Genomic DNA, 57,671 nt, shown 5'->3' on the forward strand with positions numbered 1-57,671 from the left:
CTTCCCGATGCAGGAAGAGAAGGACAACCGCGTCTACGGCGCCCTGGACGCGGCGCTGCGCGGCGACATGTTCCGCAATGTGGAGCCCCGCTGGGTCGAGTGGATGAAGCTCTTCCTGGCGATCATCCCGTTCCCGGAGATCTCCGCCGCGCGCTCCATGGCGATGGTGGCCCGTCTCGCCCCCGGCGAGGAGCTGCGCACCGGCTTCACCATGCAGATGGTCGACGAGTTCCGCCACTCCACGATTCAGATGAACCTGAAGAAGTGGTACATGGAGAACTATATCGACCCCGCCGGCTTTGACATCACCGAGGAAGCGTTCGGCAAATGCTACGCGACGACCATCGGCCGCCAGTTCGGTGAGGGGTTCATCACCGGAGACGCCATCACCTCGGCCAACATCTACCTGACCGTCGTGGCCGAGACCGCGTTCACCAACACGCTCTTCGTGGCGATGCCGTCCGAGGCCGCGCGCAATGGCGACTATGCGCTGCCCACGGTGTTCCTGTCGGTCCAGTCGGACGAGAGCCGGCACATCGGCAACGGCCACTCGCTGCTGATGGCGACGCTGAAGGACCCGGACAACCATCTCCTCATCGAGCGCGACCTGCGGTACGCCTTCTGGCAGAACCACGCGATCGTCGACGCGGCCATCGGCACCTTCATCGAGTACGGCACCACCAACCGCGACAAGGACAAGGAGTCCTACGCGGAGATGTGGCACCGCTGGATCTTCGAGGACTACTACCGCACGTACATGCTCCCGCTGGAGAAGTACGGCATCAAGATCCACCACGACGATGTGCAGGAGGCCTGGAAGCGGCTGACCGAGAAATTCTACGTCCACAAGGTGGCGCAGTTCTTCGCCGTCGGCTGGCCCGTGAACTTCTGGCGCATCGAAGCCCAGACCGAGAAGGACTTCGACTGGTTCGAATACAAGTATCCGGGCTGGTACGCCGAGTTCGGCGACTTCTGGAAGTGGTACGCGAAGCTGTCGAAGCCGGGCGAGAAGGTCGTGACCTTCAACGAAGAGGTCGGATACGTCTATCCGCACCGCTGCTGGAGCTGTCTGGTGCCGTGCCTCATCCGCGAGGACATGGTCGTCGACGAGATCGACGGCAAGCTCCACACCTTCGCCCACGAGCTCGACCGCTGGACCGCCGTGGAGGCGTTCTCGGACGAGTACGAGGGCCGGCCGACCCCGGCGATGGGCCGCTTCTCCGGCAAGCGCGAGTGGGAGACGCTGTACCACGGCTGGGACCTCGCCGACGCGATCAAGGACCTCAACTTCGTCCGCTCCGACGGCAAGACGCTGGTGCCGCAGCCGCACCTCAGGTTCGACGACAAGGACATGTGGACCCTCGACGACGTGAAGGGCCACACGCTCCTGTCGCCGCTCACCCTGCTGCGCGAGATGAGCCCGGCCGACCGCGAGGCGCACATCGCCGAGTACCGCAAGGGCTTCACCATCAACCCCTGCCACTGACCGGAGGGGCCGGCTGAGGCCGGCCCCCACCTCACGCTACCGCCATTGACGACGTGCCGCAGCCGCGACGGCTGCGAACGGGAGGGTCGTGTCCGATGCCAGAGACGTACACCGTGCGCCTATCGCCGGTCGACGTGGAATTCGAGGTCGAGGAGGGGGAGACGATCCTCAACGCCGCCTTCCGGCAGGGGATCGCGCTGCCGCACGGGTGCAAGGAGGGCCAGTGCTCGGCCTGCAAGTGCTCGCTGGTGGACGGTGAGGTCGACCTGATGCGCTACTCGACCTTCGCGCTCAACGACATGGAGCGCGAGCAGGGCGGCATTCTGCTGTGCCGTTCCCTGGCGCTGACGGACGTCGAGGTCGAGCTGCAGAACTTCGACGAGGAGCTTCTGGCGAAGGCCATCGCCGTGAAGACCTTCGACGCCACGATCACCAGGATCGACCGTCTCACCCATGACATTCGGCGAGTCGAACTGACGCTCTCGCAGCCGATCAAGTTTTGGGCCGGCCAATATGTCGACATCACCGTCACGACCGCCAACGCAAAGACGATTACGCGTTCGTTTTCCATGGCAAATCCGCCGAGCGAAACGCAAAGGCTCGAATTCATCATCAAGCGATACGACGGAGGGCAGTTCTCCGGCGAGCTCGACGGGGGCGCCATCGCCGTCGGCGCCGCCTGCACCGTCACCGGACCCTACGGCGCCTGCTTCCGACGCGACGGACGGGACGGACACCTGATCCTCGTCGCGGCGGGCTCGGGAATGAGCCCGATCTGGTCGATCCTCAACGACCACATCGCGAGCGGTGAGGACCGGCCGGTGCTCTTCTTCTACGGCGCCCGCACCCAGCGCGACCTCTTCTATCTCGACGAGATCGCCGAGCTGGCCGAGGGCTCGCCCGCCATCGAGTTCGTCCCCGTCCTCTCCCACGAGGCGGACGGGAGCGACTGGACCGGCGCGCGGGGCTTCGTCCACGAGGAGGTCGACCGCCGGCTCAAGGCGCTCGCCCTCGACGGGGCGGGCGATGTGTATGCGTGCGGTCCGCCGCCGATGATCGAAGCCCTGACGCCCGTTCTCTTCATGAACGACTTCGAATTCGAGCGGATCTTCTTCGACAAGTTCACGCCATCCACAGCGTCGACGACGCTGGCGACCGCCGACTGACCAGCGCGGCCGCGCACGACAACGCCACTAGGGGGGAGTTCAGACCATGCCAGCCACTTCCAGTTCCGTCGGATCGGGCGCCGCTGGAGCCGCCATCTTCGCCGACAGCGACAGCCGCAAGTTCCGTTACTTCGATCCGCGGGGCAAGCGCGCGACGCACTACGAGGACGTCACCGTCGACGTGCAGCCCGACCCGGAGCGCTACCTGCTCCAGGACTGGATCATCTCCTTCCCGGACGGCAAGGGCGCCTACGTCAAGGACGCGACGGCGGCGAGGAGTTCCAACTGGCACGCCTTCCGCGCGCCGGACCAGGAGTGGGAGCGCACCCACTACCAGCGCCAGTCCAAAATCGAGGCGATGATCCAGGGCGTCATCGGCAACGCCCGCAAGTACGGCGCGCCGAAGAACTTCGACAAGGCGTGGATCAAGGTGCTGCAGACGCACCTCGGCGCCTGGAAGCATGCCGAGTTCGGCCTCGGGACCTCGCTGATGCAGGCCCAGCGCTACGGCTACACCCAGATGATCAACAACGCGACGCTCACCAACTCGAGCTACAAGCTGCGCCTCGCCCAGGACATCACCCTCTACCTCGCCGAGATCGGTCTCGACATCGACGGGTGGGACGACGAGGCGGGCAAGCGCGCCTGGCTCGAGGACGGCATCTGGCAGGGCACGCGCGAGGCGGTCGAGAGCATCATGGGCTCCACCGACTACCTGGAGCAGTACTTCGCCATCAACGTGGTGTTCGAGCCGCTGGTGGGCGAACTCTTCCGCTCCGGCTTCCTGATGCAGGTGGCCGCGGCCAACGGCGACTTCATCACCCCGGCGGTGATCTCGGCGGCCGAGGCGGACTACGAGCGCAACCTCGCCAACACGGTGGACCTCATCTACCTCCTCGCCAACGACGCCGAGTACGGCAAGGACAACACCACCCTCTTCAAGGGCTGGCTGAAGAAGCACGCCGCGCTGGCCGACCGGGCCGCCCAGGGCCTCCAGCCGATCTGGTCGCAACCCCACTCCAAGCCCGTCAGCTTCGCCGATGTGCGTGAGAAGTCGCATGAGCGTCTTGCGCAGATCACCGGCGAGCTCGGCCTGTAACGCAAAGGACCGCCTCCATGTCCACCGTGGCTCGCAACGCCTCTCACCAGAACATCTTCAAGTCCATGAAGGATATCGCCTTCGACCGGACGATCTCGCACCAGTGCGGGGTGACGATGAACGACTCCGTCGACGCCCGCGCCATCGCCGAGATGATGGAGCAGAAGGACGGTGTCACCTGCACATACCAGCCGGCCCTCATCCGCATCGACGGGAACGGCAAGCTGATCTTCAAGATGGACGAGATCAGCGAATACCTCGGCCGCGAGATGACCGCGGAGCAGTTCGAGGTCATCACCTCCACCCACTATGGCCGCATGGTCCGCACCGACGACAACACGGTGATCCTGTTCGGCAACATGGATGAGGTGATGGAGTACATCTGAATCCTCCCCAAAACCTTGGGGCGCCGAACAGGCGCCTCCTTTTTTCTCACATAAACGGACCGGGGGACCTGATCCATGTACGTCACACCCGAAGGCAAAGAGGTCTTCATCCTCGACGGGCACACTCATTTCTGGAACGGCAGCCCGGAGAACCAGGCGAACATTCACGGCAAGCAGTTCATCGAGTGCTTCTATGCGTACCATACCAATCTGAGCCCGCCCGAGCATCTCTGGGAAAAGTCCAAGTTCGAGCGCTACTCCGAGGAGGACATCTACCGCGACCTCTTCGTCGACGGCCCGGACGACATGGCGATCATCCAGTCGACCTATCTGCGCGACTTCTACAAGGAAGGCTTCAGCTCCATCGAGCGCAGCCACCAGATGGCCGAGCGCCACCCCGACCGGTTCATCATCAACGGGGCGTTCGACCCGCGCGACGGTGAGAAGGCGCTCGAATACATCCACTACATGAAGGAAAACTTCGATATTCAGGGCGTGAAGCTCTACACGGCCGAATGGAACGGCGCGTCGAAGGGCTGGAAGATGACCGACCCGGACGCCTACCGGTGCTTCGAGCTGTGCGACAAGCTCGGCATCCGGAACATGCACGTCCACAAGGGGCCGACGATCATCCCGCTGTCGAAGGACGCCTTCGACGTGCACGACGTCGACTACGCCGCGACCGACTTCCAGAACCTCAACTTCATCGTCGAGCACTGCGGCCTGCCGCGCCTCGACGACTTCTGCTGGATCGCGGTGCAGGAGACCAACGTCTACGGCGGCCTCGCGGTGGCGCTGCCCTTCATCCACGCCCGCCCGCGCTACTTCGCCGAGGTGATCGCCGAGCTGCTCGCATGGGTCGGGCCGGACAAGATCCTCTTCGGCTCGGACTACGCGATCTGGACACCGCGCTGGCTGGTCGAGAAGTTCTGGGCGTTCGAGCTTCCCGAGGACATCGCCGCCGAGACCGGCGTCACCCTCGACCACGAGACGAAGGAGAAGATCCTCGGCCTCAACGCGGCGAGGCTCTACGACGTCGACGTGCCGGCGATGCGCGCCCGTTTCGCGCAGACGCCCGTCACCCTGGCGGCCGAGTAGGGGCCATGGCCGGCTCGCCCGTGGCCGCCCCACCGGTGTGCGCGGACGCCGTCGCCCGCGCCCTCGCCAGCGTCATGGACCCCGAGCTCGACGAGCCCGTCACCGAGATGGGCTTCGTCGAGGACGTGGCGATCGAGGGCGCGCACGTGGCCGTCTCCTTCCGCTTGCCGACCTACTGGTGCTCGCCGAACTTCGCGTACCTGATGCTCGAGGACATCCACCGCGCGCTCGCGGCCGTCCCCGGTGTCGTGTCCGTCGACGTCGTCCTCGAGGACCACCTCTACGGCGAGGCGCTCGCGGAGGCGGTCCGGACGGGGCGGGGGTTCGAGGAGGTCGTCGGCCCCGACCTCGCCGGCGACGACCTGGCGGCGCTGCGGCGCACGTTCGAGGACAAGGCCTTCCTGCGCCGCCAGGAGGCGGTCCTTCTCGACCTCAAGCGGCAGGGGCTCAGCGACGTCGCGATCACCGCGATGACGCTCGACCACCTCGACGCCGCCCGCTTCGAGCACGAGGACGCGAGGCGCCGCGCGCCGCTCTACCGCGCGCTGCTGGCAAAACGCGGCCTCGCCCGCGCGGCGGACGATCCGGCCTTCGTCACCCTGACCGGCGAGCCGATCCGTGCGGCGGGCCTGTGGGAGCATCTCCGGCGGCTGCGCCAGGTCCGCATCAACATGGAGTTCAGCGGCGCGCTGTGCCGCGGTCTCAAGAGCGCCCGGTACAAGCATGTCGTCCGCGACGACGGCACGCCCACCCTCGTCGACTTCCTGCCCGGCGAGATGACGCAACAACCTTGAAAAGAAGCGGACGACCGGGCCGCCCGGATCGTCCCGACGACGAACAGGGAGGCCGCCCATGGCCAAGCAACTGCTGCACTCCAACGACGCCCGCAGAGCCCTCGCCCGGGGCGTCGCGCGTCTCGCCTCCGCCGTCGAGCCGACGCTCGGCCCCAAGGGCATGAACGCGATGATCGACCGGCCGATCGGCACGCCCCTCATCACCCGCGACGGCGTTTCCATCGCCAGCGAGATCGAGCTCGCCGACCGCTTCGAGAACATGGGCGCCCAGGTCGTTCGCGAGGTCTCGATGCAGACCAACGACGTCGCCGGTGACGGCACCACCACCGCCATCGTGCTCGCCAACGGGCTCATCCAGGGCGGAGTCGAGAAGCTCGACCGCGGCGCCAAGGCGGTCGACCTGTGCCGCGGCATCGAGATGGGCGTGGCGGCCGCGCTGACTGCGCTCGGGGGAATGGCGCGTCCCGCGAAGGACGCCGCGACCATCGCCGCCGTCGCCGAGATCGCCGCCAGCGACGCAAAGCTCGGCGCGATCGTCGCCGACGCGTTCCAGCGGGTGGGCGAGAGCGGCGTCATAACCACCGACTTCGGCGTGACCACCGAGACCACCGTCGACGTCCTCGAAGGCATGTCCTTCGACCGCGGCTACCTCTCCCATCACATGGTCACCGATCAGGACAGGATGGAGGCGGTTCTGGAGCGCCCGCTGATCCTGATGACCGACCTCAAGATCAAGGATCCGGCCTCGCTCGACGCCGCCCGCGCCCTCGCCGACAAGGAGGGCCGGCCGCTCCTCATCATCGCCGAGGAGATGGCGCCGGAGGTGGTGGTCACGCTCCTCGGCGGGGGCAAGGCGGGACGCTACCTCGTGGTCCATCCGCCCGAGTACGGCCACTGGCGCAAGGCGATGCTGGAGGACCTCGCGATCCTCACCGGCGGCCGCGTCGTCGCCCGCGAGCTGGGCGGCCGGCTGGAGGCGATCACCCGGGAGGATCTCGGCGGTGCCGCGCTCGCCCGCGCCAACGCGACCGACACCGCCATCGTCCGGGGGGAGGGGGACCCGGCCCGCGTCGAGGCCCGCCGCGCCCAGGTGGAGCGCCAGCTCGGGCTCGCCCCGCCGAACATCGAGCAGGACAAGCTGCGCGACCGTCTCGCCAAGCTCTCCGGCGGGACCGCGGTGATCTATGCCGGCGGGACAACGCCCGTGGAGCAGAAGCGCACGATCCAGCTCATCGAGGACGCGTTGTCGGCGGTCCGCGCGGCCGCGGCGGACGGCGTGGTCGCGGGCGGCGGCACCGCTCTCCTGTCCGTCTCCCACGCGGTCGAGGCGCTGAAGGACGAGGCGCAGGGGGACGTTGCCGAGGGGATCGGCCTCGTCGCGTCGGTCCTGTCGCGACCGCTGGCGCGCATCGCCATCAACGCCGGGCAGGACCCCAACGCCGCGCTCGCGGAGGTCAGCCGCATCAACAGCGGGTACGGCTTCAACGCCCGCGCCGGGCGCTACGAGAACCTCTACGAGGCGGGCGTCATCGACCCGGTCCGCGTCACCAGCGCCGCGCTCGCCAACGCCGCCTCCGTCGCCACGCTCATCCTCACCACCGAGACGCTCGTCGGCGATCTCGCGGAAGGGGAGGCGGACCCGACCGCCGGCGCGGCCCGCGGCGGCGGCGCCGAGCGGCTCGGCCGTCCCTGAGGCCCGTCGGCCGGCCGGCTGCGGTTCGCCGCAACGCCCTCGATCGCCCGACCGGGGTGGCTCCGGCCGCCCGCAGCGCTCTCAACCGCCCCGACCGGGCGGCTCCGGCCGCCCGCAACGCTCTCAACCGAAGGAGTGAGCCATGAAAGCCGCGCGCCTTTACGACTACGACCCCGACATGAACGTCAGTCTCAGGATCGAGAACGTTCAGACGCCCACCATCAAGGCACCTGACGAGGTGATCGTGAAGGTGGGAGCGGCGGGCCTCTGCCGCACCGACCTGCATATCATCGAAGGCGTCTGGCGCGAGATCATGGACCCGGACGGCGCACTCCTGCCCTACACCATGGGGCACGAGAATGCCGGCTGGATCGAGGACGTCGGCTCCGCCGTGAAGTCGGTGAAGCCGGGCGACGCGGTCATCTGCCACCCCTTGCGCACCTGCGGCATCTGTCTCCCCTGCCGCTACGGGGAGGACATGTACTGCGAGCACGGCCTCTTCCCCGGGCTCGGCCTCGACGGCGGCTTCGCGGAGTATTTCGTCACCAACGAGCGTTCCGTCATCAAGCTCGGCGACGGCATCCGCCCGCTCGACGTGGCGCCGATGGCCGATGCCGGCATCACCGCCTACCGCGCCGCCAAGCGGGCCTCCAAGCTGCTGCATCCGGGGACGACCGCGGTGATCCTCGGCGTCGGCGGGCTCGGTCACATTGCGCTGCAGTCGCTGAAGGCGCTGTCGGGGTGCCGCGTCATCGCCATCGACCGCGAGCCCGCCGCGCGCGCGCTCGCCAAGGATCTCGGCGCGGACATCGTGCTCGACGGCGGGCCGACGGTCATCGAGGAGGTGCACGACCACACCGGCGGCGGTGCCCAGGTGGTGATCGACTTCGTCGGCGAGCTGGGGGTCGAGAACATCACCTGGCGGATGGCCCGCAAGGGCGGACAGACGTTCGTCGTCGGCTACGGCGGGACCGTCCAGGTGCCGACCCTCGACCTCGTCGTCAACGAGATCAACATCGGCGGCAGCCTCGTCGGCAACTACACCGAGCTCGTCGAGCTGATGGAGCTCAATGCGGACGGCAAGGTGAAGATGCACTACGAGCAGTACGGCCTCGACGAGATCAACACGGCGCTGTCCGACTTCAAGAACCGCAAGTTCGTCGGCCGCGGGGTGATCGTTCCGTGACCCTGGGCGTTCCCCGCGAGGCCGGGGAACCTCAGATTGAAGAACGGCACCATCGTCTCGTGTGGTAGAAAGATACTACCACGGATCTCAGCGGTGCTCTAATCTACACAACTGGTACGCGCCGGTTGGGGCCGGCCTCGCCGCGCGTGTGCGCACCTGCGGCCGGGCGACCCCATGATCGAGGCCAGCGGCCCCCTCATGGCAGGACGCCATCTCGCGTCGGCGGGTTGAGGAGAGACCATGGTCACGATCATTTCCAAGTCCGACGGACCCCGACGCGACGACGTCGCCGCAAAGCGGTTCATCGAACAGAACCGGTCCACCATCACCCGCCTTGCCGATCATCTGACGCAAGGCGCCTATTCGGCGAACCGCGCCGCTGAGCAGGCGCGGGTGCTCGTCGAGCCCCCCAGCGCCGGCGGCGGCCGGGCGCCCGTCTCCATCGACAATCCGGTTCCCTACGTGAAGCTCAGCCCGAACGGGCGGGTGCTTCTCGTCGATCTGAACACAGCGCGCCAGCTCGAATTCCTCGGCGAGGTCCGTCGCCGGGACGGGCGCAGCGCGTTCGTGCTGGCGAGCGCGGCCAACGGCTTCATTTCCGCGCTCGACGAGGACACCGCCGCGCGTCTCGCCGACCTCGACGGCATGTTGGCCGAAGGTCGTGAGGGCAGCGAGGCGCTGAAGCACGAAATCGCCAGAAAATTGGGGCTTGCCTAGCGCCGAATATGAAGGTCCGATGACCCAGTCAAAATGCGCGAAGTCATCTCGGCACCAACAAGACCGAGAGCTCGGGAGGACGTGTTGAGACACGATGCGCCCCGCAAGTCGGGTGTCGGCGCACCGTCCATGCCCTCGACACCGCTCGCGGTGGATGTCGGCAAGACGATGCGCGCGTGGGAGGATTTCCTGAGCGGCAGCCCCGCGCGCGGGGGCCAGCACGACGTGCGCGCCATCATCGCCGATTCCTGGCGGCGCAGTGCCTCCAACGGGGTCAACTCGCTCGGGACCGACGCGCCGCGCTTCGAGGCCGAGGACGACATCGAGCTGCGCCGCGATTCCAGCGCGCACCTGCGCGAGGCCGCGCAGATCCCCTTCGCCCAGCTCGGCCGCCTGCTGGCCGATACCGAGGCGATGCTCGTCCTGACCGACCGCGACGGCGTCATCCTCGATACCATCGGCGACCCGCGGACCCTCGACGAAGGGCGCGAGATTCACCTTGAGGTCGGCGGCATCTGGAACGAGCGGTCGGCCGGGACCAACGGCATCGGCACCGCGCTCTGGGCGGGCGAGCCGGTGTTCGTGCACGCCGCCGAGCATTTCTGCGCCGGGATCAAGAACTGGACCTGCGCCGGCGCGCCGATCCGCGACCCCATCGACCGGTCGGTGATCGGCGTCGTCGACCTATCCGGCCCCACCGGCATCTTCCGCCCCCACAACACGGCCCTCGTCATGGCGGCCGCGCGCGAGATCGAGAGCGCGCTCGCCGGCCGCTTCACCATCGAGCGCGCGCGGCTTCTGGACCTCTGCCTGCGGTCCGGACACGGTGCCCATCCGGACGCAGGGCTCGTCATCCTCGACCACGAGGGGCGCATCGTCTTCGCCCGCGGCGCACCGCAGTACCTGCCCGTCAACGGCGCGCGGCGGGACATCTCCCTCGGCCGCTACCTGATCGAGAGCGGGGAGCGGATGTCGATGTCCGACCTCTCCGCCGCGCTCGCCGACGAGCCGCGCCTCAAGAGCCTGGAGCAGGTGCAGCTCGACGGCCGCGTGCGGGGGTTCGCGCTGGAGTTCGCGCCGGGCCCGGCCGAGCGATCCCCCGTCCGCCGCGGCGCGCCCGCCGCGCCGGCCGATCCGATCGCCGGGCGCGAGCCGACCATCGTCGGCGCCAACGCCGTGCTGCTGGAGGCGCTCGCGCTGACGCGCCGGGTCGCCGCCTCGCGCGTGCCGATCCTCTTCGAGGGCGAGACCGGCGTCGGCAAGGAGCTCTTCGCGCGCCTCGCCTATTCCACGGCGAGCGCGGGGCCGACCGATCCCTACGTCGCGATGAACTGCGGCGCCGCGTCCAGCGGCACCTTCGGCGAGGAGCTCTTCGGCCGCGCCGAGGGGGAAGGGGGGCGGCCCGGCTGGCCGGGGCGGGTGGAACTCGCCGATGGCGGCGTCCTCTGCCTCGACGAGATCGGCGAGATGCCGCTCGAGCTGCAGCCCTCGCTCCTGCGCCTGCTGGAGGACAAGCTGACCGCCCGCGTCGGCGATCCCCGGCCGCGGCAGGTCGACATCATGGTGATCGCGCTCACGAACCGTTCGTTGCAGCAGGAGGTGGAGCTCGGCCGCTTCCGCCGCGACCTCTATTTCCGTATCAGCGCCGTCACCATCAAGATCCCGCCGCTGCGCGAGAGGCGCGACGACATCCCGCTCCTCCTCGAGCACTTCAACGCCCTCGTCGCCGCGCGCCACAAGACCGAGCCGCTCACCTTCACGGACGAGGCGCTCCACGTGATCCGCGCCTACGACTGGCCCGGCAACGTGCGCGAGCTGCGCAACATGGTGGAGCTGACGCACCTCGTCACCGATCGCCGCCGGATCGATCCGGTCGACCTGCCGGGCTGCATCACCAACTGGTCGTCACGCCCGTGCGAGACGTGCATCGTGCCCGGTGCGCAGACGGCGGCCGAGCAGCTCAAGCTCGCCGAGCGGCAGGTCATCCTCGACGCCCTGTCGTCCGAGGACGGGAACGTCAGCCGCGCGGCCACCGCGCTCGGCATGTCCCGCGCCACGCTCTACCGCAAGATGCGCACCCTCGGCATCCGCCGCTGGACCACCATGGGGTCCTGACCCGGCCAGCCTCCGGACAAGAAAAAGCCGCCGACCCGATGGGTGGCGGCAAGGTCGGACCGGCCGCCGGAGCGGCCGGCCGCTAGGGAGTCAGAGTTCGCCCTTGCCCATCCGGTCGGCGATGTGGCCTGCCTGGCGGATGGCGAGCGCCACGATGGTCAGCGTCGGGTTCTCCGCCGCGCCCGTGGTGAACTGGGAGCCGTCCGAGACGAAGAGGTTCTCGATGTCGTGGGTCTGGCCGAAGCGGTTGACCACGCCGTCGCTCGCCTTCTCGCTCATCCGGTTGGTGCCGAGGTTGTGCGTCGACGGGTAGGGCGGCACCCGGTACGTCGCCTTCGCCCCCACCGCCTCGTAGATGGCGACGCCCTGCTTGTAGGCGTGCTCGCGCATCGCGGTGTCGTTGGGGTGGTCGGTGAAGGTCACGACGGGGACGGCCATCCCGTACTCGTCCTTCTCGGTCGCGTGGAGCGTGATGCGGTTCTGCTCCTGCGGCATGTCCTCGCCCACGATCCACATGCCGGCCATGGTCTCGTAGGTTTCCATCTTGCGTGCGAAGTCGCGGCCCCACGCGCCGGGGTCGAGGAAGGCGGCCATGAAGGGCAGGCCGAGGGAGAGGGTCTCCAGCTCGTAACCGCCGGCGAAGCCGCGCGAGTCGTCGTGGTGCGCCTCGTCCTGGACGATGCCGGCCATGGTCGTGCCGCGCCACATCCGCACCGGCTCCGGCATCGCCGCGTACACCGAGCCCGTGGTGTGGCGCATGTAGTTGCGACCCACCTGGCCGGAGGAGTTGGCGAGCCCGTCCGGGAACATCGACGAGGCCGAGTTGAGGAGGAGACGCGGGCTCTCGATGGAATTGCCGGCGATCGCCACCACGCGCGCCTTCTGCTCGTGCTGGTTGCCGTCCTTGTCGGCGTAGAGGACGCCGGTCACCTTGCCGGAGGAATCGTGCAGCACCTGCAGCGCCTGCGACTGGGTCCGCAGCTCCAGATGACCCGTCTCCAGCGCCTTCGGGATCTCCGAATAGAGGGTCGACCACTTCGCCCCCATCTTGCAGCCCTGGAAGCAGAAGCCGAGCTGGTGGCAGGAGTTGCGGTCGTCGCGGATGCGCGAGTTGATCGCCATGCGGCCGGTATGGACCGTCTTGTAGCCGATCTTCGTCGCGCCGTTGTAGAGGACCTTGAAGTTGTTGTTGCCCGGCAGGCCCGGGATTCCGTTGGTCCGCGTGACGCCCAGCTTGTCCTCGGCCCGCGCGTAGAACGGCTCCATCTCGGCGAGGTCGATCGGCCAGTCGAGGAGGTTCGCCCCGTCGATCGCGCCGTAGCGTTCGCGGGTCTTGAACTCGTGCTCCTGGAACCGCAGCGACGCGCCGGCCCAGTGGGTCGTGGAGCCGCCGACGGTCTTGCAGATCCAGGCCGGCAGGTTGGGAAAGTCCGTCGCGACGCGCCAGCCGCCTTCGGCGAAGCGCTTGTCGAGCCAGGCGAGCTGGCCGAACGATTCCCACTCGTCGTTGACGTAGGTCTCGATCGACTGCTGCGCGCCGGCCTCCAGGAGCACGACGTCGACGCCGCGGAGCGTCAGCTCATGGGCGAGCGTGCCGCCGCCTGCGCCGGAACCGATGATGACGACGACGCTGTCGTCGGAGAGGTCATATGTGGCCATGGTCGTCCTCCCTCAGCCTTCCACCGGCGGACTCGCCTCGGCGGGCGGGTCCGGAAGCCATGAGAGGTCGTTGAAGCCGTGCTCGAGATAGCCGCCCTTCGGGTAGGACGGTCCCTCGTAGCCGAACTTCTCCCAGACCTCGGGCTGGTTGTAGAGCGCGACCACCGCCTTGCCGCGCACGGCCTGGAAGAAGGGCGTCGTCGCCATTCCCTCCAGCGCGGTGTACTTGGCGTCCTCGGTCGCGTCGGCGAAGGAGCCGCCCGCCGCCTGGTCGAGCGCGGCGACGCCGTCGCGCAGCAGTTCGAGCTGGGACTTGTCCGCGAATCCGGCCGCGTCCGTGTCGAGTGCCTTCACGACGGCCGCGTAGTGGACGTCACCGAGGAAGTCGTGCGGGTAGATGGCGCGCGTCATGACGAGCAGCGTCTCGGCCATCTCGGGATCGAGCGCGTCGTAGGAGATGGCCCACGCCTTGTCCGGCGCCACCAGCCAGGTGACGCCGGAGACGGCGACAGCGTAGGCGCCGACCGCCGTCAGGCTCGCCGTGATGAACCGGCGCCGATCCACCTGCAATCCAGGTGTTCGTGGCGCGTTGGGGGGAGATTCCCCCCTGGGCTCCGCGGGCGCGGAGCGCTCGATCAACCTCATCGACATTTCCTCCTGGGTGCGCCCGCATTGATTTTGTTGTGGCGGGCGGTCGGCGAGTTACTGGTAGCGGCCGGCGCGCTGGAGCACCTCGATCTGGTAACCGTCCGGGTCGGCGACGAAGAAGAAGCGGGCGATGACCTCGCCCCCCGGCGCGAAATCCACCATCTTGCGGGGCTCGAATCCCGCAGCGGTGAAGCGGGCGTGTTCCGCCGCCAGGTCGTCGACCGCGAAGGCCAGGTGGCCGTAGCCGTTGCCGAGGTCGTACGGCTCGCTCTGGCCCTTGTTGACGGTCAGCTCCAGCTCGAAGTCGTTTTCGGGATTCCTCAGGTAGATCAGCGTGAAGTTCTCGAAGTCGAGACGATCGGCGATCGTCAGTCCGAACGCCTTCTCGTAGAAGTCGAGAGACCTCTTCTCATCCAACACGCGGATCATCGAGTGAATCGCTTTGGCCAACGCAGCCCTCCATAGAACGCACCGCCACGTCGGGATCCGTCCGGCGCCGGAGCCTGGCGGGGACCGCAACGCGGCATGGAGATCAAGGGTATGGCCGTGCCGAACGAACGGGTAGTACTCTGATAACGCACCCGTTCGACTTTGATGTTAGGTCGCCGGGGCAGGCGCGCGCAGCCGCGCCTCACGCCGGCGCGCGGGGCGGCCGGCGGGGGTCTGTCAGGGGCGCGGTGCCGGGGTCAGGTCCGCTCGGTCTCCAGGACGCGCAGCGGAGTCGTCGACGTTCGGCTGAGGTGCACCAGGCACACGCACCGCAGCAGGGAGGAGAAGTTGCGGGCCTCGCCGTGGAGGTCGAGCACCTCGTCGTGCAGCTCGGTCAGGAAGCGGCTCAGCGAGAGGCCCTCCTTGTCCGCGAGACGCTCCAGAATGTCCCAGTAGACCGCTTCGAGGCGGATCGACGTGGAATGCCCATTCAGCCGAACGGACCGGGTTTGGCTCTCGTAGCTCTCCCGCGGTATTCCAGCGAAGACATTGCACATCGGCGTTCCTCCCCCTGATCCGGAAGGGTACTCAATGTGCGCCTGCCCGTCCATTCATCATCGAACTGGTATAAATCCAAGCAATCTCTCCGCAGGTTAGGCGCAAACACCCTGCGAAGACCGGGCGACAGGCCCCGAAAACCTTCCGGCGGCGCGAAGCCGCGCTCCGGCCGCGGGCACGCCGGCCGCGCGTCGGCGGGCCGGTCGGGGAGGGCTGGCGGCCAGCCGCTCGCGTCGTCAGCGGGGCCGTGCAGCAGGCGGGGAGGGGGACGATCACCCGATCCGGGCCGGCGGAGACCGATTAAGGGTTCACGCAGAAATCGTTCGGCCCCGAACGTCAATTGTTGCGGCAATCGTGCCCCTAGTGCCAGATGGTTCGACGCCGTCATCTTTGGTGGGCAGAAACGTTGACCAAAGATCCCGAACCCCTACTGATTTTCCATGGGCCCTTCTACAAGCGGATGTTAGATCAGCCTCGCACCGCCCGGGTCCGCCCTGTCGAGACCCCGCCCGGCACCGGGCCGAAGCCTGAGCCGCCCGCGGGGCCGCGCTCCCGGGCGGATGCGGCGCTGCGCGAGCTCGGCGACACCTCCCGCCGCACGGCCCGCTGGTTCTTCAACCTCGCCGCCAACGCCCTCAACATCGCCATCGCCGTCGGCATGGTCGCGATCGTCTACGTCGGGGTGCGCCAGCTGACGGCGACGCCCGTCGTCACGCCCCCGGTGCCCATCCCCGTGGTGGTCGCCGCCGTCACCGAAGTGCCCACCTTCACCGTCAGCGAACGCTTCGCCGGACGGATCGAGCCGCGGCGCCAGACCGCCATCGCGCCGGAGCGCGGTGGGCGCATCGCCGAGATCTTCGTGGACGAGGGCGACGAGGTTGCCGCCGATGCGCCGATCCTCCAGCTCGACACGCGCGCGCTTGAGGCCGAGCGCGACCGGATCAAGGCGCAGGTCGCCGGGATCGACGCGCAGACGGACCTCGCCCAGATCGTCTTCGACCGCACCGCACAGCTCAAGGACCGCCGGGTCGCCACCGTGCAGGCCTTCGACGAGGCGCGGATCCGCCTGCAGGAGCTCGCCGCCTCGAAGCGGGAGGTCGAGGCCGCGCTCGCGGCGGTGGAACTCGACATCGAGAAGAGCCTCATTGCGGCCCCCTTCGCCGGTCGTGTCACCGAGCGGACACTCGACGAGGGCGCGATCCTCGCCGCCGGGACGCCCGTGCTGACCGTCATCGAGACCGCCGCGCCGCGCCTTCAGGTCGGCCTCCCCGACGCCAGGGCGCGCGGGCTCGACACCGGCGACGCCGTGACCGTGCGCTACGGCGGGACCGACATGCCGGGCAAGGTCATCGCCGTCCGGCCGGACGTTCACGCCGCGACCCAGTCGGTGGTGACGTTCGTCGAGCTCTCCCCGCCGGACGGCGTCTCGCTCCGCTTCGGCGACACCGCCGACCTCGTCCTCGACAGCGCCATCAGGGGGCCGGGCTACGTGCTCCCGGTGAAGGCGCTCGCCGAGGGGCAGCGCGGCCTCTGGTCGGTCTATACCGTCGGCGCCGATGACGTCGTCGGCACCGAGGCGGTGGAGATCATCGCCGTCGCCGGCGGCTCGGCCTATGTGAAGGGCTCGCTGAAAACCGGCCAGACCGTCGTCGTCGAGGGGCGCCACCGCGTGGCCCCCGGCGAGGTCGTCGCACCGCGCGAGGCCGGCGCGCCCGACCGATGATCGACGCGTTCTACCGCATCCCGCGCCTCACCGTCCTGGCGATCATGGTCGTGATGGCGCTGGGCATCATCGCGGTGGAGCTGGTGGGACGGCAGGAGGATCCGGCCTTCCTCAAGGTCGTCGGCTTCGTCATGACCGAGCAGCCCGGCGCCGACGCGCAGCGGGTCGAGGCCGAGGTCACCGAGCCGATCGAACGGCGCATCTCGGAGATCGAGCAGGTCGACATCGTGCGCAGCGTCTCGCGCCCCGGCCTGTCGACGGTGATCGTCGAGCTGCGGTGGGACCTCGGCGAGGCGCAGATCGCCGATGCGTGGTCGAAGGTCCGCGACGCGATCAAGGAGCTGACGCCGCAGATGCCGTCCGACGCGTCCCCGCCGGTCTTCGACGACACGCGTTCGGGGGCGTACACGGGCATCAGCGCGCTGATGCCCGCCGACCCCTCCGTCCCCCTGTCGGTGACGACGCGCTACGCCGAAGCGCTGCGCGAGCGCCTTCAGAACGTGGCGGGCACCAAGCAGGTCCGCCTCTACGGCGACCCGGAGGAGGAGGTGCTCGTCGCCATCGACCCGGCCGAGCTCGCCAACTTCGGCTGGACGCCCAGCCAGGTCGCCGCCGCCATCGGCGCGGCCGACCCGCGGGCGGATGCGGGACGCAGCGTCGGCCCCGCCGGCGACCTCATCGTCGAGATCGGCGGCGCGATCGACGACCTGGAGCGCATCCGCAACATCCGTCTCGCCGCGACGCCCGACGGCGGCTCGGTGCGCGTCGGCGACATCGCCACCGTGACCCGCAGCGAGCACGAGCCGCCGTACGCGATCGCGATGGCGCGCGGCAAGCGGGCGATCCTCGTCGCCGTCATGATGGAGGACGGCCTCAAGGCGGACCGCTACATGCGCGAGATCTCCGCCGCGATGGACGCGTTCGACAAGGACCTCCCCGGTGGCCTCACGCACGTCCGCCTGTTCGACCAGAGCGAATACACGGTCGCCCGCCTCACCGACCTCGCGAGCCGCCTCGCCGCCGGCTTCGGCCTCGTCGTCGTGGTGCTCTTCTTCACCCTCGGGCTGCGGCCGGCGCTGGTGGTCGGCATCGCGCTGCCCCTCGTCAGCATGGCGACGATGGCGACCCTGCCGCTGATGGGCATCTCCATCGAGCAGATGTCGGTGGCCGGCCTGATCATCGGCCTCGGGATGCTCGTCGACGCGGCGATCGTGGTGGTGGACGACATCCGCCGCCGCTTCGTCGAGGGCCAGGACCGCGGCCATGAGGTGCGCAGCGCGGTCTCGCGCCTCGCCGCCCCGCTCGCCGCCTCGACGGCCACCACCGTCCTCGCCTTCATGCCGATGGCGCTCCTCGGCGGACCGACCGGAGACTTCCTCGGCCCGGTCGCGCGGGTCGTCGTCGTCATGCTGATCTGGTCGTTCGTCATCGCGCTGACGCTGACGGCGGCCCTCGCCGGCTGGATGCTCCATCAGGAGCCGCGCCGGAGCGCCATAGGCCTCCTCACCGGCGGTATCCAGGTGGGTCGCTTCGGCGACCTCTTCCGCCGCACGCTCGTGATCGCCCTGCGGCGGCCGCGCATCACGGTGATGTACGGCATGGTGCTGCCGGTCGCGGGCTTCCTGCTGCTGCCGACCCTGGTGGAGCAGTTCTTCCCGCCGGTGGAGCGCGACCAGTTCTTCATCGAGATCGAGGTGACGCCCGGCGCCGGGATCGCCGCCACCCAGGCCGCCGCCCGCCAGATCGACACCGTCCTCGGCGCGGACCCCCGCATCCGCAACCGGATCTGGGCGCTCGGCCGCAGCGCGCCGCCGTTCTACTACAACATGCTCGACAACCGGGAGCGGGTGCCGGAGTTCGGCGTCGCGCTCATCACCGCCACCTCGGCCGAGGCGGCGGAGACGCTGATCCCCGAACTGCAACAGCGGTTCGACCGCGAGATGCTCGACGCCCGCGTCCTGGTGCGCGAGCTCGTGCAGGGGCCGCCGGTCATCGCGCCGGTGGAGCTGCGCATCACCGGTCCCGACCTCGCGACGCTGAAGTCCCTGGGCGAGGCGGCCCTCGCGCCGCTCTCCACGCTGCCCGGGATCACCCACGTGCGCACCTCGATCAACGGCGGACCGCCCAAGATGCAGTTCGTGCTCGACGAGGCGAAGGTGCTCGCCGCCGGACTGACGCTGGACGGCGTCGCGGCGGAGCTTCAGGCCGCGCTCGCCGGGCAGACCGGCGCCACGCTCATCGAAGGCACCGAGCGGCTGCCGATCCGCGTGCGGATGGCCGCCGACGCGCGTGGCGACCTCGCCGTCCTGCAGACGCTGCGTCTCGTCAACGACAAGGGCGACGCCGTGCCGATGGCGGCCCTCGGCACCCTGAAGGTCGTCCCCACCACCACCCAGATCACCCGGCACGCGATGGAGCGGGTGAACACGCTCGAGATGTTCCCCAGGACCGGTGTGCTGCCGCAGTCCGTGGTCGACGCCGCTCGCAGGAAGCTCGACGAGGCCGGCTTCGTCCTGCCGCACGGCTACCGGTTCGTGGTCGGCGGCGATCACGACGCGCGCGAGCGCACCATCGAGGCGCTGAGCCGGCCCTTCGCGGTGCTGCTGGCGCTGGCGGGCGCGACCTTCGTGCTGACGTTCAACTCCTTCCGTCTCGCGGTCGCGGCGGCGTTCGCGTGCATCCTCTTCGCGGGGCTCTCGCTGCTTTCGGTGGCGGCGGCCGGCTATGCGCTCGGGATCGCGGTGCTGGTGGGGATCATCGGCTCCATCGGCGTCTCCATCAACGACACCATCATCGTCCTGTCGGCCCTGCAGATCGATCCGCGCGCGCGGCGCGGCGACGTCGAGGCGGCGGCCGACACGGTGATGGAATCCGGCCGGCACGTCCTGTCGACGACGATCACCACGATGGTCGGCTTCTTCCCGCTGGCGATCGGCGGCGGCGGATTCTGGCCGGCCTTCTCGGTCGCGGTCGTCGGCGGGGTCGCGCTGTCGACGATCATCACGCTCTACCTCGCGCCCGCGCTCTTCTTCCTCGTCTACGCCCGTCCGGAGGAGGAGGAGGCCGCCCCGCCGGTGCAACCCGTTCCGCCGCCGGCGTCGCTTCCGACCCCGGCCGAGTGACAAGCGTTAGCCGGGGGCGAGACGTCGGCCCATCGCGCCCTATCATCTCCGCCTGACGTGCGTTCGGGCGGACCGGAAGGCGGTTCGTCGTCCGGAATGCGCGCAGAAACAACAGGCTGGTGCCGGGCCGGGGGACGTGAGCTCGTTCGGTCGGTACCGGCGCTTCGCCGGCGTCCCCGCGACGCCGGCCACGTGGAGACAGATAGCCCGCCCATGGACCGCGTGATCGACTTCGTCCACGCCTACGACGCCTGGATTTCCCTCGCCCTTCTCGTCGGCCTCTTCGCGGCCTTCGTGACGGAGAAACTGCCGCCGGACGTGACGGCCGCCGGCGGCGCGGCGCTCTTCGTCGTGCTCGGCCTCGTGCCGTTCGACCAGGTGATGGCGGCCTTCGCCAACCCGGCGCCGATCACCATCGCCGCGATGTTCGTCATCAGCGGGGCGCTGGTGCGAACCGGGCTGCTCGACGCGCTCGCCAACTGGCTGATCGGCGGGGCGGAGAGCCGGCCGCGGCTGGCGGTCGGCCTGTTCCTGCTGGCGACGGTGATCGCCTCGGGCCTCATGAACAACACGCCGGTGGTGCTGATCCTCATCCCCATCGTCATCCGCCTCGCGCGCAGTCTCGACATCGCCGCGACGCGCCTCCTCATTCCGCTGTCATACGTCGCCGTGCTGGGCGGCACGTGGACGCTCATCGGCACCTCCACCAACCTGCTCGTGGACGGGGTGGCCCAGCAGGGCGGCCTCGCGCCGTTCGGCATCTTCGAGATCGCGCCGGTGGGGCTGATCGCGGCCGCCGTCGGAATGGCCGCGCTCGTGGTCCTCGGGCCGCTCCTGCTGCCCAACCGCCGCGAGCGCAGCGCCACCGACGAGAGCGAGGAGCCGAACTACCTCACCGAGCTGCGCCCGGCCGAGGGCTTCGAGGGGATCGGCAAGACCGTCGCCGAGGTGGCCGCCTTCGGCCGGCCCGGCGTCAGGATCCTCGGCGTCGTCAACGGCGGCAACGTGGAACGGACCGACATCGAGGAGCACGTCGTGGCCGCCGGCGACCGGCTGGTCGCGGAGGCTGCGACCTCCGAGCTTCTGACGCTGCGCGACATCGAGGGGCTGCAGGTGGGCCTGCAGTACGGCCCGTCCCGGCGCAAGGACGACGAGCTCTCGGTCGCCGAGGCGCTGGTCACCCTGTCGCGCCGCAGTCAGGGGATCCGCCTCGCGCGGCTCGCGGTCGGCCGCCGTTACGGGATGCGCGTCCTCGGCGCCCACCGGCACGGGCACCACCTCGGCCCCAGCCTCAGCGCCGCCATCCTGCGCCCGGCGGACAAGCTGCTGCTGGAAGGGACGGAGGAGGGGCTCGAGCAGCTCCGCGAGGCACGGGAACTCGCCTCCATCAGCGAGGCCGGCGGGCGCGCGTTCAAGCGCGGCAAGGCCCCGCTGGCGCTGCTGGCGCTCACCGGCGTGGTCGGGCTCGCCGCGTTCGGAGTGGCGCCGATCAGCATCCTGTCGCTGATCGCCGTCGCCGCCATCCTCGTGCTGCGCTGCATCGACAACGACGAGGCGTGGGGCTCCATCGACGCCGCCATCCTCGTCCTCATCTTCTCGATGCTGATCATCGGCGCGGGGCTGCAGCACACCGGCGCGGTATCGCTGGTGGTGGACGCGCTCGGACCGCACCTCAAGGGCCTTCCGCCGGTGGCGATGCTGGCGGCGATCTACGCCCTGACGTCGGTGCTGACCGAGACGGTCACCAACAACGCCGTCGCCGTGGTGGTGACCCCGCTCGCCATCGGCCTCGCCCACCAGATCGGGGTCGATCCGAGACCCCTCGTCGTGGCGGTCATGCTTGGCGCGTCGGCGAGCTTCGCGACGCCGATCGGCTACCAGACCAACACCCTCGTCTACGGCGCCGGCAACTACCACTTCGCCGACTTCATGAAGATCGGCATCCCCATGAACATCATCGTCGGCGTCGCAGCCGTCCTCTCGATCCCGCTCTTCTTCCCCTTCTGACCGCCCGGCTCGCCGGCCCCGCGGTCCGCGGGAACGCGGCCGGGGCATTGATCTTTGATTGTTGTTTGAGGTATAGCACGCAAAGGTTGAATTGACGGCGAGGATGCCCCATGCACGCGTCGCGCATCGCGTCATACGGTGTCATGGGTGTCATCGGCTGGACGGCGCTCGCCGTGGCGCTGGCCTCGGCGGTCCCGCTGGGAGCCAACCGTCCGGTGAGCTGGATCGGCCTGTCGCTCTCGACCTACGCCCTGTTCGCCGCCGCCCTCGCGCTCGACGTGCACCGCCCCTCGGCCCGGGCCGCGAGGCTGTGGCCGTCCGCGCTTCTCGCCGCGCTGGCGATCGGGTGGGGCTTCGTGCAGACCTCGCCGATGCTCTCGGCGCTCGCCCAATGGTTCGCCGCGCGAGCCGCCGGTACGCTTGGGATCGTGGCGCCGAGCCTGATGCACCCCGTCTGGTCGACGGTCGACGCGCCGGGGGCGATCTCGGCCGACCCCATCGACGGGCACCACGCCGTGCTGCGCCTCACCACGTACGTCGCCCTGTTCTGGATCGCCCTGCAGGCGGGGCGGGACAGGGGACGGGCACGGGCGATGCTGGCCGCCGCGGCGATCGGCGTCAGCGTCCTCTGCGCCTACGGCCTCCTTGCCGCTGCGCTCGGCCGCAACCCCCTCCTCGGGCCCGACGCGAAGGTCCTGAGCGCCACGTTCGTGAACCGCAATTCCTTCGCAACGTACGCCGCCTTCGGGGTGATCATGAACCTCGCGCTGACGCTCGCGGGCTTCCGGCACCGCGCGCGGCGATCGCGTGCGATGAGGGACGTCGCGCGCGCGGTCGTCGGTCGCGGCTGGGTCCATGTCGTCGGCTTCGCGGTGTGCGCGGCGGCGCTCCTCGGCTCGCAGTCGCGCGGGGGTGCGCTGGCCGCGCTCGTCGGCTCGGCGGCTGTCGTCGCGCTCGCCCGCAGGGGCGGTCGCGGGGGCGGCCTCCGGCGGCCGGGCGTCGTCCTCCCCGCCCTCGTCGCGGCCTTCGTGCTCTGCGTAGGAGCGTCGGGCGTCCTCGGGCGGTTCCTCGCGGACCCTTCGGCCGAGAACCTGCGGACCCCGGTCTACCTCGCCACGCTGGACGCCATCGCCGACAGGCCGATCCTCGGGCACGGCCTCGGCGCCTACCAGGACGTCTTCCGCGCCTACGTGCCGATGGGGGCGGGCGCCGCCGAGTGGGACAAGGCCCACAACACCTACCTGGAGCTCGCCTTCGAACTCGGCGTGCCCGCCGCCTGCGCCCTTCTCCTGGCGATCGCACTCCTCGCGGCGCGGGTCGCCCGGGGCGCGCTCGCTGGAGGGCGCAACGCGGCGGTGATGTATGCGGCGGCGGGCTGCACGCTCGCCGCGGCAGTCCATTCGCTGGTGGATTTCAGCCTGCAGATCCCGGCCGTCGCGGCGCTCTTCGCCGTGGTCCTTGGCGTCGGCACCGCCGCGGCCACCGCCGGGACGGTGCCCCGGCGCGTCCGCTCGTGGGGCGCTGCGGGCAGCCAGCGCCATCCCTTGTCCGCCGGCGTCCGGTACGCCGGATGGCGCCCGCCCGGCTGGACGGGATGAGGCTGCCGGCGGTCAGTAGTGACCGTAGAGCGCCGCCTCGGTGCGATAGCCGAACTGTGCCGCCAGCTCGCTGATCTCGTCGGGAAGCGAGGCGTCGACCGGAACGTCCGGCCGAGGTGCGTCCGCGGTGCGCAGGACCGGGTCCTTCAGGAAGGCCCGGTCGTCGCCGAACGGCGCCCCCGCAGGGCCGACCGTCGCGAACGGCGAGCGCTCGGGGTGCATCATCGCCTCGATCGCCGCCGGATCCGACCGGAGGCCGAACGCGCGGCTGATCCGGGCAAGCTCGCCCTCCGGCGTGCCGAGCAGGTCCTCGAGCCGCACCAGCACCCGGTTCGCCTCGTCCACGTTCGCGAGCGAATTGCAGAGGCGGCGGTTCGTCTCCAGCCAGTCGTCGGCGGCGAGCTTCGCCGCGTCATCCTTCGGCTTGGGACGGCGGGCGAACGGGTTCGTGCCGGCATGCGCCGGATGGCTGACGAGGTGGACGAACTGTGCGTCCGGATAGGACTCGAGGATCCGCTCGATCGCGCCCTTGCGCACCGAGTAGACCCGGCTGCGGTCGACGAGCCGGCGCGGCGCCACCTTGTCGGCCAGTTCCTCGAACACCTTGTAGATCGGCCAGAAGTAGCGCCGCAGCACCCAGCGCCGCGCCATCTGCACCGAGGCGATCGACTGGTCGCCCGCGTAGAGGCAGGCCACCGTGCGCACCAGTCCGTCCGCATGCGCCTGACCCAGCCGCGCCATCTCGCTCCACACCAGCTCCAGCCGATCCTCGGCGAAGAGGTTGATGTCCGGCACGGCGAAGGTGTCGGGATTGCCGCCGATCATGGCGCTGGCGAGCGCCGTCCGGGAGGACGGCCGCCCCAGGATGAAGATCGGTCGCGTTCGCGGGTCGGAGGTCATAGGCCGTAGGCGCGGAAGAAGTTCAGGATGATGCTGGTCGCGTTGATGTCCTGCGTCGTCGTGCCGAGCAGGCGCCGGGCGATCGGCCCGCGCCGCTTGACGCTGCCGGGCCACCGGTGTCCGCCGCCGTCGATCCGGTACAGCTCCACCTTGACGTTGCCGCCGCAGGCCTTGGCACTGACCCTCGTGACCGTGGTGCCATCGTCGGAGCCGTTCGGCAAGGCGGCGGTCGATTGGCCCGAGCATCCCGCGAGCCTCGCCCAGAAGGCGAACGTGTCGTTGGCCGACAGGACCCGCCCGCCGGATCCGCCGAAGATGCGCGAGGTGGGCATCGCGCCGCCGTTGAACGGCATCAGGTCGTCGTCCGTGCCGCTGAACAGGAGCATCGGCACCGGCGCCCTCGGATGGCAGCGCGAGACGAGGTCCTCCGGCATGTTCGCGGCGACCGAGGCGAAGGCCCTGAACGTCTGCGGCGCCTCGCAGGCGAGCCGCTGGGTCATCATCCCGCCGTTCGACATCCCCCCGACAAACACGCGATTGGGATCACCTTTGAACCGCGCCACGATGTCGGCGACGACTTCGGTGATAAACTGGACGTCGTCGGGCGCGTCCGCGGTGGTGGGCCGCCCGTCGTTCCAGTGGTTGCCGGACGAATTGGGGAAGGCCGCGATGAAGCCACCCCGGGCGACCTCGGGATCGATGCCGCTCTGGTTGGCGATGTTCCGGCCCGCGCCGTAGCCGCCGTGAAGGAAGATGACGACAGGAAATCTCGTCGACGGCGACGCCTCTTTCGCCGGCCGCAGCAGGAAGTAGGTTCGACGTTGACCACTGGATTGAATGGTCTCCGTTTGCGAGACCGCCGCCGATGTCGGACGCGCCAGCGCGATCATTCCACCGACAACGACGATCAGGAGAACACATAGGAATTGCGTGAGACTCATGGTCTGTGTGTGGTCCTTGAAACTGCCGTTGCTATTCATGCACGCCGCTATCAGATGGGCATAGGCTGCAAGGCCGGCGTATCACGACTTTGTGTCGCTCGTGTCGAGCGTGTAACGCCTTATGAGATTGGGTAGTTATTCAGGTGCGTACCCAAGACGGACGCCGGGGTCGAGTAAAGGAAGGGAAGGCGCGTTGCACACGTTCACCGGAAACCTGGTCACGGTAGGCGATGCCTGAACCTCTTTTTATCCTCTGTCCGCCACGATCGTTTTCCTCTATCGTCTGCGGTATCGTGGGACAACATCCGCAGTGCTACGGCCTGCCTGAACTAAATCTGTTCCTTGCCGACGATGTGCGCGGCCTGTGGCATGGGCCGATGTCCATGCCGATCTTCCGCGACGGACTTCTGCGCGCCCTCGCCGAACTCCATGACGGCGAGCAGACCGACGACACGGTGATGCGCGCCCGCGCCTGGATCACCGCGCACCTCGACTGGGACACCCGAAAGCTGTTCGACCACCTGCAGGAACTCGTCGGCCCCAGGATCCTGGTGGAGAAGAGCCCCAGCATCGTCTCGCGCGACGATTACATCGCGCGGATGCTCAGGATCTTCCCGGACGCCAACATCCTGCACCTGACGCGCCACCCGGCGACGAACGGCGAATCGATCATCGCCCTGCGCAACCGGTTCGACGCGCTCCAGGCCGTGGCGCGCGGCCCGGCGGCCGATCCGGAGCGGATGTGGAACCGCTGCCACGAGGTGATCCTGAAGGCGACGAGCGACCTGCCGCTCGGCCAATGCATGCGCATCAAGGGCGAGACGCTGCTCTCCGACCTCGATTGCTACCTGACCCAGATCTGCGAGTGGCTCGACATCGACACCTCGCGGAGCGCCTTCGACGCCATGATGCGGCCCGAGACGTCGCCCTATGCGCGCCCCGGGCCCAAGGGCGCGCTGCGTGGAAACGATCCGAACTTCCTCTCAAATCCCGCCATCGATCAGGCGCGTCTCGCGCGGATCAATTCGCCGTCTCTCGAGGCCTCCGTTCCGTGGGGCGACGGTGGAATTCTTTCGGAGCGGACGCGCAAACTCGCGATGCGATTCGGTTATCACTGATGGATGCGTTGTTCGAAATCCCGAGCTTCGACGTGATTGGAGCGGACGGGCTGGGCCGCCAGAGCGCGACCACCGCCCACGCCATGGCGGTCTTCAAGGGCCAGCTTTACCTCGCCACCGGATCGGCGGTCGCGCGCAACGCCAGGCAGGCGCCGCGGATCATGCGCTACGACGCGGCCGGGCAGCGCTGGGTCGAGGTCTACGGGTCGCCGATGGTCGCGGCCTGCGCGCGCGCCGCGGTGCCGGACCGGCAGCTTGCGGCGGCACTCGGCGAGACACTGTCGGCGCCGGGCCGGAATGCCGGCTCGGGCCTCGGTTCCGAAGTGCCGCGCGACACGGGCTACGCCTCGATGGTGGTGTTCCAGGGTGCGTCCGACCCGGAGCCGGCGCTCTACGTCTCGACGATGTCGCGCGGGGGCGCGCTCATCCTGCGCTCCACCGACGGTGCGACGTTCGAGCCGGTGGGCGAGCCGGGGTTCGGCAGTCCGGAGATCTTCTCCTTCCGCACCCTGACCGCCTACAAGGGCCGCCTCTATGCGGTCCCGGCGGGCACGGTGACGGACGAGTACCTCGACCGCTTCGTCGCCCCGGCGGCGGACGTCTACGTGACGGACGATCCCGCCGGCGGCGTCTGGCGCAAGGCGGCCGAGCCGGGCTTCGGCGACCCGCTGAACCTCTCCGTCAACACGCTCTGCGCGGCCAACGGGCGGCTCTATGCGGGCACTCACAATCCGGCCCTCGGCTTCCAGGTCTGGACGACCGAGGCCACGGGCGAGGCGCCGTTCACCTGGACCAGGGTGATCGATGAGGGGGCTTCGCGATTCCAGCGCAACCTCGTGGTCACGGCGATGGCGGAGTTCGACGGCGCCCTCTACGTCGGCGGCGGCCTCAACGGTCCGGGCACCGACCCGGTCCACGACATCGGCCCGGCGGCGTGCGAGCTGATCCGCGTCTGGCCCGACGGCCGGTGGGACCTCGTCGTGGGGGAGCCGCGCTTCTCGCCGCAGGGCCTCAAGGTGCCCGCGTCGATGACGGGGCCCGGCTTCGACGACTTCTTCAACGCCGCGATCGTGTCGCTCTGCGTCCACGAGGGGGCGCTCTACCTCGGCACCCACCAGTGGGAGGCCTTCCAGGCCATCGAGAACGGGGCAGGGGAGGTCGTCGGCGGCGCCCAGCTCTGGCGCAGCGTCGACGGCGAGACGTGGGAGATCGTGCTGGAGGACGGCAACGGGAACCCGGCGGACGTCGCCTACCCGGCGCTGGCGTCGACCCCGTTCGGCCTCGCCGTAGGCACGCAGAACCAGAGCCTCCTCCTCCGCCTCGCCGGCCGCGACCGCAAGGACACGACCTTCCCGGCCGGCCTTTCCGTCCTCATCGGCGTCTAGCCCGGCGCGAGGTCCAATTCCCTGCGGGGCGGGCCTGAGCCGGATGCCGCGGCAGGGGCGAACTTGCCGACGCTGCCCGCTGGATCGACGACTGGAGAACGTCCCGCTGCGAGAGGTACACCTTGGCGGGGCCAGTTCCTCGTCGGCGGTCGAACCGCATTGCCGGACGCTGGCGCCATGCCGGGAACATACCGGGAGCTCAGAAGCCTCCGGCGGGCTCGGGTCCCACCAACGATCAGCCCCCCGCCTGACCGTCGAAGCCGCCATCGCGCTTTCCCCCTGGCAGCGGCCGGGGTCCGGCGCAAGGGCAAGCGGCTTCGCCGGCCTACGGCCCCTTGCCCCGGACCCCGCCCGCCGCCCTCAGGGGGGCGCGACGGCGGCTCCGACGATCAGGCTCCCGCCCGGGATTGTGTGGGCGCCGGGCGAGGGGGGCACCGTCCGCTGCATCTATCGGCCGTGATCGACCGACGAGCGACGAGCGCAGGACGTACCGACCGGGACGATACGATCCTGCGGCATTCTGGCTGGGGTTCCGTCTCCGGTCGACAGGGCTGTGGCGGAGCACCGGCGGGGCGGCTCGCCGGATACGGCAGACGCGCGACCGCCGATGCCCGCCTTCAGGCGCTGTGCCGTCCCGCAGCGCGGCCGGCGTCCTGCGCCTGCGGCCGTCGGGCGGGCCGGTTCGCCCGCTCAGTCGAGCTGCGTGCTGAACCACCACGTGATGCCGTTCGGGTCGTTCACACCGCCGCGCCGGTCGCCGTCCCCCTTTTCGGCCGGCGCCTGGACGGCGGTGCCGCCCGCGGCGAGGGCGCGGGCGAATGTTGCGTCGACGTCAGGCACGTAGACGTGGACGTTCGCGGGCTGGCCCTCCGGCATCTCGCCCATCATCACGACCGTGTCGTCGATGCGCGCCTCGGCGTGCATCACGCCGCCGCCGTCGCGGGGGATGATCCTGAGCCGCTCCGCCCCGAGCGTCGCCTCCAGGAAGGAGAGGGTTGCCTCGGCGCTCCGCACGATGAGGTACGGCGCGACGCTCGTGTATCCGTCCGGCTTGTAGGTCACCTGGGCCTCCGTCGACTGCCTGTCCCGCCCAACTAGGGCGGGGCGGGAGCGATGGGAGGGCAGGGGCTCCGCGGGGGGAGGCTGCCCGAGAGGGTGGATCGCGACCCGGATCGTCGGGACGCCGGCCGGGAACGGCCGGCGCCGGTGCGCGGTCAGCGGCCCTCGCGCCACCAGGTGGAGGAGAGGCCGGCGAGGAGGAGCGCGAGGCCGAGGAGGCCGGCGAACAGCGGCACGCGCTCCACGCCGGTCAGCTCGCTCGCTTCGGAGCGCTTCAGGCCGATCCAGTCCGAGCCGGAGGTCGAGCGGCCGTCGGGGCGCATCAGGATGCGTGGCGCGTCGCCTCCGTCCGCGACGCGGCGCACGGAGCCGCGCGTCGCCTCGGCGACCGGTTCCAGCACGTCGGTGGTGGAGGTGAGGTCGCGCGCCTCGACCGGGTTCGCCGGACCGACGTGGCCGAGCGCCGTCAGGCGGCCGTCGGTGGCGCGGTAGAGACCCATGTCCGGCGCCTCCACCGTGGCGCGCCAGAGGCCGGGCTCGGCCTCCTCCAGCGTCAGTTCCTGCGTCTCGCCCGAGGGCGTCGTCAGGGTGACCGGGGCGGCCGTGTCGGCGAGGGTCTGGCGCTCGACGACGAGGGTGCCGCTGCCGGTGACGACGCGCAGCGCCTCCTCCTCGAGCTCGGGCTCCTTCATCAGCCAGTGCGACAGGCGCCGCAGCAGGGGCACGTGCGGCCCGCCGCCGTCGAACCCGCGCGCCCACAGCCAGATGTGATCCGACAGCATGGTCGCGACGCGCCCTTCGCCCTCGCGCGACAGGACCAGCAGCGGGTTTCCGTCGGCGCCGGTCATCACCGTCTCGCCGGCGGTGGGGACAGCCTCGACCTGGCGGAACCACTCGCTCCAGGCGGGCGGATCCTCGTTGCCGCCGGGAAGCTCGCGCGTCACCGGGTGGCGATGGCCGAGGTCGGAGACGGTCGGGCGGAACGGCTTCTCCAGGATGCTGCCGGACGGGGCGACCGGGAGGGTCGCGGCCAGCGGCGTGTGGTAGATCGAGCGCGGTCCCGCATAGTCCGGGCCGGCAGCGACCAGCACCGCCCCGCCGTTGAGGACGTACTGGGCGATGTTGTCGAAGTAGAGAGCCGGCAGCACGTTGCGGCGGTGGTAGCGGTCGAAGACGATGAGGTCGAACTCGTCGATCTTCTGGCTGAACAGCTCGCGCGTCGGGAAGGCGATCAGCGACAGCTCGTTGATCGGCGTGCCGTCCTGCTTCTCCGGCGGGCGCAGGATGGTGAAGTGCACGAGGTCGACCGAGGCGTCGGACTTCAGGAGGTTGCGCCACGTCCGCTCGCCCGCGTGCGGCTCGCCCGAGACGAGGAGCACGCGCAGGTTCTCCCGCACGCCCTCGACGATCGCCACCGCGGCGTTGTTCACGGTGGTCAGCTCGTCCTCGACGTTGGCGACCTCGAACTCGTAGAAGTTGTCGCCGCCGTGGCCGATGTCGACCGTGAGCTCGATCGGCTCGCCGATCCGGGCGATGCGCGTCTCGGTGAGCTGATCGTCGGCGCGGACGGTGAGCTCGACCGTCTCGCCCTGGGCGACGGGGTCCTCCACCTTGACGACGATGGTCTGCTTCGAGCCGACGAGGCCGAAGCGCGGCGCCGCGACGATCTCCACCCGCCGGTCACGCTCGTTCTCGTCGCCGACGATGAGGGCGTGGACGGGGGCCTGGAAGGGCGCGGTCTTGGGCACGTCGTGGACCTGCCCGTCGGTCACCAGGATGGCGCCGGCGATGCGGTCCGGCGGCACGTCGCCGAGGAGGTCGGCGAGCGGCTCGAAGAGGATGGTGCCGTCACGGTCGGCCTGCGGTCGGTCGACGGTGAGGGTGCGCACCTCGAGCTGGGGTGTCGCCTCGAGGCGGGCGACGAGGTCGGCCGCGACGGCGTCGGTGGTGGCCACGCGGCCGGCGGTGCGCTGGCTCTGCGAGTGGTCGACGACGACGGCGACGACCCCGGACAGCGGCTCGCGCACCTCCCGCTGAAGCGCGGGGTTGAGGAGGGCGAGCGCGAAGAGGATCGCGGCGGCGATGCGCAGGCCGGACCCGCGCACCCGTCGGGCAAGGCCGATGCCGGCCAGCGTCAGCGCCAAGACGGCGAAGACGGCGACGACCCAGATCGGGACGTAAGGACTGAACGCGAACTCGAAATCTGTCATCAGACTCGTCGTCTACTGACCCAGCCGCTCGAGGAGCGCCGGGATGTGGACTTGATCGGCCTTGTAGTTGCCCGTCATCGTGTAGATCGCGATGTTCACGCCGGCCCGGTAGGCCATCTCACGCTGATAGGGGTCGGCCGGCGAGGTCGGCAGAAGGAAACCGCCCTGGGCGTTCACCGCCCAGGCTCCGGCCAGGTCGTTGGCCGTGATGATGATCGGCGACACGCCGTCACCTGCCCGCGCGGGGTGGTCCTGACTCGGGCTGACGGTGCTTGCCTCCACCCACAGGGGCGAGCCGGTCCAGCGGCCGGGGAAGCCGTCGAGCAGGTAGAAGGTCTTGGTGAGGACGTGGTCCTCCGGGACCGGCTCCAGCGGCGGGATGTCGAGCCCGTCGAGGATGCGGCGCAGCGCCATGGTGGAGGGCGACGCGCTCTGCCCCGAGAACGAGCCGGACTGGTCGCGCGTGTCGAAGAGGATGGTGCCGCCGTTCTTCATGTAGGCGTCGACGCGGGCGATCGCCGCGTCCGACGGGCGCGCGGACCCGGGCGTCACCGGCCAGTAGATCAGCGGGAAGAAGGCGAGCTCGTCGGTCTCGATGTTGACCGCCATCGGCTCGGCGGGCTCCACCGCGGTGCGCGCGGTGAGGGCCTGGCTGAGGCCGACGAGCCCGGCCTCCGAGATGCGGTCGACGTCCGCGTTGCCGGTCGAGACGTAGGCGAGCCGGGTCTGCAGCGAGGCGCGCATCGCGAAGTCGACGTTGACCTCGCCCGGCGTCTGCGCGTCCGCTCTCGGCGCTGCCACGAGGGCGAGCATCGCGACCGCGATCGAGGCGACGATGCGACGCCGGAAGCTTCCCATGAGAAGCAGGATCGCGAGTGCGTCCAGCACGAAGAGAGCGGCGGCCAACGTCATGAGCGGACCTTTCAACTCTGTCGGACCCTCGGTGGTATAACGCGAAACGGTCGCACCGGCGAACGCATCCGGGTTAAGTGACGCGAGAGTCTGACCTTCTTCCAGAAGGTTCACGGCCCTGAATGCACCATCCGCGCCATATAGGCCCGGCGGCGTGCGCGGCCCCGGCGTCACCTCGCCCGACACCGGCTGCACGTTGGGCCCCGGCGCGATGAGGCGTCCCGACCCGTCCAGCACGCGGTAGGGCGGCAATGTCGGCCCATCCTCGCTGGCGGACTCGGGGCCGGCGGTCGACAGCTCCACCACGGACCGCAGCATCTCGACGAAGGTGCCCGAGAGCGGCAGCGTGGACCAACTCGTGTCGGCCGTCACGTGAAAGAACACGATCCAGCCTGCGCCGACATTGCGTCCGGTGACGAAGGGCGTTCCGTCGGCAAGCGTCGCCCAGGTCCGCTCGGTGAGCGCGATGGACGGCTCGGCGAGGAGCTGGCGCGTCACCGTGACGTCGTTCGGAACGGCAAGGCCGCGGAAGGGCCCGTTGCCGGAGAAGTCGGTCAGCGGCTGCGGGTCGCTCCAGGAGAGCGTGCCGCCGAGGGTCCGGGCGCCCGAGCGCAGCGGCACCGGGAAGAGGTCGTCCGTCCCGTCCGACGTGCGCGGCCCGGCGAAGCGCAGCAGCACGCCGCCGGCGTTGATCCAGCCGGCGAGGGCGTCCTGCGTGCCGGGCAGCAGCGTTCCGACGTCGGCGAGGACGATGACGGAGGTGCCGGCGTCGATCAGCTCGCTGATCGCGGTCGGGAGGTCGCGGGCGGTCGGCTCGCGCAGGTCCGCCGACGGGCCGAGCGCGGCGCGGAGGTAGTGGAGCGGTGAGAGCAGCGGCTGCTCCTGCTCCAGCGACGTGCCGGCGATGAGGCCCACGGTGCGGCGGCGGAAGCGCTCGTCGAGGAGGCGGACGGCCGCTGCGTTGCGCTCGCCCGCGACGGTGACGCGCATGGCGTCGTTGCGCAATTCGGTCGGCAGGGCGAGGTCGGCGACGGCGCTCGTCTGGCCGGGGCTGAACGAGGCCGTCCCTTCCGCCAGCACGAATCCCTTGGAGTCGACCGCGCGGATGGTGCGGGGCAGGGAGCCCGGGTCGGCGTCGGCGGTCAGCGTGACGCGCATGCCGTCGGCGCTCGGGGCGACGTCGGTGATGCCGATGACCTCGCCGGACTGGGGCAGGAAGAGGCGGACGGGACCGTCGGTCGCGCCGTCGAGCGCCGCCCAGAAGTCGCCGTCGTCTGCCGAGCCGAGGCCGTCGGAGAGCCACGCGGCGCTGCCGGCCTCGACCTCGGTGAGGCGGCGGGCGAAGGCGGCGCGGGCGGCGTGCCAGGGCTGCGGCTCCAGCGAGCGGAGGAGGTCGCGGGCCTCGCCGGGGCTGCGCCGGTTGAGCGGCGCCGCGGCGTCGGCGGTGCCGGCGAGGATGATGGCGCGGTTGGCCGCCTCCGCCTCGTCGATCAGGCGCCCGGCGACGTCGGTGCGCTCGGTCCAGTCGGCGGCGGAGCCGAAGGTGTTGTCGACCAGGATGAGGGCCGGGCCGTCGCCGGCCGCGGGTGCGGCTTCCGGCCGCAGCACCGGCTGGGCGAGGGCGATGATGACGAGGGCCGCGAGCGTCAGGCGCAGGGCCATCAGCCACCACGGCGTGCGGGACGGCGTCTCCTCGCGCTTGGCGAGGGTCATCAGAAGGCGCGTCGGCGCAAACGTGATGTCGCGCGGTCTGGGCGGCGTCGAGCGCATCAGCCACCACAGGACCGGCAGGAGGAGGAGCGCCCACAACACCAGCGGCGCGCCGAATCCCAAAGCGGTCATCGTTCGTCTCCTGTCATCCGCACCCGCGAGGGGTCGGATGGAAAATACTCACGCAAGCCTCGCCGGGCATTGCGGCGGTCACCCGCAGCGGCGTTCTCGCCACCGCGACAGTTGTGGCACTCCCTCCCAGCCGAACGCATGGGTTGTGGCCCCATGTCGCCTTGGATGCTGGAGCCGCGCCCGGCCTTCGCCGAGCGTCGGTCGGTGCCCCGCCGGAATGTGCCACATCGCGAGATGGGCCGCTGCGGGGGTCTGGAACAACTCGTCTCGCCGCCGGTGCACGCGATGGTGCACCTCATTCCATACGAAATGCTCAAGATGCGCGGCCGGCTCCCGGACCGACATGTCCAGGAGCGCGCCCGGCGCCTCGGCGAGTGCGAGGCCCGTTGCGTCGTCGACCGCGCCGATGAGGCGCCGCACGCGGCCCTCGGAGCGTTCGGCGATGGCGGCGCCCCGGTCGAGGGCTCCGACGAAGTCCTCGATACGGGGGTCGTCGAGAGGATGGCGCGAGACCGCGACGTCGAGCTGCGCGAGGTGCGTCGCGCCCCCCGGCGCGGTCGCCGTCATCCGGCCGCCCTGTCCAGATGCCCGGTCAGGCCGTTGCTGATCGCCAGCAGCGCCGGGGCGGCCGGGCGATCCGTGTGGTGGACGATCAGCGAGGTGCCCAGCCGGCGCGCGGCGACGGCGAGTGCCTCCTTCTGCGCGGCCAGCGCGTCGACGTAGCCGGTGCGCCACGCCTCGGCCTTGCCGACGAGGAAGGCGACGCCCGACTCCGGGTCGACGAAGCGGTTGCGCCCGCCAAACGGGAAGCGCTCCTCCACCGGGTCTAGGACCTGGACGAGGTGCGTGCGCGCGGCGCTCGCGGCGAGTGCGCCGAACGTGTCCTCCCACACCTCGAGCGGGTCGAGGAAGTCGCTGATCAGCACCACGTCGCAGTGGCGGCGCAGGTTTGCGGTGCGCGGCGGGGACGTCGAGCCGTCGCCGAGCTCCGACATCGCCTCGGCGATGCGGTCCGCGGCGTTGCGCCGCGAGGTCGGCGGCGGCCCGTCGATGAGGCCGATCCGCTCGCCGCCGCGGGCGAGGAGGTCGGCCAGCGCGAGGAGGAGCACCACGCCGCGCTCCTCCTTCGAGGCGACGGCGAGCCGCGAGCGGGCGCGCATCGAGGCGGTGCGGTCCACCCACAGGAGGACCGTATGCGCCGCCTCCCACTCGCGCTCGCGCACCAGCAGGATGTCGTCCCGGGCGGAGCGGCGCCAGTCGATCCGCCGGGCGGGCTCGCCGAAGTCGAACGGGCGGAACTGCCAGAAGGTCTCGCCCGAGCCGGCGCGGCGCCGGCCGTGCCAGCCGGCCGACACGGTGCCGGCGATCCGCTTGGCCTCGACGAGGAGGTCCGGCAGATTGGCGGCGGCCACCTTCGCGGCGACCATGGTCTCCGCTTCGTTCGGCCCCTCGTGGTGTGTGTCGGCGCGGAAGCGCTCGAACATCAGATCTTCCCGCTGAGCTCGGCGATCACGCCTTTCACCGTCTTGCCGTCGGCGCGGGCGGTGTAGGTCAGGGCCATGCGGTGTTGCAGGACGGGCTCGGCGAGGGCGGCCACGTCGTCCTTGGAGGGGGCGAGGCGGCCCTGCAGCAGCGCCCGCGCGCGGCAGGCCAGCATCAGCGACTGCGAGGCGCGCGGCCCGGGACCCCAGGCGATGACGCCGTCGACGTCCGGGTTCTCGTGCGGGCGGGCCGAGCGGACGAGGTCCAGGATCGCGTCGACGACGCTCTCGCCCACCGGCATGCGGCGCACCAGCCTCTGGATGCCCACCAGCTCCTCGCGGCTCAGCACCGGCGAGGGCTGCACGTCCGACATGAGCGTGGTCTCGAGCAGGATCCGGCGCTCGGCCTCGCGGTCCGGATAGACGACGTCGACCTGCATGATGAAGCGGTCGAGCTGCGCCTCGGGCAGGGGGTAGGTACCCTCCTGCTCCAGCGGGTTCTGCGTCGCGAGGACATGGAACGGCGTGGGCAGGTCGTGCGCCTCGCCGGCGACGGTGACGAAGCCCTCCTGCATCGCCTGCAGCAGCGCCGACTGCGTGCGGGGTGACGCGCGGTTGATCTCGTCTGCCATCAGAAGTTGGGCAAACACCGGACCCTTGATGAAACGGAAGGCACGCTCGCCGGTCGTCGACTGCTCCAGCACCTCCGCGCCGAGGATGTCGGAGGGCATCAGGTCCGGCGTGAACTGGATGCGGTTCTCGGTGAGGCCGAGGACCGTGCCGAGGGTCGCGACCAGCCGCGTCTTGGCAAGCCCCGGGACACCCACGAGCAGGGCGTGACCCCCGCAAAGCACTGCGATCAACGACCGTTCGACCACGTCACCCTGGCCGAAGATGATCCGCTCGATCTCGGTTTTGGCTGCGCCGAGGCGTTGAACGGCCGCCTCGATGGCCTTCACTTCGTCGAAGTCATCCTCGCGTTCGAGGACGTTGTCCATGCTCATAACGCTTCACCCTTCGTGCGCCGTTGGGGTCGGCGACCCGACGCAGCCAGTAAATGCAACTCGTGGGCCGCAGTCGCCTAACCATTTGTCCATGGTATGGCAGCCAAGGCGGCGTACCTTAGATCGGAGATACGCTCGCCCATCCGAGGCGAGCTTGCAACGGGAGGTTCGGTTGGTGAACAGCACACTCGATCAAGACGTCCCCGCACATCAACACAGTGCACGTCAGGACAGTGCACTAAACGATCGCCCGAACAGCCCGCTCGCCGCCTTGATCGCCCGCGCTTCGGAGCTGGGAGGCGGCTCGGCCCCTGTGCACAAGTGGAATCCCACTCATTGCGGCACGATTCCCATGCGCATCGCGGCGGATGGGACCTGGTTTTACAATGGTACGCCAATTCTGCGGGAACGCCTCGTGCGGCTCTTCGCCTCAATCCTGCGCCGCGAGCCGGACGGGGAATTCGTCCTCGTCACCCCGGTCGAGAAGGTCGGCATCGAGGTCGAGGACGCGCCCTTCCAGGCCGTCGAGCTCGTCGTCGACGGTGAGGGAGAGGCCACCACGATGACCGTGCGCACCAACATGGGCGACGTCGTCACCGTCGGGTCCGAGCATCCCCTTTCCGTGCGGCTCGATCCTCAAAACGAGGGCTTCATCCCTTATGTAAGGGTGCGCGGCGAGCTCGATGCCCGCTTCACCCGCCCGGCCGCGCTCGAGCTCGCCGAGCTCGCCGCCGAGGGCGCGGACGGCCGCCTCGAAGTGTGGAGCGACGGCGTCGCCTTCCCGCTCGAGGAGCGATCCGCAGGTGACCGCGCGTGACAGGATCGGCACTATGATGGCAGGCCGTAAGACGCCGGATGAGCAGAGGTAGAATGAACGAGCGTTCCCATGACGGCGAACGGATCGCCGACGTCGACGACGGCGACGCCATCGCCGACGTCGTCGAGGAGGCGGCCGAGGACGCCGCGCCCGGTGCGCCGCTCGTCGTCGAACCGCACGATCCGGCCGATCCCGCCGTCGCGCGCCTCGTCGAGCGGGCGCGGCTGCTGCACGATCCGTGGGCACGCCTGTCGCCCGACGCGCCGATCTCCGGCGACCACGTCCTGAACCCCGACTGGCACGGCGACGAGACGCCGCCCCCGCCGCGCGAGGCGGCCGTGCTGATCGCGCTCGCCGCCAACGCGGCCGGCGAGCTGGGCGTGATTCTCACCGAGCGCGCCTCGCACCTCTCCGCCCACGCCGGACAGGTGGCCCTCCCCGGCGGCAAGATCGAGAAGGGCGAGACACCCACCATGGCCGCCCTGCGCGAGGCGGAGGAGGAGGTGGAACTGCCGCCCGGTGCGGTCGAGCCGCTCGGCATCTTCGAGGCGTACCTGACCCGCACCAACTACATGGTGGTCCCGGTGCTGGCGCTGGTGCGCGAGCGGGTCACCCTGCGCCCCCATCCCGGCGAGGTGTCCGAGGTCTTCCTCGCCCCCTGGTCGCGCGTCATGGACGCGGCCTACCGTCACGAGCGCAGCTACGAGCTGGAAGGGCGCCGCCGCCGCTTCTACGAGACCATGGTCGGCGACAAGTCCGTCTGGGGCGTGACCGCCGGCATCTTCAAAGTCGTGAGCGAACGTCTGTACGGTCCATGATCCGCATCATCGTCACCCAACTCATCCTCTTCGCCCTGCCGTTCATCTTCTATTTCGCCTACCGGGTCGCAACCCGCGGTGCCACGGGCGCGGCGGTCTCCGACCTCAGCAAGGCGATGTTCACGCTGATCGTCATCGGCGGACTGCTCGTCATCGCCAGCTTCGCCTACTTCGCCGTCCACGGCGTGAACACGGAAGGGCGTTACATTCCTGCACGATATGTCGACGGGAAATTAATCCCGGGGCACTATGAGACCGACAACTGACGTAACGGATAACTGAAGCAACCCAGAGGGACGGCCGGGCGTGCGAGGCGACCTGTTGCAGACGGCACCGGCATGACGGAACGAAGCCTTCCCGGTCAGAGCTTCCAGCTCAACGCCTTCTGGCTGTCCTCGCCGGCCCTCGCGTCGATCTTCGATGCGATCGAACCCGTCGCCCCCATCAGGGTCGTCGGCGGCGCGGTGCGGAACTCGCTGATGGGAGAGCCGATCAGCGACATCGACCTCGCCACCGAAGCCGAGCCGCAGGACGTCGCACGGGCGGCGTCGGCCGCCGGCATCCGCGTCCACGAGACCGGTATCGAGCACGGCACGCTCACCCTCGTGAGCCAGAAGATGGCCTTCGAGGTCACCACCCTGCGCGAGGACGTCTCCACCGACGGCCGGCGGGCGACCGTGCGCTTCACCCGCGACTGGGCGAAGGATGCCGAGCGGCGCGACTTCACCATGAACGCCCTCTACCTCGACCGCTTCGGCGGCGGGCTCGACACCGTCGGCGGCTATGCCGACTGCCTCGCCCGGCGGGTGCGCTTCATCGGCGACGCGGACCAGCGGATCATCGAGGACCACCTGCGCATCCTGCGCTTCTTCCGCTTCAACGCGTCCTACGGCAACGGCGCGCTGGACCGGGAGGGGCTCGAGGCCTCCCGGCGGCACAAGGACCGTATCCCGAACCTCGCCGCCGAGCGCATCTGCCACGAGATGATGAAGATCGTCGCGGCGCCGCGGGCCGCCGACGTGCTGGAGATCATCGGCGCGGAAGGCTTCATCGACCACGCGATGCCGGGGCCGTACGACATCCCGGCCTTCACCGCGCTGACGTCGCTGGAGCGGCGGGTCGGGCGCGAGCCGACGCCGCCGCTCGCGATCGCCGCGCTCCTCGGCCTCGACCGCGAGCGCTTCGACGCGGCGGCCTCGGCGCTGCGCTTCTCCCGCCGCGACCGGGCGCGGGCGCTCTGCGCGATGGAGGCGGCGCGCTTCATGCCGCCCCACTCGGTGCCGCAGATCAACGCCCTCCTGTACGACCACGGCGCGGAAGCATTCGTCGACGGCCTGCTCGTCGCCGCCGCGCGCGGGGCGGACATCATCGACCTGCCGCACCTCGTCTCGCTCGCGCGGCAGTGGAAGCGGCCGCGCCTGCCGGTGAACGGTTCGGACCTTCTGGAGCAGGGCGGCGAGCCGGGTCCGGGCCTCGGCGACCGGCTCAGCCATCTCGAGGACGTCTGGCGCCAGTCCGACTTTTCCTTGGACAAGATCCACCTTCTCGCCATCGACCGGCAATCGCGCCACCCCAAAGAATGATAGAAGGGGCGGGGAGGCCCGTTGCGCCGGCGTGGGTGCAATGGGTACCCGACGTGTGCTAGCGAGCGTCGCTCATCGCGCTGAGGCCAACCACGGACCGCCATCACCCATGACCATCGACATGTCCACGATCCCTGCCGAATGTATCGTCAAGCAGGGGGATGACTGGATGCTGGTCGCGCCGATCCCCGACGCCATCGCGGAGGAGGTCGCCGCCTATTCCGTCGCCCAGCGCGCGACGATGAAGCACATCGTCGGCTCCGAGGAGGTGCGCCGCAAGGTGGTCGGCAACCGCATGCGCCAGGACCGGCTCTGCGCGGCGATCGTCAACGGCGAGATCGCGGGCTGCATCTCCTACCGCATGGACGGGGAGGGCAGCGTCTGGCCGGAGGCTAAACGCTTCCGCGAACACTTCGGCCCGGTCTCCGGCACGTTCCGCTACATGCTCGCCGAGGCGACACTGCACCGCGGCCACCGGGACGAGCTCTACCTCGAAGGCTTCAAGGTCGACCCCGCCGCGCGCGGCCGCGGCATCGGCACGGCGCTGCTGCACTGGCTCGGCTCCGAGGTGGTGCGGCGCGGCAAGTCGCGCTGGCGCACCGAGGCCTCGGTCACGGCCGCCCCGGCGATGCGCGTCTACCAGGGCGTCGGCGCCAAGCCGACGAAGACGGTCCACCTCGGCCCCATCGGCCGCATCGCCGACCGGCCGAGCTTCGTCGTCCTCGTCTGGGAGCCGCCGGTCGACACCCCCGCCGGGACCTGACCGTCCGCCCCCGCGCCGGCCGGACAGCGCGCGGGGGACGAGCCAATTCTGCGACTTAGCGCGGCACCGCTCGACCCCGCACCGGTTCAAGCGTTGAATCGGGAACCTGGCGGACTGATATCCGGTTCGTTCGCTATCAAAGGGGGGCGATCCAACAGCATGAACATGTTCCGCACGGCGCTTCTTCTTGCCGCGATGACGGCGATCTTCATGGGCGTCGGTTACCTGATCGGCGGTCCCAGCGGCATGGTGATCGCGTTCGGCATCGCGGTCGCCACCAACCTCTTCGCCTACTGGAATTCCGACAAGCTCGTCCTGCGCATGCACAACGCACGCGAGGTCGACGAGCGCTCGGCGCCGGAATATTACGGCCTCGTGCGCGACCTTGCCGCGCGGGCGGGCCTGCCGATGCCGCGGGTCTACATCCTCGAGGAGGACCAGCCCAACGCCTTCGCGACGGGCCGGAACCCCGACAACGCCGCCGTCGCCGCCACCCGCGGGCTCCTCAACATGATGAGCCGCGAGGAGGTTGCCGGCGTCATGGCCCACGAGCTCGCCCACATCCAGAACCGCGACACGCTGACGATGACGATCACCGCGACGCTCGCCGGTGCCATCTCCATGCTCGCGAACTTCGCCTTCCTGTTCGGCCGGCGCGACAGCCCGGCGGGCACCATCGGCGTGATCGTCACCATGATCGTCGCCCCCATCGCGGCGATGCTGGTGCAGATGGCGATCAGCCGTACACGCGAATATTCCGCCGACCGCCGTGGCGCGGAGATCTGCGGCAACCCGATCTGGCTCGCCTCGGCGCTGCAGCGCCTCGAGTCCGGCCGCCGCATCCCCAACGAGGAGGCGGAGGCCGCGCCGGCGACTGCGCACATGTTCATCATCAACCCGCTGTCGGGTGCGCGGATGGACAACCTCTTCTCCACCCACCCGAACACGGCCAACCGCATCGCCGCGCTCCAGGACTTCGCGGCGGAAATCGGCTCCGGCCCGGCGCGGCTCGATCCGATCCCGGCCCGCACGCCCTCGCGCGGCCCGTGGGGCGGCGGTGGTCGCCGCTCGGGCGGCGGTGGCGGCAAGTGGAACGGCGGCGGCCGCCGCGGTTCCGGCCCCTGGGGCTGACGTCGCGTCCCCGCCTGTCGACAACGGGCGGGTTATCGGCCGGCTTCGGCGATGTCGAAGACCGCGCGGGCAGCCTTCCGCGCCCGGGGCGTGGGGGCGCGCGAGGTCGGCCTCCGGCGCGCGGCCGGTGACGGCGGCGACGAGTTCCTCGCCGCGGGCTTGACGCGGGGGGCACGGCTCGGGGCTATAGCGGAATGGCCCAGCAGAATGCGCATCGGCGGAATCGCGCCCGCCCGCCGAAGACGACCGGCACGGATCCCCGTGCCATCGCCACCACCATCGTCGACGCCGTGTGCGAGGCGCACACGCCGCTCGCCTACGCCCTGGAGGAGGTCGCGCCTGCGGCGGGGCGCCTGGAGCCCCGTGACGCTGCCCTCGCCCGCGCCATCGCCCGCGTCACGGTCCGGCGCCGCGGCGACATCGACTGGTGCCTCTCCCAACTCATGACGAAGAAGCTGCCGCGCAAGGCGAACGAGGTGCGCGCGGTGCTGCGCATGTCCGCCGCGCAGCTCCTCTTCATGCGACAGGCCGACCATGCGGCGGTCAACACGGCCGTGGCGCTCCTGAAGTCCAAGCCCGGCGGGGCCGGGTTCGCCGGGCTCGCCAACGCGGTGCTGCGCCGGATGGTGCGCGAGCGGGACAGCCTGCTCGCGACCCTGCCGCTGGAGGCGAACACGCCGGCCTGGCTCTGGTCGCGCTGGGTCGCGTCCTGGGGGGCGGATGCCGCCGCGGCCCTCGCCGCCATCCACCGCGAGGAGCCGACCCTCGACCTTGCCTTCGCCGGACCGGACGTTCCGCGCCCCGAGGGCTCCGTCGCGCTGCCGACGGGCGGGGCACGGCTCCCGGCCTCTGACGTGACCGCCATCGACGGCTACGGCGAGGGGGGCTGGTGGGTGCAGGACGCCGCCGCCCAGCTTCCGGCGCTCGTCGTCGGCGACGTCGCCGGCAAGCGCGTCCTCGACATGTGCGCGGCGCCGGGCGGCAAGACGATGCAGCTCGCCGCCGCCGGCGCCACCGTCACCGCGATGGAGATCGACCCCGACCGCGCCGAGCGGCTCCGCGAGAACCTCGCCCGGACGCGCCTTTCGGACCGCGTCGAGGTGGTCGTCGCCGACGCGATGGACGCCGAGGGCAGCTTCGACGCCGTCCTCCTCGATGCGCCGTGCTCTGCGACCGGGACGCTGCGCCGCCAGCCCGACGTCGCGTTCTCCAAGTCGGAAAAGGACATCGGCCTCCTCGCGCACCTGCAGAAGAACCTTCTGCGCCGCGCCGCGGAGTGCGTCGCCCCGGGCGGCATTCTCGTCTATGCGACCTGCTCGATCGAGCCGGACGAGGGCGAGCGGCAGGTGGAGTTCGCGAGGAGCGCGCTCCCGTCGCTGGCCCTCGCGCCGATCCCCGAGGGCGCCGCGAGCCCCTTCGTCACGGCGGAAGGGGTGATGCGGACACTGCCGTCCATGTCCATCGGCGGCGAGCGCGGCCTCGACGGCTTCTTCGCCGCCCGCTTCCAGCGCACGGCGTAAGGTCCGCCCCGCCCGGGCGGGGTCGCTCCCGAAGCGGCGGAGCGCGTGGCCGGCGCCGGATCGCGCGCTGGATGCGCCAATGGGCTTGGGACCGATGTGGCTCGCGGCTTGCAGGCTGCGGGCGCATCACGGTACTCCTCGACAGCTCGCGTGCACGTTCGCGCGCGGCGACGATTCTCGCCCCGTCCCCCTGGTCCACACTCGAGCGAGCGTTATTGAGATCCGTCGTTATGTCTCAGACCACGCTCGCATCGCTCATGGGTTACGGCGCACGACGGCTGGTCGACCGGTCGATCGCGACGTTGCGCGCCTCGCTCTGGCGGCGCCACGTCGCCAACGTGCCGCACCGCGTCCTCTTTGCCCCCGAGACCCTGGGCGAGGCCGACGCCAACGTCGCCGGCGATATCTACGCCGGCGTCTTCGCGCTGGCGGGCGAGACGGTCGACACCGCGGGCCGCTCGCCCTTCTCCATCGAGCCGCCGACGGACGCCTGGGCCGAGGCGCTGCACGGCTTCGGCTGGCTGCACCACCTCGAGGCCAACGCCACCGAGCTGTCGTCCACCAACGCCCGCGCGCTGGTCGACGAATGGTTCGCCCACGCCTCCGTCAGCGAGATCGCCCACCGGCCGGACGTCACCGCCGAGCGGCTCGTCAACTGGCTCGTCCAGTCGCCGCTGCTCCTCAACGGCGCGGACCCGGCCTTCCGGCAGCGCTACATGCGCGCGCTCGGCCGCCACATGCGCCGCCTGGAGCGCATCCTGCCGGTCCAGCCGCGGGGAATGGCCCGGCTGAAGGTCGCCGCCGCGCTGGTCGTGGCGGGCTCGTCCATCGCCAACGAGCAGCGCCTCGCCCGCTGGGCGCTCGGCACCCTCGGCGACGTCGTGGCGACGGACATCCTGCCCGACGGCGGCCACGTCTCCCGCTCGCCCCAGACGCTGGTGGAGGCGCTGTCCTACCTGATCCCGGTTCGCGAGGCGCTGTTGCGGCGCCAGCAGGCGATCCCGGAGGTCCTTCGCGACGCCATCGACCGGATGCTCCCGATGCTGCGCTTCTTCGTCCACAGCGACGGGGCGCTCTCCACCTTCCACGGCGCCCGGCCGCTGCCGGCCTCCGCCCTCGAAAGCGCCTTCGCCTACGACGACGTGCGCGGCCAGCCGAGCGACAACGCGCGCTACAGCGGCTTTCAGCGCCTCGCCGCCGGCGGCACGGTGCTGCTCCTCGACACCGGAGTCGCGCCGCAGCCGCCGTTCGCGGACAAGGCGCACGCCTCGGCGCTCGCGGTCGAGCTCTCGCACGGGTCGCACCGCCTGCTGGTGAGCTGCGGCGCGCTCGGCACGGCGCGGGAGGAGTGGGACGCCGTCGGCCGTGCGACCGCGGCCCAGTCGACCCTCGTCGTCGACGACACCTCGTCCGCCAAGCTTCTGACGCGCTGGCCGCTGCGCCGCTGGTTCGGCCCGGTGCTCTACGCGGGTCCCACCGGCGTCGACGTCCGCCGCTCCGCCCTGACGGTGAAGGCCTCCCACGACGGCTACCTCGCCGCCTACGGCCTCGTCCACGAGCGCCGCATCACGCTCGGCGAGGACGGGCTGGCGATGATCGGCGAGGACCAGCTGATCGGTCAGGACCGGCTCGACGGGCGCGCATTCGCCATCCGCTTCCACATCGGACCCGACATCAAGCTGCGGATCGAGAAGGGGCGGCGGAAGGCTCTTCTGGTGCTTCCCGACCGCTCCCTTTGGCTCTTCGCGGTGGACGAGGGCCCCGATATCGCCGTCGAGGAGAGCATCGTGCTCGCAGACCAGCATCGCGTGCGACGCACATCACAGCTCGTGATTGCGGGTAATACGTTGACCGACGATACCGTCCGCTGGCACATCGCCCGGCATGCGCTGCCTCTCGGCGACGACACAGAGTAGTCCGGGACCGGGCTTTTCGCCGTCTCGCCAGGCCTCACCGATTTAGGAAACACAAATGACTGCCACTCCGGTGCGCCGGGCCCTCCTTTCCGTTTGGGACAAAACCGGCCTCGTCCCGTTCGCCGAGCGTTTGGTCAAACTCGGTGTGGAGCTGGTCTCCACCGGCGGCACCAGCCGCGCGCTCAAGGAGGCGGGACTTCCCGTCGTCGACGTCGCCGACATCACCAGGTTCCCCGAAATGCTGGACGGGCGCGTGAAGACGCTCCACCCGGGCGTCCACGGCGGCCTCCTCGCCGACCTCTCCAAGCCCGAGCACGTCGCAGCGCTCGAGGAGCACGGTATCGGCCCCATCGGTCTCGTCGTCTCGAACCTCTATCCGTTCGAGAACGCCATCGAGGCGGGCAAGTCCCCCGCCGAGCTGGTCGAGACGATCGACGTCGGCGGCCCCTCGATGACCCGCGGCGCGGCGAAGAACTTCGCCCACGTCGCCCTCGTGGTGGACCCGGACGACTACGACACCGTCGCCGAGGCGCTCGAAGCCGGCGGAACGACGCTGGCGCTGCGCCGCCGCCTCGCCGCGAAGGCCTTCGCACGCCTGGCCGCCTACGATTCCACCATCGCGGCGTGGATGGCCGAGACGACCGCGGCGGACGAGGTGTCGGTCGACCACCGCGTCTGGGCCGCGTTCGGCGGCAAGCGCGTCGCCGAGATGCGCTACGGCGAGAACCCGCACCAGTCCGCCGGCTTCTACCGCGCGGCGGGCGGCGGCGGCATCGCGTCGGCGAGGATCGTCCAGGGCAAGGCGCTCTCCTACAACAACGTCGCCGACGGTGACGCGGCGCTCGCCGCCGTGGCCGACTTCGGGGACGATGTCGCCGCCGTCGTCGTCAAGCACGCCAACCCGTGCGGCATCGCGATCGCCGGCGACCTCGCCGAAGCCTACGAGCAGGCTCGCCTGTGCGACCCGGTGTCGGCGTTCGGCGGTGTCGTCGCGCTCTCCCGCCCGCTCGACAAGGCGACGGCCGAGAAGATCGCCGCGATCTTCACCGAGGTGGTGATCGCCCCCGGCGCGACGGACGAGGCGCTCGCCGTCCTCGCCACGAAGCCGAACGTGCGCCTCCTGCTGGTGGACGGGCTGCCGAGCCTGTCGGGCACCATGGTGCGCTCGGTCGGTGGCGGCCTGCTGGTGCAGTCGGCGGACGACGGCCGTGTCGCCCGCGAGGCGATGACCGTCGCTACCCGCCGCGCGCCGACCGAGGCGGAGTGGGCGGACCTCGCCTTCGCCTGGCGCGCGGTGAAGCACGTCAAGTCGAACGCCATCGTCTACGCCAGGGACCGCCGCACGGTGGGCGTCGGCGCCGGGCAGATGAGCCGCGTCGACTCGGCCCGCATCGCCGCATGGAAGGCCGCCGACGCTGCGAAGGAAGCGGGCGAGGCCGAGACCCGCACCAAGGGCTCCGTTGCCGCGTCCGACGCCTTCTTCCCGTTCGCGGACGGGCTGGAGACGATCGTCGCCGCCGGCGCCACGGCGGTCATCCAGCCGGGCGGGTCGCGCCGTGACGACGAGGTCATCGCCGCCGCCGACGCCGCCGGCATCGCCATGGTCATGACCGGGATGCGCCACTTCCGGCACTGACCGGAACGCCGCGCCCGAACGCGAGGAGCCATGCGATGGGGCCGTTCCGCTCGACGCGAGCGCTCGACGACGGCGCCGCCGCATGGCCCTCGACAGCCATCTGCCGGGGCCTGATGTCGCCGAGCGTCCTTGCGCCCCGGCCCCTTGCCCGGCTCGGCGCCGTGCCCGGACGGCGACTCGGGCCCGGCGCGGTGGCGGGCCGACGCCCGGTGACCGGCCAGTGACCCGCACGGACGGCAGCGACAACGTCGCCCTCGCGGTGGCGACGATCCTGGTGGTCTGCCTCGCGCTCTCGCTGGGCGACGCGATCATCAAGTCGGTCGCGGCCTCGTTCGCGATGGCGCAGATCTTCGTCCTGCGCTCCGTGTTGGTGCTGCCGGTGCTCCTCGTGATCGGCGCACTGCGCGGACAGCAAGTTCTGACCCTCGACCCGTACGCGCTCCTGCGCAGCCTGTGCCTGACGGTGATGTGGGTCGCCTACTATGCGGCGCTGCCGCACCTGCCGCTCGCCGTCGCCGCGGCCGCCTACTACACGCTGCCGCTCTTCATCACCCTGTTCTCCGCCGCGCTGGGGCTGGAGCGGATCGGCGCGCGCGGCTGGATCGCGGTCGCGATGGGGTTCGCGGGCGTCCTCGTTGTGCTGCGGCCGGGGGCGGCGGCGATCGACCCGTGGACGCTGGTGCCGCTCCTGTCGGCGATGCTGTACGCAGCGGCGATGATCATCACCCGGACACGCCTTCGACACGCGGCGCCGGTGGCCCTGGCGGTCAACCTCAACGCGACGTTCGTCGTCGCGGGGCTCGCCGCGACCGCGCTCAACCTCGCCGGGGTCACAGCCGCCGACAACTTCATGCTCGCGCCCTGGACGGTCATGGGACCGCGCGAGTGGGGCGCCATCGCGATCCTCGCGGCGGTGATGATCGGCTCCAGCGTCGGGACGGCCTTCGCCTACCAGACCGGGCCGGCGTCCGTCCTCGGCACCTTCGACTTCTCCTACGTGGCCTACGCCGTCCTCTGGGGCATCCTCTTCTTCGGCGACGTCCCGGACGCGGTGACCTTCCTCGGCATCGCCACCATCGTCGCCGCCGGCATCCTCGCGGTCCGGCGCCCGCGCGGCAGCGCCGAGACTGCCGCGTGTCCGGAGTGAAGACGCCGGAACCCTATGCTCAGTTGGCGAGGTTGGGGATCGCCCAGAAGAACGTCTCGCCGGAAGAATCGTCCACGCCGTCGTTGTCCGTCACCACGTAGGCGGTGCCGTCGGCAGTGATGGCGAGGCCCTCGACCTTGTCCACCACGTAGCCGTTGAACGACTTGAGGTCGGGGATCAGGTCGCGCACCAGCGTCTTGTCGATCTCCGGCAGCTCGCCCTCCAGCGGCGCCGGGCGCAGCGCTTTCAGCGCCACCGAGTAGATGCGCTTGACCTTCGCCGCACCGCCGATCTGGTTGTCGCGCTCGATGATGAAGGCCCGGTCGCCGTGGACGGCGATGTCGGAGAGGCCCATCCAGCCCGTCTCGGCCTTGTCGAGGGGGTAATGCACGCCGCCCCAGGTCCCTTCCGTCGTGTCGTAGGACACGAGCTTGACCATCCCCGTCGGATCGTCGCCCCACTCGCGCTGCATCGTGATCCAGAGCGTGTCGCCGACCATCTCCACGCCCTCGGCGCCGAAGCGGGTCTCGCCCTCCAGCAGCACGTCCGGGAAGGGGACGGTCTCGATGATCACCCCGTCGTCGTCGACATGGACGAGCCGGTGCGGCACGTCCTTGTCGTCGTTGCCCTCGGAGGCGAGCCAGAAACCGCCTTCGCCGTCCAGCGTCACGCCCTCGAGGTCGAGGTGGTCGGCAGGAGCGCCGTCGCGGGTGACAAGTAGCGCCCTGGTGATGACGGCGGGAGTCTGTGTCGCGTCGATGGTGAAGATTGTGGGCTGCGACTTGTAGAACGAGTCGTTGACCGCATAGAGCGTGCCGGGCGCCGCGGGGTCGGCGTCGAGGCCGGAGAGCGCGCCCCAGCCGATCGGCGTCGCGCCCTGCGAGCCGGAGACGATGGTCGGGTAGGCCGGCGCCGCATCCTCGAGGGCGTAGATCATGACGTGCGAGCGGGCGCCGCCGTCCTCGCCGAGGTCGGCCTCGTTGGCGGTCGCGAGGAGCCCGCGGGAGGGGATCGCCACCGCACCCTCGGGCGCGATGCCGGAGGGAACGATCCCGCTCAGCACCGGCGTCTCGCCCGACAGGTCGTAGACGGCGACGAGCGAGCCGCGCTCGGAGAGGACGAAGAGGTAGGGCGTGTCGCCATAGGTGCCGAACGCGAGGCCCTCCGGCTCGCCGCCCTTGTTCTCGGAGCGCTTCTCCGGGTAGTGGCCGGCGCGCGCGAGGGCGTACTCGAGCTCCGTGCCGCTGTCCCAGACGAGGGTGCCGTCGCGCTCGAAGATCGAAACCGTGCGGCCGCCACCCTCGTAGTCGCCCTCGTTGGCGATGGCGACGCGGTCCTCGGAGACCCACACGATCGCGTCCGGCTCGCGCTTCATCTCGATGGAGCCGGAGAAGGTGAGGGCGCCTTCCTCCTCGGTGTCGACGCCGTCGAGCGCGACCGTGCCGGCGGAGAAGTGGCTCTTCACCGTCCCGTCGGCGCCGACGATGACGATGTGGTTGTTCTCCTGCAGGGTCACCGCGATGTCGCCGGCGGCGTTGATGGAGACGAATTCGGGCTCCGGATCCTCCGGTGCGACCTCGGCGAGGCCGGTGAGGTCGACGACGTTCAGCCGGTCGCAGTCCGGCCCGTCCGCGCCGAACGGGACGAGGACGAGGCTGCCGGGCGGCATCTGCGGGATGACGCCGTCCTCGAAGTCCTCGTCGCGCTCGTTCTCGATCGCGACGGCGAGGAAGGAGCCGTCCGGGGCGACGGCGATGGAATCGGGCTGCCCCGGAAGGTCGCAGGACTCGGACACCTCGCGCGTCCGGATGTCGACGAGCTGCAGGAGGCCCGACGGGTTGGTGTAGCTTTCGGAGAGGTTCACCGCGACGTAGGCGATGCCGTCCTTGACGGTGACGGACGTCGGCTCGCCGAGCACGCCGGCAGAGCCGCCCGCCTTCGGGTTCGCGGGGTCGGAGATGTCGACGAAGCCGACGGACTGGTTGGGGCTGTCGGAGTAGACCAGCGTCATGCCGTCGGCGGTCGCGGCGATAATCTCCGCCGACGTCTCGGTCGACGGGTCGGTGCCTTCCGGAAGGTTCTGCGCGACGGGGAAGCTCGCGATGCGGTTGAACGCTTCGGCCTCGGCCTGACCGGCGACGGCGCACAGGAGCGCCGCGGTGACAAGGGACGTCGTCTTCATCGCGAACCTTCGGGTGGTGTGACGGCCGCACTGTTAGAGCGGTTGGATGATAGGTTTATGACGGATCTGTGTCGCCGGCCCTTCCGTCACTTGCGCGCGGCACGACCCACGGTGGCATAGATTGCGGCGCCCCATGCCCACCAACGGTGCCCGGGCGACCTACCTTCGGGGCACGCTTGTCGGCTAAGTCTTCGTAGGAATTGCTACCTTGCGACCGAACCCGTCGGTCGCTGCGGCGCACGACGGTGACAGATTTGTGATCGGCGGAGAGGAGGTTTGACAATCCTACGTTTCAATTAGTTCCAATTTGATGTAAATTATCTTTCCATTAGTTAGCGGGAGGGTGCCGATGATTGCCTGGGAAATCCATGGCCGTGAGCTGGCCAACTGCAACTGTTCGTACGGATGCCCATGTCAATTCAATGCGTTGCCGACGCATGGGGCGTGCGAGGCGGCCGTCGGCTTCGAGATCGAACGCGGTCACTACGGTGACGTGAAGCTCGACGGGCTGCGAATGGCCAGCATCTACAAGTGGCCGGGACCCGTCCATGAGGGCAACGGCGAGATGCAGATCATCGTCGACGAGAGTGCGACGCCCGAGCAGCGCGACGCGCTCGAGAAGATCATGACCGGGTCCGACACGAACGACATGGCCACCATGTGGTGGATCTTCTCCGCGATGTCGCCGACCAAGCACCCGACCCTTTCGGTGCCGATCAAGACGGAGATCGACATCGACGGGCGGACCGGCAGCATCTCCGTGCCGGGCGTGTTCAGGATCACCGCCGAGCCGATCAGGAACCCGATCACCGGTATCCCGCATCAGGTCCGCATCAATCTCCCGCACGGCTTCGAGTACGAGACCGCCGAGATCGGGAGCGGCAGCACGACGACCGAGGGGGTCATCTCGCTGCCGAACAACAAGGCGACGTACGCCCAGTTCGCCGAGCTTCACCTCGGCAACTCCGGCGTCATCCGCGCCGCGGCCTGACACCGGGCGTTCCGGCCGTGACGGTACTGGAGGCGGCGCTGCGGCGGGACCGGCTCGTCCTTCTCGCCGCGCTGGCGCTGCTCTTCGCCCTCAGCGCCCTCTATACGATTTCGGGTGTCGGCATGCGCATGTCGGCACTCGAGATGACGTCGATGGCAAGCATGCGCGACATGCCGGGCAAGGCGGTGCCCGGCGCCTGGAGCGCCGCCTACGCGGCCCTCGTCTTCCTCATGTGGTGGGTGATGATGGTGGCGATGATGCTGCCGTCGGTGGCGCCCAACGTCCTCCTGTTCGCGGCACTGGTGCGCCGGACCCGAGACGCCGGGCGGGCGGGCGCGATGGCCGGCTGCTTCCTCGCCGGCTACCTCCTCGCCTGGGCCGGCTTCGCCCTCGTCGCGGCGGCGGCGCAGTGGGCGCTGGAGGCGGCCGGCATCGTCTCCGCCACGATGATGACGCTCGTCGACACCCTCCCGGGGGCGCTGGTGCTGATCGCGGCGGGGATCTTCCAGTTCACGCCCCTGAAAGGCGCATGCCTCAGCCACTGCCGGGCGCCGACGCAGTTCCTCGCCCGCCACTACCGGCCCGGTCCCGTCGGGGCGGTGCGCATGGGGCTGCACCACGGGACCTACTGCGTCGGCTGCTGCTGGTTCCTGATGGCGCTGCTCTTCGTCGGCGGCGTCATGAACCTCTACTGGATCGTCGGGCTGACGGCATTCGTCGCGCTGGAAAAGCTCACGCCCGCCGGCGCGGCGCTGTCGCGGATCGCCGGCGCCGGCCTCGTCGCGTGGGGCGTATGGGTGATCCTGTCCGGGCTCTGACAGGGCTCAGCGCTGGCACACCGGGCAGAAGAAGGTGGACCGTCCGCCCTGGACGATGCGCGCGACGATGCCGGAGCACTCCGGGCGCCGGCACGGCTCCTCCTCGCGGCCGTAGACGGCGAAGGTGTGCTGGAAGCGCCCCAGCGAGCCGTCCGCCGCCACGTAGTCCCGCAGCGAGGAGCCGCCGGCGGCGATCGCCTCCTCGATGACGGTGATGATCGCCGAGGCAAGGGTCGTCAGGCGCGCGGTCGGCCTGCCGTCCCGCCGCACCAGCGTCCCGGCGAGCCGCCGGGGCGAGAGCCGCGCGCGCCACATCGCCTCGCAGACGTAGATGTTGCCGAGCCCCGCGATCACCCGCTGGTCGAGGAGGGCGGCCTTCAGCGGCGTCTTCTTGCCGGTGAGGGCCTTCGCGAGGCTCGTCGCCGTCATGCCGCCGGCGACGGGCTCCAGGCCGAGATGGGCGAAGTAGGGGTGCTGGTCGAGGAGAGCGGTGTCGGCCAGCGTCATGAAGCCGAAGCGCCGGGGGTCGTTGTAGATGATCCTCGCGGTGTCGCTCAGCGTCAGCGTCACGTGGTCGTGCGCGGCGATCTTGCCCTTCGGGTAGACGAACTGGCCCGGCGGCATGTGCCCCTCGACGCGGAACGCGCCGGACATGCCGAGATGGGCGATCAGCGTCGTGCCGTCGTCGAGCGCGCCGAGCAGGTATTTCGCGCGCCGGCCGAGGCTCTCGATACGCCGGCCCGTGAGCCGGGCGGCGAAATCGTCCGGGAACGGGAAACGCAGGTCCGCCCGGGCGAGGTGCACCGCCTCGATGCGCCGCCCCTCCATCACCGGGGCGAGCCCGCGGCGAACCGTCTCCACCTCGGGAAGCTCAGGCATTCGTTGCACCTTTCCATGGCCTGCCGGCGCGGAGGCCGCTATGTGTTCGCCCGACTGATTGGAAAGGCCTTCGCATGGAAACGTCCTTCGGCTTCCGCACCGTCCCGGTCGAAGAGAAGCAGGGACTCGTCAACCGCGTATTCGATAACGTCGCAAGCCGCTACGACGTGATGAACGACGCGATGTCCGGCGGACTCCACAGGCTGTGGAAGGACGCCATGGTCGCCTGGCTCGGCGCGCCGCGGCGCCCGGCGAGGCCGTACCGCGTCGTCGACGTCGCCGGCGGCACCGGCGATATTGCCTTTCGTATCGCCAAGGGGATCGAGGTCAACGGCGAGATCACCGTCTGCGACATCAATCCCGAGATGCTTCTCGTCGGCGCCGGGCGCAACGCGAAGCGGATCCGGCCGACGACGCCCTGCCGCTTCGTCGCCGCCAACGCCGAGACCATGCCGCTGCCGACGGGCTCCCAGGACGTCTACACCATCGCCTTCGGCATCCGGAACGTGACGCGCCGCCAGACGGCGCTCGAGGAGGCCTACCGCGTGCTGAAGCGCGGCGGCCGCTTCATGTGCCTTGAATTCAGCCACGTCGACATCCCGGTGATGGACAGGATCTACGACCGCTACTCGTTCGAGATGATCCCGCGCATGGGCCAGCTCATCGCCGGCGACAGCGAGTCGTACCGCTACCTCGTGGAATCGATCCGCATGTTTCCCAATCCCGGACGCTTCGCGGCCGAGATCGAGAAGGCGGGCTTTTCCCAGGTGCAGGTGCGCAAGCTGACCGGCGGGGTCGCCGCGATCCACTCCGCGTACAAGATCTGATGCCGCTTCTGCCCTACTGGCGGTTCCTGCACGCAGGCTTCGTGATGGCGCGCGAGGGGGTCTTCGCGATCGTCCCCCTCGAGGACGCGCCCGCCTCCGCCAAGTTCGCCGTCCGCCTGATCCGCACCATCGAACGCCGCTCGGCGCGCAAGCGCGACATGGCCGCCCGCCTGTCCCTGACGTTCGACCGGCTGGGACCGTCCTACATCAAGCTCGGCCAGTTCCTGGCGACCCGCGCGGACGTGGTCGGGGAGGAGGTCGCCGGCGAGCTCGCGACCCTGCAGGACCAGGTGCCGCCGGTGCCGGACGTGGAGGCGCGCGCCGCCATCGAGGAGGCGCTCGGGGCGCCGATCGACAGCATCTACTCCGAGTTCGGCGAGTGCGTCGCCGCCGCGTCCATCGCCCAGGTCTACCGCGCCACCCTGTCGGACCGGCTCGGCACCCGCGAGGTCGCGGTGAAGGTGCTGCGGCCCGGAGTCGCCCGGCGATTCGAGCGGGACCTCGAGGCCTACTATACCGCCGCCCGTTTCGTTGAGCGCTTCGTGCCGAGCGCGCGGCGGCTCCGGCCCGTCGCCGTGGTCGACACGCTCGCCGCCTCGGTGCGGTTCGAGATGGACCTCCGCCTCGAGGCCGCCGCGATGTCGGAGATGGCCGAGAACGTGCGCGAGGAGGAGCACTTCCGCGTCCCCCACGTCGAGTGGGCCCAGACCACCCGCACCGTGCTCACCATGGAGTGGATCGACGGCATCAAGCTCTCCCGGGTCGCAGAGCTGAAGGCGGCGGGCCACGACCTGCCCGAGCTCGGGCGCAACCTCCTGCAGACCTTCCTGCGCGGCGCCGTGCGCGACGGCTTCTTCCATGCCGACATGCACCAGGGCAACCTCTTCGCCGAGAGCGACGGGACCCTGGTGGCGGTGGACTTCGGCATCACCGGGCGCCTCTCGCGCGAGGAGCGGGGCTTCCTCGCGGAGATCCTCTACGGCTTCATCCAGCGCGACTACCGCCGCGTCGCCGAGATCCACTTCCGCGCCGGCTACGTGCCGATGACGCAGGACGTCGACCTCTTCGCCCAGGCGCTGCGGTCCGTGGGCGAGCCGATCCGCGGCGCCACCGCCGCCGACATCTCGATGAGCCGGCTCCTTGCCCACCTGTTCGAGACCACAGAGCTCTTCCAGATGACCACCCAGCCGCAGCTCATCATGCTGCAGAAGACGATGGTGGTGGTGGAGGGCGTCGCCCGCTCGCTCGACCCGCAGCTCGACATCTGGGAGACCGCCGAACCCGTGGTGCGCGACTGGATGGTCGCCGAGATCGGCCCCGCCGCCACGGTGCGCAAGGCGCAGGATTCCTTCAGCGCCATCACCCGAGCGGCCCTCGCGGCGCCGGAGCTCGCCGAGCGCCTGGAGCGGCTGTCGAAGGACTTCGAGGTGGCGCTGGAAAAGGGGCTGCCGCTGTCGGACCGCTCCATCGACGCGCTCGGCCAGTATGCCGCGGCCCGGTCCACGATCCGCGTCCTCGGCCTCTGGGTCGCCGCGATCAGCCTCGCCATCCTGGCCTGGAACTCCTTCTAGAGACCGGCGGGCGCGCGATCGCCGGGACAACCGGCGTCCGGGGCCGTTGCGCCGCCGGGGCGAGGGGAGTTCCCCCCTCGCGCTCCCTCCGCCTCGCCGGCAGGCAGGGTTGCAGGACGGACGACCGCCCTGCGGTCGACCGGCCTTCAACCCCGATCCACGCTGGGTCGGATCGCGCCGGCGTCAAGCGCCCGTCCTCGCCATGCTCGCCCGCCGGGCTGCGCGTGGCTCCGGGCGGGCACTTGACCCCGCCACGGTCCTTCGGCCGGAAAACGCAAGACCCCGCGCCGGCGGGGCGGCGCGGGGTCCGGTATGGACGGGGTCCTGGCGGCCCCGGAGGGCCGCTGTCGTGTCACGAAGCGGCGGGGCGTCAGCCCAGCGTCGGCATCGAGAACTCGGGGTCGGAGCGCATGCCGGTCGGCCAGCGCATCGTCGTCGTCTTGATGCGGGTGTAGAAGCGCACCCCCTCCATGCCGTGCATCGCGTGGTCGCCGAAGATCGACGCCTTCCAGCCGCCGAAGGAGTGGAACGCCATCGGCACCGGGATCGGCACGTTGACGCCGACCATGCCGACCTCGATGTCCTGCGCGAACGCGCGGGCGACGTCGCCGTCACGGGTGAAGACGGCCGTGCCGTTGGCGTACTCGTGGGCGTGGATGAGGTCGACCGCCTCCTGGTAGGTGTTGCGGCGGACCACCGAGAGCACCGGGCCGAAGATCTCGTCCTTCCAGATCGACATGTCCGGCGTCACGTTGTCGATCAGCGTGCCGCCGATGTAGTAGCCGTTCTCGTAGCCCTGCTTGTCCTGTCGGAACTTGCGGCCGTCGACGACGATCTTCGCGCCCTCGGCCTCGCCCTTGTCGACGTAGCCGCGGACCTTGGCGAGATGCTCCTTCGTCACGAGCGGACCCATCTCGGACGCGCGGTCCGTCGCCGGGCCGATCTTCAGCGCCTCGATCTTCGGCACGAGGCGCTCGATGAGGGCGTCGGCCACAGCGTCCGTCACCGGGACGGCCACCGAGACCGCCATGCAGCGCTCGCCGGCGGAGCCGTAGGCGGCGCCCATCAGGGCGCTGGTCGCCATGTCGAGGTCGGCGTCGGGCATCACCACCATGTGGTTCTTCGCCCCGCCCAGCGCCTGGCAGCGCTTGCCGTTCGCGGTCGCCGTCTTGTGGATGTAGGCCGCGATCGGCGTCGAGCCGACGAACGACACCGCCTTGACGTCCGGGCTCTCGAGGAGCGCGTCGACGGCTTCCTTGTCGCCCTGCACGACGTTGAAGACGCCGGCGGGGAGGCCCGCCTCGGTCAGCCACTCGGCGATCAGTAGCGAGGCCGACGGGTCGCGCTCGGACGGCTTCAGGATGAAGCAGTTGCCGCAGGCGAGCGCCACCGGGAACATCCACATCGGCACCATGGCCGGGAAGTTGAACGGGGTGATGCCCGCCACAACGCCGAGGGGGTGGCGCAGCGAGAAGGAATCGACGCCGGTACCGACGTTGGCCGAGTAGTCGCCCTGCAGGTGGCTCGGGATGCCGACCGCGAACTCGACCACCTCGAGGCCGCGCGTGACCTCGCCGAGGGCGTCGTCGTGGGTCTTGCCGTGCTCGGACGAGATCGCCTCGGCGAGCTGGTCGCCGCGGTCCCACAGGATGGACTTGAACTTGTCGAGGATACGCGCGCGGCGCAGCGGCGGCGTCGCCGCCCAGGCCGGCCACGCCTCCCTGGCGTTGGCGACGGCGGCGCCGACCTCGGCGGTCGAGGCGAGCGCAACGGTCTTGTCGCTCTCTCCGGTGGCGGGGTTCCAGACCGGCTGGCTGCGGCCCGACGTGCCGGCGACTCGGCTGCCGCCAATGTAATGTGCGATTTCGGTCATCGTGGTCCTCCCGTTTCGCGTCGGCCCTCTTTGGGACCTCCAAAACTGAATATAAAGAGCAAGATCTGGTGCTCCGTTATGCGAAAATTGAGATAAGGTGCCAACCGGCATGGACTGGAACGACGCCAAGCTCTTTCTCGCTGTCGCCCGCGAGGGGCAGGTGTTGGCCGCCGCCGGGCGGCTCGGCATCAGTCAGGCCACCCTGTCGCGCCGCGTCCAGGCGCTGGAGGAGGCGGTCGGCGCGCGCCTTTTCGAGCGGTCGACCCGCGGCGCGGCCCTCACCGACGCGGGACGGCTCTTCCTCGAGACCGCCGAGCGCGTCGAGGCGGAGATGCTGTCGGCCACCGAGCGGCTGAAGGCCGTGGAGGCGGCGCCCGCCGGCACCGTGCGCATCGGCGCCCCGGACGGTCTCGGCAGCGCCTACATCGCCGCGCGGCTCGGCGCGCTGGGGATGCGCTATCCCGCGCTGAGGGTGCAGCTCGTGCCGCTGACGCGCAACTTCTCCCTGTCACAGCGGGAGGCCGACGTCGCCATCATGATCGGCCGCCCGAAGAAGGGCAGGCTCCGCGCCCGGCTCCTCGCGGACTATACGCTGGGGCTCTACGCGACGCGCGTCTACCTCGCCGGGCACGGCGTGCCGGAGCGGGTGGAGGACCTCGCGAACCACCGCCTCGTCGGCTACGTCGACGACCTGATGCCGTCCGCCGAGCTCAACTACGCGGAGGAGGTCTGGCGCGGCTGGACCTCGGCGTTCGAGGTCTCGACCGCGATCGGCCAGCGCGAGGTGGTCGCCTCGGGCGCGGCGATCGGGCTGCTGCACGACTTCATGGTCGCGTCCGACGAGCGTTTCGTGCCGGTTCTCC

The 57,671-nt window shown here is 70.2% G+C and carries 46 protein-coding genes (2 of these 46 running past the window's edge); 31 read left to right on the forward strand and 15 right to left on the reverse strand.

Annotated features, from left to right (window positions below; genetic code table 11):
- From DLJ53_RS07495 to DLJ53_RS07540, 10 genes are all read left to right on the forward strand, one after another.
- Positions 1–1,486 carry the 3' portion of an aromatic/alkene/methane monooxygenase hydroxylase/oxygenase subunit alpha gene (locus DLJ53_RS07495; RefSeq protein WP_111343629.1) on the forward strand. It extends 179 nt beyond the left edge of the window, so only the last 1,486 of its 1,665 coding nucleotides appear in the window; the start codon falls outside the window, past its left edge; its stop codon occupies positions 1,484–1,486.
- A gap of 95 nt (positions 1,487–1,581) precedes the next feature.
- Positions 1,582–2,652, forward strand: coding sequence for an NADH:ubiquinone reductase (Na(+)-transporting) subunit F (locus tag DLJ53_RS07500; protein WP_111343631.1), 1,071 nt, complete (start codon positions 1,582–1,584; stop codon positions 2,650–2,652).
- A 46-nt stretch (positions 2,653–2,698) separates the two neighbouring features.
- Entirely contained in the window at positions 2,699–3,751 is a 1,053-nt protein-coding gene (locus tag DLJ53_RS07505) for an aromatic/alkene monooxygenase hydroxylase subunit beta (RefSeq protein ID WP_111343633.1), read from the forward strand.
- A 17-nt stretch (positions 3,752–3,768) separates the two neighbouring features.
- Positions 3,769–4,137, forward strand: coding sequence for an MmoB/DmpM family protein (locus DLJ53_RS07510; RefSeq protein WP_111343635.1), 369 nt, complete (start codon positions 3,769–3,771; stop codon positions 4,135–4,137).
- 75 nt (positions 4,138–4,212) lie between these two features.
- The gene (locus DLJ53_RS07515) at positions 4,213–5,235 is read left to right on the forward strand and encodes an amidohydrolase family protein (RefSeq protein ID WP_111343637.1); all 1,023 of its coding nucleotides are present in this window, start codon (positions 4,213–4,215) and stop codon (positions 5,233–5,235) included.
- Positions 5,236–5,240: 5 nt separating this feature from the next.
- On the forward strand, positions 5,241–6,029 hold the full coding sequence (locus tag DLJ53_RS07520; RefSeq protein WP_111343639.1) for an iron-sulfur cluster assembly protein: 789 nt from the start codon (positions 5,241–5,243) through the stop codon (positions 6,027–6,029).
- Between the two features lie 58 nt (positions 6,030–6,087).
- Entirely contained in the window at positions 6,088–7,722 is a 1,635-nt protein-coding gene (gene groEL / locus DLJ53_RS07525) for a chaperonin GroEL (RefSeq protein ID WP_111343641.1), read from the forward strand.
- 142 nt (positions 7,723–7,864) lie between these two features.
- Positions 7,865–8,908 carry an NAD(P)-dependent alcohol dehydrogenase gene (locus DLJ53_RS07530; RefSeq protein WP_111343643.1) on the forward strand — a complete coding sequence of 348 codons (1,044 nt, stop codon included), beginning with the start codon at positions 7,865–7,867 and terminating at the stop codon, positions 8,906–8,908.
- Between the two features lie 240 nt (positions 8,909–9,148).
- Positions 9,149–9,625: a hypothetical protein gene (locus DLJ53_RS07535; RefSeq protein ID WP_111343645.1), complete on the forward strand. Its 477-nt coding sequence runs from the start codon at positions 9,149–9,151 to the stop codon at positions 9,623–9,625.
- Between the two features lie 84 nt (positions 9,626–9,709).
- On the forward strand, positions 9,710–11,740 hold the full coding sequence (locus DLJ53_RS07540; protein WP_202913022.1) for a sigma-54-dependent Fis family transcriptional regulator: 2,031 nt from the start codon (positions 9,710–9,712) through the stop codon (positions 11,738–11,740).
- Between the two features lie 90 nt (positions 11,741–11,830).
- On the opposite strand, the gene DLJ53_RS07545 is transcribed toward DLJ53_RS07540, so the two are convergent.
- The 4 genes from DLJ53_RS07545 to DLJ53_RS07560 form a co-directional block, all read right to left on the reverse strand.
- Positions 11,831–13,399, reverse strand: a complete 1,569-nt coding sequence (locus DLJ53_RS07545) for a GMC family oxidoreductase (RefSeq protein WP_111343649.1) — start codon at positions 13,397–13,399, stop codon at positions 11,831–11,833.
- Positions 13,400–13,411: 12 nt separating this feature from the next.
- Positions 13,412–13,963 (reverse strand): gluconate 2-dehydrogenase subunit 3 family protein, encoded by a 552-nt coding sequence (locus DLJ53_RS07550; protein WP_146619912.1) that lies wholly within the window; start codon positions 13,961–13,963, stop codon positions 13,412–13,414.
- Positions 13,964–14,101: 138 nt separating this feature from the next.
- On the reverse strand, positions 14,102–14,497 hold the full coding sequence (locus tag DLJ53_RS07555) for a VOC family protein (RefSeq protein WP_111343653.1): 396 nt from the start codon (positions 14,495–14,497) through the stop codon (positions 14,102–14,104).
- 236 nt (positions 14,498–14,733) lie between these two features.
- Positions 14,734–15,033, reverse strand: coding sequence for a ribbon-helix-helix domain-containing protein (locus tag DLJ53_RS07560; protein WP_111343655.1), 300 nt, complete (start codon positions 15,031–15,033; stop codon positions 14,734–14,736).
- 461 nt (positions 15,034–15,494) lie between these two features.
- Between DLJ53_RS07560 and DLJ53_RS07565 the strand changes: the two genes are divergently transcribed.
- The 4 genes from DLJ53_RS07565 to DLJ53_RS07580 all read left to right on the forward strand — a co-directional run bounded on the left by DLJ53_RS07565 (position 15,495) and on the right by DLJ53_RS07580 (position 23,484).
- On the forward strand, positions 15,495–16,757 hold the full coding sequence (locus DLJ53_RS07565) for an efflux RND transporter periplasmic adaptor subunit (RefSeq protein ID WP_162408982.1): 1,263 nt from the start codon (positions 15,495–15,497) through the stop codon (positions 16,755–16,757).
- Positions 16,754–19,879: an efflux RND transporter permease subunit gene (locus DLJ53_RS07570; RefSeq protein WP_111343659.1), complete on the forward strand. Its 3,126-nt coding sequence runs from the start codon at positions 16,754–16,756 to the stop codon at positions 19,877–19,879. Before DLJ53_RS07565 ends, DLJ53_RS07570 begins: the two co-directional genes overlap by 4 nt.
- Positions 19,880–20,092: 213 nt before the next feature.
- The gene (locus tag DLJ53_RS07575; protein ID WP_111343661.1) at positions 20,093–21,886 is read left to right on the forward strand and encodes an SLC13 family permease; all 1,794 of its coding nucleotides are present in this window, start codon (positions 20,093–20,095) and stop codon (positions 21,884–21,886) included.
- A gap of 110 nt (positions 21,887–21,996) precedes the next feature.
- Positions 21,997–23,484, forward strand: a complete 1,488-nt coding sequence (locus DLJ53_RS07580) for an O-antigen ligase family protein (protein ID WP_111343663.1) — start codon at positions 21,997–21,999, stop codon at positions 23,482–23,484.
- Between the two features lie 12 nt (positions 23,485–23,496).
- Here the strand turns inward: DLJ53_RS07580 and DLJ53_RS07585 are convergent, their stop codons facing one another.
- A complete protein-coding gene (locus DLJ53_RS07585; RefSeq protein WP_162408984.1) occupies positions 23,497–24,384 on the reverse strand; it encodes a sulfotransferase in 888 nt (295 codons plus the stop codon).
- Complete coding sequence (locus tag DLJ53_RS07590; RefSeq protein ID WP_162408986.1) at positions 24,381–25,325, reverse strand: extracellular catalytic domain type 1 short-chain-length polyhydroxyalkanoate depolymerase; 945 nt, start codon at positions 25,323–25,325, stop codon at positions 24,381–24,383. The genes DLJ53_RS07585 and DLJ53_RS07590 overlap by 4 nt, the downstream gene beginning before the upstream one ends.
- A 230-nt stretch (positions 25,326–25,555) precedes the next feature.
- Here DLJ53_RS07590 and DLJ53_RS07595 point away from each other — a divergent pair, with 230 nt between their 5' ends.
- Positions 25,556–26,443 carry a sulfotransferase family protein gene (locus DLJ53_RS07595; RefSeq protein WP_111343669.1) on the forward strand — a complete coding sequence of 296 codons (888 nt, stop codon included), beginning with the start codon at positions 25,556–25,558 and terminating at the stop codon, positions 26,441–26,443.
- Positions 26,443–27,828 (forward strand): hypothetical protein, encoded by a 1,386-nt coding sequence (locus tag DLJ53_RS07600; RefSeq protein WP_111343671.1) that lies wholly within the window; start codon positions 26,443–26,445, stop codon positions 27,826–27,828. Before DLJ53_RS07595 ends, DLJ53_RS07600 begins: the two co-directional genes overlap by 1 nt.
- Before the next feature lie 690 nt (positions 27,829–28,518).
- Here DLJ53_RS07600 and DLJ53_RS07605 read toward each other — a convergent pair.
- The 6 genes from DLJ53_RS07605 to DLJ53_RS07630 form a co-directional block, all read right to left on the reverse strand.
- Positions 28,519–28,890, reverse strand: coding sequence for a VOC family protein (locus tag DLJ53_RS07605; protein ID WP_111343673.1), 372 nt, complete (start codon positions 28,888–28,890; stop codon positions 28,519–28,521).
- Positions 28,891–29,042: 152 nt separating this feature from the next.
- A complete protein-coding gene (locus tag DLJ53_RS07610; protein WP_111343675.1) occupies positions 29,043–31,097 on the reverse strand; it encodes a hypothetical protein in 2,055 nt (684 codons plus the stop codon).
- 12 nt (positions 31,098–31,109) lie between these two features.
- Complete coding sequence (locus DLJ53_RS07615) at positions 31,110–33,851, reverse strand: DUF4159 domain-containing protein (RefSeq protein ID WP_111343677.1); 2,742 nt, start codon at positions 33,849–33,851, stop codon at positions 31,110–31,112.
- A 78-nt stretch (positions 33,852–33,929) separates the two neighbouring features.
- Complete coding sequence (locus DLJ53_RS07620) at positions 33,930–34,418, reverse strand: DUF3291 domain-containing protein (RefSeq protein ID WP_111343679.1); 489 nt, start codon at positions 34,416–34,418, stop codon at positions 33,930–33,932.
- Positions 34,415–35,335, reverse strand: a complete 921-nt coding sequence (locus DLJ53_RS07625) for a DUF58 domain-containing protein (RefSeq protein WP_111343681.1) — start codon at positions 35,333–35,335, stop codon at positions 34,415–34,417. Before DLJ53_RS07625 ends, DLJ53_RS07620 begins: the two co-directional genes overlap by 4 nt.
- A complete protein-coding gene (locus DLJ53_RS07630; protein WP_404801132.1) occupies positions 35,335–36,336 on the reverse strand; it encodes an AAA family ATPase in 1,002 nt (333 codons plus the stop codon). Before DLJ53_RS07630 ends, DLJ53_RS07625 begins: the two co-directional genes overlap by 1 nt.
- A 175-nt stretch (positions 36,337–36,511) precedes the next feature.
- Between DLJ53_RS07630 and DLJ53_RS07635 the strand changes: the two genes are divergently transcribed.
- The 10 genes from DLJ53_RS07635 (at position 36,512) to DLJ53_RS07680 (ending at position 47,667) form a co-directional block, all read left to right on the forward strand.
- Positions 36,512–37,153: a DUF1285 domain-containing protein gene (locus tag DLJ53_RS07635; RefSeq protein ID WP_244935014.1), complete on the forward strand. Its 642-nt coding sequence runs from the start codon at positions 36,512–36,514 to the stop codon at positions 37,151–37,153.
- A gap of 53 nt (positions 37,154–37,206) precedes the next feature.
- A complete protein-coding gene (locus tag DLJ53_RS07640) occupies positions 37,207–37,971 on the forward strand; it encodes an NUDIX hydrolase (protein ID WP_111343685.1) in 765 nt (254 codons plus the stop codon).
- Positions 37,968–38,237, forward strand: coding sequence for a DUF6111 family protein (locus DLJ53_RS07645; protein ID WP_111343687.1), 270 nt, complete (start codon positions 37,968–37,970; stop codon positions 38,235–38,237). Before DLJ53_RS07640 ends, DLJ53_RS07645 begins: the two co-directional genes overlap by 4 nt.
- A 72-nt stretch (positions 38,238–38,309) precedes the next feature.
- Positions 38,310–39,554 (forward strand): CCA tRNA nucleotidyltransferase, encoded by a 1,245-nt coding sequence (locus DLJ53_RS07650; protein ID WP_111343689.1) that lies wholly within the window; start codon positions 38,310–38,312, stop codon positions 39,552–39,554.
- Between the two features lie 109 nt (positions 39,555–39,663).
- Entirely contained in the window at positions 39,664–40,317 is a 654-nt protein-coding gene (locus tag DLJ53_RS07655) for a GNAT family N-acetyltransferase (RefSeq protein ID WP_162408988.1), read from the forward strand.
- A gap of 159 nt (positions 40,318–40,476) precedes the next feature.
- Complete coding sequence (htpX, locus tag DLJ53_RS07660) at positions 40,477–41,448, forward strand: zinc metalloprotease HtpX (RefSeq protein WP_111343693.1); 972 nt, start codon at positions 40,477–40,479, stop codon at positions 41,446–41,448.
- A 194-nt stretch (positions 41,449–41,642) separates the two neighbouring features.
- On the forward strand, positions 41,643–42,968 hold the full coding sequence (locus DLJ53_RS07665; RefSeq protein WP_111343695.1) for an RsmB/NOP family class I SAM-dependent RNA methyltransferase: 1,326 nt from the start codon (positions 41,643–41,645) through the stop codon (positions 42,966–42,968).
- A gap of 230 nt (positions 42,969–43,198) precedes the next feature.
- Positions 43,199–44,884: a heparinase II/III family protein gene (locus tag DLJ53_RS07670; RefSeq protein ID WP_162408990.1), complete on the forward strand. Its 1,686-nt coding sequence runs from the start codon at positions 43,199–43,201 to the stop codon at positions 44,882–44,884.
- Positions 44,885–44,939: 55 nt separating this feature from the next.
- Positions 44,940–46,520 carry a bifunctional phosphoribosylaminoimidazolecarboxamide formyltransferase/IMP cyclohydrolase gene (purH, locus tag DLJ53_RS07675; RefSeq protein ID WP_111343699.1) on the forward strand — a complete coding sequence of 527 codons (1,581 nt, stop codon included), beginning with the start codon at positions 44,940–44,942 and terminating at the stop codon, positions 46,518–46,520.
- Between the two features lie 220 nt (positions 46,521–46,740).
- The gene (locus DLJ53_RS07680) at positions 46,741–47,667 is read left to right on the forward strand and encodes a DMT family transporter (protein ID WP_244935015.1); all 927 of its coding nucleotides are present in this window, start codon (positions 46,741–46,743) and stop codon (positions 47,665–47,667) included.
- A 19-nt stretch (positions 47,668–47,686) separates the two neighbouring features.
- On the opposite strand, the gene DLJ53_RS07685 is transcribed toward DLJ53_RS07680, so the two are convergent.
- Positions 47,687–49,849 carry an esterase-like activity of phytase family protein gene (locus tag DLJ53_RS07685; RefSeq protein WP_111343703.1) on the reverse strand — a complete coding sequence of 721 codons (2,163 nt, stop codon included), beginning with the start codon at positions 49,847–49,849 and terminating at the stop codon, positions 47,687–47,689.
- A 349-nt stretch (positions 49,850–50,198) separates the two neighbouring features.
- Between DLJ53_RS07685 and DLJ53_RS07690 the strand changes: the two genes are divergently transcribed.
- A complete protein-coding gene (locus DLJ53_RS07690) occupies positions 50,199–50,840 on the forward strand; it encodes a DUF1326 domain-containing protein (RefSeq protein WP_111343705.1) in 642 nt (213 codons plus the stop codon).
- A gap of 17 nt (positions 50,841–50,857) precedes the next feature.
- Positions 50,858–51,658 (forward strand): DUF2182 domain-containing protein, encoded by an 801-nt coding sequence (locus DLJ53_RS07695; RefSeq protein ID WP_244935016.1) that lies wholly within the window; start codon positions 50,858–50,860, stop codon positions 51,656–51,658.
- A gap of 6 nt (positions 51,659–51,664) precedes the next feature.
- On the opposite strand, the gene mutM is transcribed toward DLJ53_RS07695, so the two are convergent.
- A complete protein-coding gene (mutM, locus tag DLJ53_RS07700) occupies positions 51,665–52,537 on the reverse strand; it encodes a bifunctional DNA-formamidopyrimidine glycosylase/DNA-(apurinic or apyrimidinic site) lyase (protein ID WP_111343707.1) in 873 nt (290 codons plus the stop codon).
- Positions 52,538–52,611: 74 nt separating this feature from the next.
- Between mutM and ubiE the strand changes: the two genes are divergently transcribed.
- Both ubiE and ubiB read left to right on the forward strand, forming a co-directional pair.
- Positions 52,612–53,364 (forward strand): bifunctional demethylmenaquinone methyltransferase/2-methoxy-6-polyprenyl-1,4-benzoquinol methylase UbiE, encoded by a 753-nt coding sequence (gene ubiE / locus DLJ53_RS07705; protein WP_111343709.1) that lies wholly within the window; start codon positions 52,612–52,614, stop codon positions 53,362–53,364.
- Positions 53,364–54,935, forward strand: coding sequence for a 2-polyprenylphenol 6-hydroxylase (gene ubiB / locus DLJ53_RS07710; RefSeq protein WP_111343711.1), 1,572 nt, complete (start codon positions 53,364–53,366; stop codon positions 54,933–54,935). The genes ubiE and ubiB overlap by 1 nt, the downstream gene beginning before the upstream one ends.
- 370 nt (positions 54,936–55,305) lie before the next feature.
- Here ubiB and DLJ53_RS07715 read toward each other — a convergent pair whose 3' ends face one another.
- A complete protein-coding gene (locus DLJ53_RS07715) occupies positions 55,306–56,808 on the reverse strand; it encodes a CoA-acylating methylmalonate-semialdehyde dehydrogenase (protein WP_111343713.1) in 1,503 nt (500 codons plus the stop codon).
- Between the two features lie 109 nt (positions 56,809–56,917).
- Here DLJ53_RS07715 and DLJ53_RS07720 point away from each other — a divergent pair, with 109 nt between their 5' ends.
- Positions 56,918–57,671, forward strand: the 5' portion of a protein-coding gene (locus DLJ53_RS07720; RefSeq protein ID WP_111343715.1) for a LysR family transcriptional regulator. 137 nt of this gene lie beyond the right edge of the window; only the first 754 of its 891 coding nucleotides appear in the window; it begins with the start codon at positions 56,918–56,920; its stop codon lies beyond the right edge, outside the window.

This window comes from Acuticoccus sediminis (assembly GCF_003258595.1).
Lineage (GTDB): Bacteria > Pseudomonadota > Alphaproteobacteria > Rhizobiales > Amorphaceae > Acuticoccus > Acuticoccus sediminis.

Coding starts and splice junctions, on each gene's coding strand:
- DLJ53_RS07500 (WP_111343631.1), top strand. CDS start 1,582: ATGCCAGAGACGTACACCGTGCGCCTATCGCCGGTCGACGTGGAATTC.
- DLJ53_RS07505 (WP_111343633.1), top strand. CDS start 2,699: ATGCCAGCCACTTCCAGTTCCGTCGGATCGGGCGCCGCTGGAGCCGCC.
- DLJ53_RS07510 (WP_111343635.1), top strand. CDS start 3,769: ATGTCCACCGTGGCTCGCAACGCCTCTCACCAGAACATCTTCAAGTCC.
- DLJ53_RS07515 (WP_111343637.1), top strand. CDS start 4,213: ATGTACGTCACACCCGAAGGCAAAGAGGTCTTCATCCTCGACGGGCAC.
- DLJ53_RS07520 (WP_111343639.1), top strand. CDS start 5,241: ATGGCCGGCTCGCCCGTGGCCGCCCCACCGGTGTGCGCGGACGCCGTC.
- groEL (WP_111343641.1), top strand. CDS start 6,088: ATGGCCAAGCAACTGCTGCACTCCAACGACGCCCGCAGAGCCCTCGCC.
- DLJ53_RS07530 (WP_111343643.1), top strand. CDS start 7,865: ATGAAAGCCGCGCGCCTTTACGACTACGACCCCGACATGAACGTCAGT.
- DLJ53_RS07535 (WP_111343645.1), top strand. CDS start 9,149: ATGGTCACGATCATTTCCAAGTCCGACGGACCCCGACGCGACGACGTC.
- DLJ53_RS07545 (WP_111343649.1), bottom strand. CDS start 13,399: ATGGCCACATATGACCTCTCCGACGACAGCGTCGTCGTCATCATCGGT.
- DLJ53_RS07560 (WP_111343655.1), bottom strand. CDS start 15,033: ATGTGCAATGTCTTCGCTGGAATACCGCGGGAGAGCTACGAGAGCCAA.
- DLJ53_RS07565 (WP_162408982.1), top strand. CDS start 15,495: ATGTTAGATCAGCCTCGCACCGCCCGGGTCCGCCCTGTCGAGACCCCG.
- DLJ53_RS07570 (WP_111343659.1), top strand. CDS start 16,754: ATGATCGACGCGTTCTACCGCATCCCGCGCCTCACCGTCCTGGCGATC.
- DLJ53_RS07575 (WP_111343661.1), top strand. CDS start 20,093: ATGGACCGCGTGATCGACTTCGTCCACGCCTACGACGCCTGGATTTCC.
- DLJ53_RS07580 (WP_111343663.1), top strand. CDS start 21,997: ATGCACGCGTCGCGCATCGCGTCATACGGTGTCATGGGTGTCATCGGC.
- DLJ53_RS07585 (WP_162408984.1), bottom strand. CDS start 24,384: ATGACCTCCGACCCGCGAACGCGACCGATCTTCATCCTGGGGCGGCCG.
- DLJ53_RS07590 (WP_162408986.1), bottom strand. CDS start 25,325: ATGAGTCTCACGCAATTCCTATGTGTTCTCCTGATCGTCGTTGTCGGT.
- DLJ53_RS07595 (WP_111343669.1), top strand. CDS start 25,556: ATGCCTGAACCTCTTTTTATCCTCTGTCCGCCACGATCGTTTTCCTCT.
- DLJ53_RS07600 (WP_111343671.1), top strand. CDS start 26,443: ATGGATGCGTTGTTCGAAATCCCGAGCTTCGACGTGATTGGAGCGGAC.
- DLJ53_RS07610 (WP_111343675.1), bottom strand. CDS start 31,097: ATGACAGATTTCGAGTTCGCGTTCAGTCCTTACGTCCCGATCTGGGTC.
- DLJ53_RS07615 (WP_111343677.1), bottom strand. CDS start 33,851: ATGACCGCTTTGGGATTCGGCGCGCCGCTGGTGTTGTGGGCGCTCCTC.
- DLJ53_RS07620 (WP_111343679.1), bottom strand. CDS start 34,418: ATGACGGCGACCGCGCCGGGGGGCGCGACGCACCTCGCGCAGCTCGAC.
- DLJ53_RS07625 (WP_111343681.1), bottom strand. CDS start 35,335: ATGTTCGAGCGCTTCCGCGCCGACACACACCACGAGGGGCCGAACGAA.
- DLJ53_RS07630 (WP_404801132.1), bottom strand. CDS start 36,336: ATGAGCATGGACAACGTCCTCGAACGCGAGGATGACTTCGACGAAGTG.
- DLJ53_RS07640 (WP_111343685.1), top strand. CDS start 37,207: ATGAACGAGCGTTCCCATGACGGCGAACGGATCGCCGACGTCGACGAC.
- DLJ53_RS07645 (WP_111343687.1), top strand. CDS start 37,968: ATGATCCGCATCATCGTCACCCAACTCATCCTCTTCGCCCTGCCGTTC.
- DLJ53_RS07650 (WP_111343689.1), top strand. CDS start 38,310: ATGACGGAACGAAGCCTTCCCGGTCAGAGCTTCCAGCTCAACGCCTTC.
- DLJ53_RS07655 (WP_162408988.1), top strand. CDS start 39,664: ATGACCATCGACATGTCCACGATCCCTGCCGAATGTATCGTCAAGCAG.
- htpX (WP_111343693.1), top strand. CDS start 40,477: ATGAACATGTTCCGCACGGCGCTTCTTCTTGCCGCGATGACGGCGATC.
- DLJ53_RS07665 (WP_111343695.1), top strand. CDS start 41,643: ATGGCCCAGCAGAATGCGCATCGGCGGAATCGCGCCCGCCCGCCGAAG.
- DLJ53_RS07670 (WP_162408990.1), top strand. CDS start 43,199: ATGTCTCAGACCACGCTCGCATCGCTCATGGGTTACGGCGCACGACGG.
- purH (WP_111343699.1), top strand. CDS start 44,940: ATGACTGCCACTCCGGTGCGCCGGGCCCTCCTTTCCGTTTGGGACAAA.
- DLJ53_RS07685 (WP_111343703.1), bottom strand. CDS start 49,849: ATGAAGACGACGTCCCTTGTCACCGCGGCGCTCCTGTGCGCCGTCGCC.
- DLJ53_RS07690 (WP_111343705.1), top strand. CDS start 50,199: ATGATTGCCTGGGAAATCCATGGCCGTGAGCTGGCCAACTGCAACTGT.
- mutM (WP_111343707.1), bottom strand. CDS start 52,537: ATGCCTGAGCTTCCCGAGGTGGAGACGGTTCGCCGCGGGCTCGCCCCG.
- ubiE (WP_111343709.1), top strand. CDS start 52,612: ATGGAAACGTCCTTCGGCTTCCGCACCGTCCCGGTCGAAGAGAAGCAG.
- ubiB (WP_111343711.1), top strand. CDS start 53,364: ATGCCGCTTCTGCCCTACTGGCGGTTCCTGCACGCAGGCTTCGTGATG.
- DLJ53_RS07715 (WP_111343713.1), bottom strand. CDS start 56,808: ATGACCGAAATCGCACATTACATTGGCGGCAGCCGAGTCGCCGGCACG.